This is a genomic window from Leisingera sp. MMG026 (genome assembly GCF_021654205.1).
Lineage (GTDB): Bacteria > Pseudomonadota > Alphaproteobacteria > Rhodobacterales > Rhodobacteraceae > Leisingera.
Genome location: NZ_JAKFZM010000035.1, coordinates 1 through 45,265 on the forward strand (window position 1 = coordinate 1; position 45,265 = coordinate 45,265).

Consider the following 45,265-nt stretch of genomic DNA (forward strand, 5'->3'; position numbering starts at 1 on the left):
AGGCCTTCCACGTCGGCCTCCATGATCAGCTGTAAAACTGCCTCCGCGACGGCACGCAGAAAGCCACCGCCATCTTGCTTTGCGAGAAGCTCGGAAAGGCCCATGTTGGTCTTGGTCATCGGGGTCTCCGTGCGGGTCGTGGTTGAAGCGTCGAAACTCCACCTCGACCATACACCTCGATGGCAACCCAGGATCACACCGTTGAAGGCGCGGAAATTACACCACGGGTTCGGACGCTAACCTTGCCTGCCTTTCCCGCCAAAGTGCACAGGCGGTTGAGCACTGCCAGCTTCTGCAACCACAGCCCGGCTAAATGTGGTATAAGGCCAAAGCTGACGATCTCGCCACCGCCCCTGAGCTAGGGGAGGCAACACTTAGAAACGGAATAAGGGGACAGAAAATGCCGGACCGGCAGTCCGCAGAGTTACAGCTCAGGCCGCTGGAAGCGGAAGACCTCGCCACTATGGCCGGATGGTTTCAGAACGTGACCGACCTGGCCTGCTTTGACCGCGCTGCCCGGTCCCCCCTCAGCCTGCCTGCCAGTGCGCAGGCCTGGATCCCCCCTGCCGGTACTGCGCCGGATACCAGCAAGTGCTGGTTTGCAATTGTTACAAATACCAATGCACTGTGCGGCATTGCCGGGCTGGAAAGCATCTCCATGGTCAACCGGGACGCCATCATTGCGCTTTTCATTGAGCAGTCCAAGCGCCGGCAGGGCATCGGGATCCGGTCGCTTGCGCTGCTTCTCGACTTTGCATTCCGTCAGATCGGGCTAAATCGCATTACATCATATTACCGTGCCGACAATACCCGCAGCGAGGAACTCACCACGCGCGCAGGCTTCGCAACCGAAGGCAGGATGCGAGCAGCCTGGTATGCAGAAGGCCGGTACTTCGACATGATCACAGTAGGCCTCCTCAGGGAGGAATGGGAGGCCAGCCGCAGGGTTCTCGCGCAGGAACTTGACGCCAGTGTGAAGGCAAGCTTCAACGGCGCGGAGATTACAGGCTGGGCCTGGCCGCCGGGCCCGGCAGATCCGCCAGCAGGCTGACCGGCAGACCAAAAGGGCAGAACCGGCTTCTCCGGCAGTTCTTGCCGACACTCACAGGAGGAGGACAGCTTGTGAGCGGCCATAGTAAAAAAACAACGGTCCGGCGCCAGCTTGGAGCAGTGCTGTTTGCCGATGTTGTCGGCTATGCCCGGCTTATGGGCAATGACGAAATCGACACGTACAGCGCACTGAAATCCCTGCTGGAAGAACTGGAAACAGCATGCAATGCGCATGACGGTCAAGTGGTTGCAGTTCGCGGCGACGGGGTTCTAGCGTTGTTTGAAACAGCGACGAACGCGGTGAAATTCGGTGTCGAACTGCACCGCATTGCAGAGCAGAACAACAGTGCACGGCCAGAAGACCAGCAGCTTCGGTTTCGGGCCGGTGTGCATATGGGCGAAATCCTGGTCGATGACCGCGGCATTCACGGCGACAATGTCAACATTGCCGCCCGGCTGCAGGAAATTGCCGAACCGGGCCGGGTTTTTGTCAGCGGGTCGGTTTATGAACAGATCCGCAACCGGTTGCGCTTCGGTTTTGAATTTCTTGGCCCGCAGCGCCTTAAGAATATTGCGGACCCGGTGCCCTCCTATTGTGTCCGCAGCGAGGTCGCCGGAGCGGCCATGGCTGCCACCCGGCGCCCTCCGGAGGCTCAGCCCGCAGGCCGCCCGCCCCCTGGCATACCATCCGTCGCTGTGCTGCCATTTGCCAGCTTGAGCGGCGACCAATCCGACAACTGGTTTGCGGACGGGCTGACAGAAGACATCATCCTGAACCTGTCCAAATTCAAAAATCTCTTTGTCATAGCCCGCAATTCTGCCTTTTTCTTCAAGACCCGTTCGATGCCCCCACAGGAAGCCGCGCGTGAGTTAGGGGTACGCTACGTCGCACGCGGCAGCGTCCGCCGGGCCGGAGCAAGGGTACGGATCGCCATTGAACTGATTGACGCGGATTCGGGGCGGACGATCTGGGGCGAGCGCTATGACCGGAACATTGACGATATTTTTGCCATCCAGGACGAGGTAACCGATGCAATCGTTGCAGCAACGGCCGTTCTGATCGAAGCCCAGGAGCGCAAACGGATGGCGCAGGCAGCACCGGCAGATCTTGCAGCCTATGGCTTTGTTCTGCGCGGGCAGCAATTTATCTTCCGCTACACCAGGCAGGATAACCGCGAAGCCCAGACCCTGTACGAACGCGCCCTTGCGCGGGATCAGGATTATGCCCGGGCCTCGGCCGCACTATCACGCACCTTGAACATTGATTGGCGCTATTCCTGGGCCAAAGACGCCGAACACGCATTGGACACAGCCCTGTCTTACGCCCAGAAAGCAGTTGAGCTGGACCCGACCGATGCCCGCGGTTTCGGTGAGTTGGGATTTGTACATCTTTACCGGAAAGAGCATGATGCAGCGATCGGCGCTTACCGGCGCGCCCTTGCGCTTAACCCGAATGATGCCGACCTTCTGTCGGACTACGCCGATGCGCTGGCCCATTCCGGTGACAATGAAACAGCCATCGAAAACCTGCAACAGGCGATGCGGCTGAACCCCTATTTCCCCGATCAATACCTCTGGCACCTGGGTGGCGCCTACTATAACCTCAAACACTATGAGGCGGTTATTGAAACGCTCACCAAAATGAATAACCCGACCGAGGGACAGCGGATGCTGGCCGCCAGCTATGCTCAGATGGGCAAGATGGAACTGGCCCGGGATATGGCCGCCCGGCACCGCGAAGCACATCCGAATTTTTCACTGGAACGCTGGACCAAGGTGCAGCCTGACCGGCTGGAAGAAGACACCCAGCACTTTGTTGAAGGCCTGAAGAAAGCAGGTTTCTAAAAGGCCGGCGCCCAGGATAGGAACGCCAACCCTTTCTTATCAAGTCACAGCAAACCTCTGCCAGATACTCAATCTCAGTCGCCGGACCCGCGTGCTTTTGCGCCGCTGACCTTGGCACCGCTGACTTTGGCTCCACTGACCTTCGCGCCGCTAACTTTCGCGCCGCTCACCTTGGCACCGCTGACTGAAGGTCCGCCGTCGCCGAAAAAGACATCCAAAAGAACTTGTTCCAGCATGCCGGTCATCACGTCCATCCGGATCGTGTAATCGGCCTTGTCATAATCCCAAACCCGGATGTCATTTGCGATCTGGTACTCGGCCGAGGCAACCCCGGTCACCGAAGGGTCCAAAGGTGCCCGGGAAACTTGAACCTGGCCGGCGGGCGATTGTTGACCCGTCGCACTTTCGCCGTCACCATGCACAAGGAATATCACCGGTTCCGGCAGTTCAAAATAGGTGCCCTCATAGGAAAACCCGTAGATACGGGCGAGATTCGCATCATCGCTCAGCTGATCGCCAAGCAGGTTGTTTCTGCCCTGGCCTTTCTGCCGCCGCTTTCCTGCCTTTTCATAGTCCTGCTGCCCAGCGCCATAGTCGCCGACCTGACGCCATAAACCTTGGCGGGGACCGTGAGCAATCTCTAGTAGGGTTCCTTTAGGAAACTGGCGCTGGTGAATCCAAGGATTTTCGCTTCCCGACCCAACCTCATAGAGACCATTCTCCCCCTTGTTGTTTTGGCCCATAACCAGGACTTTGTCACCAGCCGCAACAGTTTCGCCGTTTACTTTGGTACCTTCCAATTTCTGCAAATTACCAACTGTACCAACAACAGCCCCCGCAATTTTGGGGACAATTTTCATGTCGTCGATCAAACGGCCAAATAACAACACTTCAGAAAAACTCAGCAAAGACTCGGCCACTGTACACACTCCTGTGGCTATGGAAACAACTCAGGATGACAATTCAAAAAAGGACAGGTCTGGAATTTCTGCAGGTTCTGATGCCTTGAATGTCCCCCTGAGAGGTAAAATAGCACAAAAAGAATAGAATTTGTAGACAATCAGCCTGTCAGCCGCCGGGCACCCGTGTCCGCACGGAATTAGCATGGCTGTCCTCATCCGCTTCGGCCAGTCGCGGTCCAGCCTGGGCAAAGCCAATTCCCCGCATGCGGAAGTTGCCTTCTATGATCGAGTGGAAGGCGCCTCCGGTTGTTTCCTGGTCAACAATCAGCAACGCCTTCTCCACCGCCGCATAGGTCAGGTTTTCGGCATCCAGCATGCTCCACGCCGCCGCCAGATAGGCGCCCAGAAAGTCACGGGCTTCCAACAGCGAGACCCGGAACCCTTCGGGATCAAGAGCATAGCGCGCGTCAAACAGCGCCTGCATGACATCGCTGTAATAGGGGGTTTCCTCCAACTGATCAGACAGATCCTCCATTTCAGGTGTGATCAGACCATGCACCAGCAGCCGCTCATGAAAGATATCGACGAGGATATCGAACATCGCCCCCGTCAACGGTTCGGACAGCGCGTGTTCACTGCTCCAGCCGGAAACAAACTCCTGCAGCGACCGGGTATTTGCCGCCATCCGGATTTGCGCATTCCCGGCAAGCTCGGCGAAGCGGTTCAACTGATTGAACGTGTAAAGATTGCCCTTGGTGTTCTCCAACAGCTCCTCGACAACCGACCCGAAGTGAAGCGAGGCTATCAGCGCCACCATATCAGCTGCAGATTCGTGAAAGCCAAAATACTCGCCCGGCACATCGTCCGAGACCGGCATGCCCGCAACACTGTAGATGATGGCATGGCCGATTTCGTGGGCGACCACATCAAAATTCAGGCTGTAGGCGCGGTATTCGCCGCCATGCTCCCAGGTGCCGCCGGTTTCCAGAAATCCCCAGCCGATATGCGCGTTGTCCAGGCTTGGCAGCAGCGACAGTTCCAGCCGGTCATAATCCCGCGCAAAATGCCAAGGGATCGGGTGCCCGAAATACGCCTCCCACACATCCAGCGTGAAATGGGCGGCGGCAAACAAATGCACCGCCTCAAAACCGGGATCCGAAGGCAGAACATGCGTAAAGTGGCCATCTTCATCCGGTGCCGGCGGTTCCTGCACCTCTCCATGCCAAGGCGGCAGATACATGCCGGGCCCCGACGGTCCAGGGACTATGGCCCCAAACGGAATGGTTTTGCCCAAAGGGTTGACCGCATACATCCGCGGTCCCGACGGCCCCGGCCCGATAGAACCGGGCGGCGCGGAAATCTCGACCAGTTCCGGTTCCGGATCCGCAGTCCGGAACGGAGATTGCGGAAACAGGAGAAACCGGGTTCCCGGCGCTTCATCAGCCATCTCAAACATGTCGTCCATGTGCCCTCCAATTTTGCGGAGGTTTCACCGTATATGCCCTGCCTGGTCTCTGCTTTGCGGTGCAGACTGTGTTTTGCCCTTTTGATGATACATGAATTCACGCCGGATCAGCGCATAGAATTCATCCAGGTCTCTCAGGCCGATACCCGCAGCATATTCACCCAGATCTTCAGGGATTTCCCGCTGCAGGCGCGTTTCGAAATACCAGACGGCCCAGCGCAACCGGTCCTGTTCAGGCTGATCGCTGCCCCGCTGGTCCTGCTCAGCCAGCCGCTGCGACTTGGAAATCGCCCGGGATTTCAATTGTGCATAGGCGCCTGCCTGCCGGAGCTCTGCCAGCAAGTGCAGATCCAACTGCTTGCCCAAGGTGTTCACAGCAGTGCCAGCCAGCGCTGTTTCTCCAAGCAGCGCTTCATACCCGTCAGCAGTCAGCCCGTTTTCTGCCAGCCACTGTTGCAGGTCGCGACTGCGGAAAAGCTGGAGCGTTTCCCGGTGTCTGTTCAATTGCTCTAATATCTCTTGGCGGTCCGGGCGCAGCCCCTTCCGCCTTGCATTCTCCAGCGCGAAACAGCGCGCTGCAGCGCGGATCCGGAATTCACCAAAGCGCCAAGGCTCCAGGCGCAACTCATCCAGCACCTGCAAGTCCGCGTCCGGCAGGCTGTACGGCTCGGCTTCAATCCGCTGCACCAAACCCTGCCAGGCGAGCGAGCGTTCAACCTTTTCAGGCGGAATGGAAACGGCCTTGCCCTCCGTCTCCTGAAAGGGCGCCATACGGATCAGCATCATCTGCGCGTCCTCGCGCTTGGCGTCCACCCGCCCGGTTTCAAGCCAGGCCGAAAATTTGCCAAGCCAGGATGCGTCCGCAAGTCCCGCAAGGATCTGTTCCCAGGTCCTGTCGTGGTAAAACAGTTGCTTGGCCGTTCTGAGCAGCTCCGCAGCCTGATCCGCTTCCAGCGCCGCGTCAGCGACCGCGCGCGCCACGGTTGCCCGGATCGAGACCATCGGTTCGCTTAGCGGTGCAAAGTCCAATTCTGCCGGGCTGTGCAGGACAGCGACTTCGTCATCGTCGCAAATCTCACCCGCAGCATAGGCTTCATAGATGTCTCCGATGCCCACCATCCCGAACGCAGACAGCTCAGCCGCCCGCAGCGCGCCCATGCTGGCGCTGCCGAACACCGCGATCCCCTGCTCCAGCGCCCACAGGATTTCCTTGTGCCAGACCGAGGGCACGCCTTCAAAGTACCCGTCGATCAATCCGATGACAGATGCACCTTGACGGGCGGCCCGGTAAATGTCGCCTTGACCAGCCGGCGGCAGAACAGTGGCATTCAGCAGGCTCAAGACCTCCTCAGCGCTGATTGTCGGGCCTGCAAAAACAACCGCCGTCAAACCTGCGCCTCCGCTGTTCTCAGGGCCCTCGGGCCTGCTATGAAATCCGGATCGTCATGCGGCGCCTCCAAGCCCGGGATCACCGCACGCACCACAGAAATTCCCAGACCCGGACGCGACAAGTCGACCGTCAGAACTTGCTCTATTCCTGCATCCCCCAGCCGGTTCAGGAGCCAGGCCAGGTCACTTTCGAAGGACGGCGCTGAGTAGGACGGGCAATCTTGCAGCCGGTCCACCGGTTCGGATCGAGCCAACAAAGCCCGGACATACTGCGCGCGTTCTGCCGACGCCTTGGGGGTAAACTCATCCGGATCCAGATCGTCGCGCGCACCGGAGATATAGGTCAGCCGAGTCTGAGCCGCCTCGGTCAGCGCCCTTAGCAGGGCAATGGCCCGGTCCGGGTGGCAGCCGCTGCCAATGCCGATATGGCCGGGCCGGCTGCCGACTTCGCAAATCATGCAATGAAACGCCGCCACCCCGGTGTCTGTCGCGATACTCCAGATGCCGGCGTCCACTCCTGCTGCAGCAAACCGTTCCAGCGCCGCACGGCAGCGCGGGTCGTCTATAGTTTCGGGATTGATACGCGGGCCCGGCGGTGCATGATGCCACAGGGTGATCGCATCCCTTTCAATCAATTCGCAAATCGCGTGGCAGGTGGCTTCTGCCAGACTGTTGCCGGACGCAAGACCGTTGGTAGTGCGCGGAAACGCCCCCTGCCCGCCGCAGGGCCGCGCGGTGTAATCGGTATCCACCATTTCATAGGGCAGCCAATGCGCCTTTTCAGTTATCAGGTCCGTTCCTTCAATCCACAACATCGGCTGGTGCGGATCAAAGCGGCCTCCGGTCACGCGGGGCAGACGATCAACATCCATCACCAATGCGTCTTGCCGCAAGTCGTGATAGCTGGCCGCCCGCAGAGGCAGCGCGATCCGTTCCGCGTGCCAGGTCTCAATCGCTTCCATCACGCCCGAGGCCTGTGCCGCTTCCAGCGTCAGCCCCTTGCCCAGCGCCACCGCGACTGAACGGGAATTAGGCCGCGTCACCATAACGGTTGGCAGGCCGATCCGGTCCAGCCCGGTCAGATTGGCAATGCGGGTGATGCCCATACCGGCAAGATGCGGCCGGACTGCAGCCAGCGTCTGCGCCGGATCGCACAGCCGGTGGGTGTCCAGAACATATCCCTTCTGCTGCGCCTTTGGCATGGGGCAGGCCTCACTGTCATGACTGCCACAGAACATCTGCTGGCCGCCTATTGGTATCCCGCAATATTCAGATAAGGATGCTGGATCACACGCCGCCGGTCAACAAAACTGCCGCCTGCCGGACTAGCCTGCTGCAACACCGTCACCGCTGCGGATGAAAATCAAACACCGGTACAAAACTTGCCGGCGCCAGGGATTGCTCCAGCATGTCCCCGCGCTGCGAGTTCTGATCAAAGACCTGGATTTCCGGCCCGGTATGTTTGACGATCAGCTTTCCCTCTATAGCCCGCACCGCCATTTCCACCGCCAGCCGCCCTTGCAGAACAGGGAAATCCGTGGGTGCCGCAATGATCCGGTCACGCAGAACACCCCGGTAGACGGCGTGGGTCATGTAGTCAGACACAACCAGAATCTTCCCCTGCAAACCACGGGCACGCAGGACCGACACCGCGGCCTCGGCAGCAGGCGCAGACCCGGCGATGTAGTCCAAGTCCTGCGCCTCATCCAGCGCCTCTTCGACAAGGCGGACCTGAATCTCCCGACCGGTGTCTCCGTATTTCGTCACCGCGACCACCGCCGAGCTTTCCGCCAGTGCCGCGCGGAACCCTTGCTCAACAAATTTCACCCAGCCCGCATTCTCCGGACCGGGAAACCAGGCCACTTTCACTGGCGGTGCGCCTTTGGGGTGCCGCGCCGCGATGATACGCCCGGCCACAGCGCCCATTTCCGTCCAGGACACACCGACCTTGGCAGTGATCCCCGCATCGGCGATGTCATTCACTGCGGCTATCACCGGAACTTTTGCCGAAATCCGCTCCACCGTTCCGGTCAGGCCCGCAAAAGAGACCGTCCCCAGGATCAGCGCATCTGCCCCCGTCTCCACACAGTCTTCGGCCTGGCGGATCTGCCGCTGCAAATTCGGATACCCGCCGGCCTCAACCAGTTTAAAGGACACCCCCAGCCGTTCAGCCTCAGCCACCATTCCGTAGTTGACGCTCAGCCAATAGGCGTCCTTCAAATGCGGATACGCGATGCACAGCCGCCACATCTGCGCGGCCCGCTCCAACGGCTGATAATCTGCGGCCTCGTATCCGCTTTCGTAATCGAACGGGGTTCGCGGAACCTGCAGGCGCCAGCTGTCCGCGGCGGCTGCAGTGCAAAGCCCAGAGAAGAACAAAAACCAGAATGCGCGCATGAAAATCCCTTCCAGACACTGAGGATAGGCAGCAGAACGCAAAAGGGAAATTCAAATTTGCACTACAGGCAAATGCGCGCGACAGTCCAGGGATGTTGAAAAAGCTTGGTCTTGGCGGAAAATTAAGCCTCGCATTCGTCGTCATTGCAGGACTGCCCACCCTTGCGGGCATCCTTGGCCTGGTTGAACTGCGGGTGCTTGCACGCCGTCAGGCAGAGGTGATCAGCCAGACCATACCTGCCATAGCCGAAGTCCGCGGCATGGCCGAAGAAAGCACCCGCATCATTGCCATCGCCCCTGAGCTGGCCGCAGTTGACACCCAGTCCGAGCGGGAAAACCGGGCAAAATTCCTGTCCGCCCAAGTCCAAGCACTGACCCGGCGGCTTGAAGCGCTGGAGACAGCCGGCGGCACAGGATCCGCCCGGCTGCGTGACACGGTGACGGAAGCGTCCCGCGTGCTGCCGCTGCTGAACGCCCTGGTCGAAACCCGCATCGCTCTGCACAGCGAATTCAACCAGTTGGCCGGGCAAAACCTATCCGCTGCGAACAATTTGCTCAGCATGGCCGACACTTTGGTGGCAAACGCCGAGATGGGCACTACTGCAGTTATCTCAAGCCTTTACGGTCCCGGCTCCTCCCCGATTGAGGAGCAGGCCCGTACCGATACGCTGGACAAGCTGATCGAGGTTGACCTGTTCCAACTGGGCCTGATGTTCGAGCTGCGCTCGCAAACCGCTGAAATCGGGCTGCTGATCAACCGGATCGAAGACGCCGGCGATGAAACTGAACTGGGTGAGATCGAGGCAACGCTGACCAGCCGGCTGCTCGTCGTGTCCCGCCGTATCAAGGCGATCCGCGACCCAGGGCGGCGGCAGCAGGCCGAAGGCTATGCCGCGCAATTGCGTACCGTCTCGGAGCAGGACATCGGGCTGTTTGTGCTGCGCGACAGGATTCTGGCCACCGAAACCCGCATAACCGCGCTCCAGCAGGGCCTGCAAGCTACCGCATTGCGGCTTGGCGACGAGGCCGCAGCCGTTGCGGACCAGGCCCAGGCACGGGTGATCCGGTCCGGCAATGCTGCCGCTCTCGACGTCCAGCGGGCCCAATTGCGCAACGGCTTTGCTGCGATTGCAGGGTTTGTGCTGTCGCTTGCAGTCCTGTGGTTTTATGTGCGCGGCAGCATCACCCGGCGCCTTAATCAGCTGTCGGGCACAATGGCGGCCCTGATGCGCGGCCAGCTGGACCACCGGGTAAGACCGCGAGGGCATGACGAAATCGCCCGGATGGAGGCCGCGGTGGAAGTTTTCCGCCAGCAAGCCATCGACAAATTGGAACTGGAAAGTGTCCGGGACCGCAATGAACAGGAACTTAGGGAACACCGCAACAATCTGCAGGTCCTGGTCAATGAACAGACCGAGCGCCTGCAGGAAGAAGTCGAAGCCCATGACGAGGCCCGCCGGAAAGCGGAAACCGCTGACCAAGCCAAATCCGAGTTCCTCGCCATGATGAGCCATGAAATCCGCACGCCTATGAATGGCGTGCTTGGCATGCTGCGCAGCCTGTCGGACGATGGCCTGCCGCCTACGCAGATGGAGCGGCTGCGGGCAGCGCTGGTCTCCGGCCAAAATCTGCTGAAGATTCTGAATGACATTCTGGACTACTCGAAAATCGAAAGCGGCGCCCTAAAGCCGGAGATAAGCACATTTTCCCTGCGGGAACTGGTAACCGACATCGTCGTGTTGCTGCGGCCCGGCGCTGACAGCAAGGGCGTCCACCTGTGGCTTGATGCCCCCGGAAACCTGCCAGAGGCCGTGCAGGGCGATGCCGCCAAGCTCCGTCAAATTCTGTTCAACCTGCTTTCCAACGCCCTGAAGTTTACTGACGACGGCGAGGTCATTCTGCGGATCCGGGTCAACGATACTGCCAGCGGACGCCACCGGGTGACCTTTGAAGTCAGTGACACCGGCAAGGGCATATCGGCGGAAGCAAAGTCCAGAATCTTTGAGGCCTTCGAGCAAGAGGACACAGATACCGCCCGCAAATTCGGCGGCACCGGGCTGGGGCTGGCAATCAGCAGGCATTTCGCCGAAACCATCGGTGCCAGGTTGTCGCTGGAAAGCACCTCCGGCGTGGGGTCCGTTTTTACACTGTCCCTGGAATTGGAACCGGGCAACCCCGCTGATCTTGTGCTTGAAGACCCGCCCGCACCGGCAACAAAAGCCGAACACCCCCTGTCTGTGCTGGTGGTCGAGGACAACGAAATCAATCAGATGGTCGCGCGAGGGTACTTGGAGCGTATGGGGCACAATTGCCAATGCACCGGCAGTGCCGAAAGCGCGCTGGAATTGCTGCCCGGCTCCGGTTTTGATCTGGTGCTGATGGATGTGAACCTGCCGGGCATCAGCGGCACCGAGGCCACCCGCCGCCTGCGCGCCCTGCCCGACCGGCGGATTGCCGAACTGCCGGTCATCGGCATTTCGGCGCATGTGCAAAAGGACCAGATCGAGACTCACCTGCAGGCCGGCATGAACGGCTTTGTCGCCAAACCTGTCTCCCCCGAACGGCTGGCCAAGGCATTGGACAGCGTCATGCAAGGGCGCGAGGGCGCGATCTATTTATCGGCCCGCCAGGCAGTTCTGGAACAGCCCGACCGCCGCGCCGGCCTTCAGAAACAGATGCAGGAAAACATACGGGACCTTGGCAAATTGCAAGCTCTGGACATCGCAAGAATATTCAAACAGGAGCTTCCGCGAAGCCTTGCACAGATGACTGCGGCTTTGGAAATGCAAGATTTGGGATCACTGGCAAAACAAGCGCACCGCGCCAAAGGGGCTGCCAGCACCTTTGGCCAGCAGGATCTCGCGGCGCTGCTGGCAGCGTTGGAAGCACACTCGGAAAATGGGGAACTGAACGCAGCCCAAGACCAGCTGGACAAGCTGGCAGCCTTGGTCCCGCACATCCTGGAAGCGCTGGCCGCAGTGCTGCGCGAGTGCGAAACTGTCAGTTCAAAGGCGCCGTGAACACATAGCCCTCGCCATGCACGGTTGTGATCACCCGCGGATTGGCGGGGTCCTCCTCCAGCTTGCCGCGCAAACGCCGGATCAGCACATCCACGGTACGGGGGTTTGCACCGTATTGCCGGTGGGTGACCCGGCTCATCAGCGCATCGCGCGAGGCCACCTCGCCTGCCCGGCTGATCAGCATCTCCAGCACTTCGAATTCAGCCCGGGTCAGGGAAATGCTGTCACCCTCGACCGTTTGCAGATGCCGCGCCGCGACGTCGAACTGGAACCGCCCGAATTTGTAGATCCGGCGCGACAGTCGCCGTACATCCTGCGTCCGCCGCAGCAGGTTTTTCAGCCTAGCCAGCAATTCGCGCCGGTTGAAGGGCTTGCAGACATAATCATCCGCGCCAAGCTCCAATCCGACAATCCGGTCAATCTCATCATCCCGGCCGGTCACCAGGATAATCCCCAACTCAGACTTGGCACGCTGTTCCCGGGTAATTTGCAGCCCGTCTTTTCCGGGCAGGTTGATGTCGACCAACAAAAGATCAACGTCCTGTTCTTCCAGTATACTTTCCGCGTCTTCGGCAGTTTCAGCCTGCGAAACACTGTACCCTTGGGCATCCAGATAACTGGCGAGAGTGGCCCGGGTGACGGGCTCGTCCTCAATGATCAAAATATGCGCCATGATTTTGAAACCCCCGAAAATATTCCTACCGGTTAACAAATTTTAACATACCTGACCAGCCTGTTCATCCCGCCGGGCTGACCTGTTCACAACTGCTGCCTAACTTCTTGTCTCGAAAGCCCGGCTTTCAAAACGCGGAAAGGCTCAGGCCATCAGGACCAGGGCTGCGACAACAGGGAGACACACATGAGATACCGGCAATACCTAATGGCCAGCGCTGCGGCCATGATGATGACGGCCCCGATGGCGATGGCCGAGGATTCCTCGGACCCTATAATTATTCCGATCCACAACTGGTCGAGCCAGATCGTGATGAGCCACGTTGTCGGACAAATCTTTGAATCGATGGGCAACAGTGTCGAATATGTGTCGACCGACAGCCAGGCAGTCTATGAATCCGTCCGCCTTGGCGATGTGACCCTGGAACTGGAAGTCTGGGAAGGCGCTTTTGGCAAGTCCTTCAACGAGGCGCTGTCCAAAGGCGGCCTGCATGACGCAGGCGACCACAATGCCGTGACACGCGAAGACTGGTGGTATCCGGCCTGGACCAAAGACGCCTGCCCTGGCTTGCCAAGCTGGGAAGCGCTGAACGACTGCGCTGCAGCTTTTGCCACACCTGAAACTGGCGACAAGGGCCGTTTCCTAGGCGGTCCTGTTGACTGGCTCAAGCACGACGCCGAGCGTGTTGAGGCCCTCGGCATGAACTTCACAGTTGTGAACGCAGGGTCTGCCTCGGCGCTTTGGGCCGAAGTTGCCGCCGCGGAAAGGACCAAAAAGCCGGTGGTGATCTTCAACTGGACGCCGAACTTTGCCGAAGCTGTCTGGCCAGGTGAATTCGTCGAATTCCCCACCTGGGTCGAAGGCTGCGACAAGGACCCGTCCGTCGGCCCGAACCCGGACGCCACCTATGACTGCGGCAATCCGGCCAACGGCTACCTGAAGAAAGCCGCTTGGGACGGCATGAAAGAGAAATGGCCGGCGGCCTATGAAACGCTGACCGAAATCAGCTTTACCAACCCGCAAATCGCAGAAATGGCCAAGCTGGTCGACATTGACGAGATGGAGCCCGAGGACGCCGCAGCTGAATGGCTGGCCGCGAATGAGGGCCTCTGGAAGCCCTGGACCGGTTCCTGATTCCCCCTTCCGAACCCTTATTCCGGGGCAGCGCGCTGCCCCGGTTTCAATGCCAATGAAAGAAAAGCCATGACCGCCGCCACCCCCGTCATTTCCTGCAAAAACGTCTGGAAGCTGTTTGGCGCCCAACCGGAACAGTATCTGAAGTCGCTGACCGGCAACCCCGGCTTTGATGAGATCCGCCAGGCTGGCTACATCGCAGCTGTGCGCGACGTCTCTCTGGATATCGCCAAGGGGGAAATGCTGGTGATCATGGGGCTGTCAGGTTCCGGCAAGTCCACCTTTGTACGCTGCCTGTCCCGACTGATTGATATCACCGGCGGCGAGGTTCAGGTTGACGGTCAGAACATCGGCGAGATGTCCGAGAAAGAGCTGATCGGCCTGCGCCGCAACAAGATGGGCATGGTGTTCCAAAGCTTCGGTCTTTTGCCGCACCGTACCGTGCTGGACAACGTGGCATTCCCGCTGGAAATGCGCGGCCAGGATCGCCACGCACGCCGCGCCCGTGCGCTGGAGGTGATCGAACTGGTAGGCCTGTCAGGGCGCGAGGATTACTTCCCGCGCGAACTATCCGGCGGCCAGCAGCAACGTGTCGGCATCGCCCGAAGCCTGGCAATTGAACCTGATATCTGGTTCCTGGACGAGCCGTTTTCAGCCCTCGATCCGCTGATCCGCCGCGAGATGCAGGACGAATTCCTGCGTTTGCAGGAAATGCTGGGCAAGACCATCGTCTTTATCACGCACGACTTTGACGAGGCCCTGCGCCTTGCCGACCGGATTGCCATCATGAAGGACGGCGTGGTTGAACAGTGCGACACCCCCGATCAGATCGTGCTGAACCCGGCCACCCAGTATGTTGCGAAATTCACCGAAGAAATTGAGAAATCCCGCGTGGTGCACGCCGGTGTTTTGGCACGCGAGGTGAATGGGCACAGCCTGACCGGCACGCCGATCGGAGAAAAACAGACCATCGCCGAACTGGCGCGCCTGCTGGTCAATGACAACCGCGACTTTCTGCCGGTTGCCAACACCGCAGGCAGCCTGATCGGTGCGATGAACCGCCAGGAAGCGCTGGACGTGCTTCTGGGAGAGCCGTCATGACAGATCAGACGATGGTTCTTTCTGGAAGACCTCAGACATGGACACGCGCCAGAACCGGCTGGGCGCTGTTTGCGCTGGCCTTCGTTCTGGCGGCGGGCAATGCCGTGCTGCCGGCAGGGCTGGTACGGCCGCCTGAATGGCTGGTGCTGCCTTTTGCCGACTGGATCAACGCGATCTTTAACTTCCTGCGCGATGATCTTGGACTTATCCACCTGACCCGCGCCTTTGCTGATGGGGTTGAATGGCTGCTCGATGTGACCGCCAACTTGCTTTACGGCAAGAACCGCTGGCCCCGCGTCGGCCCCATTCCGTGGACCGTGATTGCCAGCATCGGCTTTGTTATCGGCTATGCGTTACAAGGCTGGCGGCTGTCGCTGCTGACCGGCGGCACCTTTGTCTGGATCGCCGTCATGGGACAGTGGAAATGGGCGATGGAAACCCTTTCGGTTATCGTTGTCGCGGCCCCGTTCTCGATCTTGTTCGGGCTGGTCATGGGCGTCCTCGCCTGGCGCTCGAAGAGCTTTGAACGGATCCTGAATCCAATCCTCAACATCGCGCAAAGCCTGCCGCATTTCGCCTATATGATTCCGGTCGTGGTCTTCATCGGCGTCGGCCCCAAGGCGGGTGCCATCGTCACCATCATCTTTTCCGTACCGCCGATGATCCGCATGTCCTTGCTGGGTTTGCGCAAGGTCCCGCATGAGGTGATTGAAAGCGGACACATGTGCGGCTCAACCCGCTGGCAGCTGCTGCGCCACGTCCGCATCCCCACCGCCCGGACCGAGATCCTGGTCGGTGTGAACCAGGTCATCATGCAGTGTCTTGCGATGGTGGTTCTGGCCAGCTTCATCGGCATGCCGGGGCTGGGCCAGAAGCTGCTGCAACTGCTGCAGGCGTTGAAGATCGGCCGCTCGGTCGAGATCGGCATCACCATCGTGCTGCTGGCTGTCATGCTGGACCGTTGCACCAAGGCCTGGGCGACCAAGCAGCCTGAGCATTTTGAAAAAGGCATCTCCTTTGCGGTCCGCAACAAGTTCCTGCTGATCGCTGCGGGCCTGTCGCTGGCCTGCATCCTGCTGGCACAGTTCATTCCAGTAATGGACCAGATCGGCCGCCGCGACGCCTTCACCATCTCCAAGCCGATTGATGCCGTCGCGGACTGGTTCATCGTGCTGATAGATCCGGTCACCCAATGGCTGCGCTGGTTCCTGATCACCTGGGTGCTGATCCCGATCCGCGATGCCTTCCTATGGATGCCCTATGCCGCAGTGCTGGCGCTGCTGGCCGCCGCAGGCTGGGCCATCGGCGGGCTGCGGTCAGCTTTGGTATGCGTTGCTTTCTTCGGCCTCATCGCCATGTCCGGCTGGTGGGACCGTGCGATGATCACTGTTTATACTGTCGTCGTCGCGGTCTCGATTGCGACTGTGCTGGGTTTTCCGCTGGGCATCTGGGGATCGTTTCACGAGAAACGTGCCGCCCTTGCCCTGCTCATCTGCGACACATTGCAAACCTTCCCCAGCTTCATCTACCTGATCCCGGTGGTCATGCTGTTCGGGGTGAACGATGTGGCGGTGATCGGCGCCGTGGTCCTGTTCGCAGCCGTGCCGCTGGTGCGCTACACCATTGAAGGGTTGCGCCAGGTGCCCGAAACCCTGATCGAAGCCGCTGATATGGCCGGTGCCACACGCATGCAAACCCTGTGGAAAGTCCGCCTGCCGATGGCGCTGCCTACCATCATGGTCGGGGTGAACCAGTCGGTGATGTTCTCGCTGTTCATGGTGATCATCGCCGCCTTCATCGGCACCCAGGATCTGGGCCAGGAGATGCAGCGTGCGCTGTCTTCCACCGATGTGGGCAAAGGGCTGGTGCTTGGTCTTGCCGTCGCTTTCATGGGGCTGATGGTCGACCACCTGGTCACTACCTGGGCGAAGACCAAGAAAGATGCGCTGGGGCTGGAGTGACATCATGACTATCCATTCCAACGACTTTGGCCCCGCCCCATCCACCCGCATAGGCTTTCTGCTGTTTCCAGGCTTTCCCATGGCCTGCCTGACCTCGGCAATGGAGCCGCTGCGCGCCGCCAATGAAATTGCTGGGCACCAGGTGTTTTCCTGGTCCTTGGTGACGGAAACCGGCGCGGACGCAGCGGCTTCAGCCGGGGTCCTTTTTCCAGCAGATGCCAGCCTCGCCGGGATCAAAGGGCTGGACTGCCTGTTCCTGCTGTCCGGCCCGGAAGGTGAATTCGAAGATCCTGTCTCAGGGCATGGGCGGCTGCGCTACTTATCGCGGCATGGTGTGACCTTGGGCGCAGTGTCCGGTGGTGTTTTTCCGCTGGCGCGCAGCGGGGTTTTGTCCGGACGGCGCTGCGCTGTTCACTGGTGTTACCGCAGCGCCTTTGAGGCCGCCTTTCCCGATTGCCCGGCTGTTGACCGGCTGATTGTGCGGGACGGCAATATTCATACGATCTCTGGTGCGACCGCCATGTTCGACCTGTCACTGGAGCTGATCGGCAATGCTCTCGGTGCAGACGCCAAAAATGAAATCGCCTGCCTGTTCCAGCATCCCGTCATCCGCAACGGCAGCGCCCGTCAGAAGGTCCCGGTGCTGCAAAGCGACCGCACCGTCGACCAGATGCCGCCCGCAGTAAAAGAGGCTATGGCGATTTTCTCGGAGAATTACGAAACACCGGTGTGCATCCGCGACGTGGCCCGCATGGCCGGCATCTCGCCGCGCCAGCTGGAGCGCAGTTTCCGCGCCGCCACCGGCCTCAGCCCCGGCGAATACTACCGCCGCCAGCGCCTTAAGGCCGCCCGGCAGATGGTGCTTCATTCATGGGATACCGTGTCCCGCATAGCCCATGCTGTTGGCTATGCCAGCTCCTCGACCCTGACACTGCATTACCGGAAGTTCTATGGAGTCACACCGGTTCAAGACCGCAAACACGCTTTGCAGCCGCCCGGCCGCCGCCAAGTTCAAACAGCGCCACCGGGCGGCCTCTAAGCAGGCTTGGCCATTCATCCAGCTGCCGCCGGACCAATACTGAAAGCGCCGTGTAAGGGCGCGCGCTGCTTGCCCTACTGGGCAAAAGCACAGGCGTCGTAGCCCTATGGTTTCCGCTGCCAGAGTTCACAGCATTGAATGAAACAGCGAATTGGCCTCATTGATGCCTATGCCGCTAGTAAAAGGATCTCGGCGGGCAGCACGGTAGCTGATTTCACACACAGGCTTCCCGGTCCCAGGGCGGGGCATCACCGCCAAGATGTTCCAGGATGAAATCAATGAAAACCCGCACTTTTGCAGGCAGGTAGCGGCGTTCCGGATAGATTGCATATAGCGTCTGCGACGGCAGCAGGCAGTGCGGCAGCACCCGCACCAGCCGCCCCGCCGCCAGGTCCGGGCCGGCAGTGAAGGTCGGCAGCCGGCCGATGCCAGTGCCGCCTAGGATCGCCTCCCGCAGCGCTTCGCCGTTGTTGACGCTGTAGCTTCCGCCGGGCCGGAAGGTCTCCAATTCGCCGCCGCAGTTAAAGACCCATTCCTGAAAATCCCGGCTGTAGGAATACTGGAGGCAATTATGGCTGCGCAGATCGCTGACCGTTTCCGGCACACCATGGCGCTCCAGATACGCCGGGGTGGCAACCAGGGCATTGTGCAATGGCGCAATCTTGCGTGCCACCAGCGCGGAATCTGCCAGCGTGCCGCCGCGCAGCGCCAGGTCGAACCCGTCCGCAAACAGGTCCGCCAGCCGGTCATCCATCACCATGTCCACCGAGACGCCAGGATAGCGCGCCAGAAAGCCAGAGATCAGCGGCGCCACGTGCAAGCGCCCGAAAGCCATCGGCACATTCACCCTTAGACGCCCCTTGGGTGCCTCCTGCAGCGCCAGCACGCTGTCCTCGGCCTCCTGTGCCGCCTCCTGCGCCCGGACCGCATGGGCATAGAAATGCTCTCCTGCCTCGGTCAGGCTGACATTGCGGGTGGAGCGGTGAAACAGTTGCGCGCCCAACCTCTTTTCGATCTGGGTGATCCGTTTGCTGACCGCGGACTTGGTCACCCCCAGCCGCCGTGCCGCCGCGGCAAACCCCTGCGTTTCGGCAACCGCCACGACCACCGGGATGTCTCCCATTCCTTCCATTTTCCTCTCTCTCCGGACCGGTGAGTTTTTCTCAACATTAGGTTTCATCTTACCCGGATTATCGCGCAGCTGGAAACCGATTACCTTTGCCGGGTCATCAAGGAGACGAGCCATGGCAAAGATGCTGATCGACGGTGTGCTCACCGAAAAGCCGAAACCGGGAGACGGTGTGTTCCGCCGCATGAGCAGCGGCTTCCGTGGATGGATCGAGCCGCGGGCGGATGCGGACTTCCCGGCCGAAGCGGGCCGCTACCACCTGTATGTCTCCATGGCCTGCCCCTGGAGCCACCGCACCACGATCCTGCGCGCGCTGAAGGGGCTGGAGGAGATCATCACCGTCACCCAGATGGTGCCGCTGGCAGGCCCTGACGGGTGGCAGATCGACACCGCCGCCTTTGACCCCACCGTCGGGGTCCCAAGAGATGAGTACCTCTATCAGGTCTATCAGCGGGCGGATCCCGGCCACACCGGCCCGGTCACGGTGCCGGTTCTGTTTGACAAGAGCACCGGCCGTATCGTCAGCAACGATTCCGGCGATATCATGAGGATGCTGAATTCAGCCTTTGCCGGGCTGACGGGCACCGCACCGGATTTCTATCCGCCGGACTTGCAGCAGGACATCGACCGGATCAGCGCCGAAATCTATGACCCGGTCAACAATGGCGTCTACCGCGCAGGCTTTGCCACCACCCAGGCGGCTTATGACGAGGCGATCACCGCCCTGTTCGGCAAGCTGGATGAACTGGACGCCCTGCTCGGCACCCGCCGCTATCTGACCGGGGAGCGGATCACCGAAGCGGACTGGCGCCTGTTCACCACCCTTGTCCGGTTCGACCCGGTTTATGCGACGCATTTCAAGACCGACCGCAAGCGGATCGCCGATTACCGCAACCTCGGCCCCTACCTGCGCGACCTCTTCCAGGTCCCAGGCGTGGCCGCCACGATCGATATGGAGGCCATCCGCCAGCACTATTTCCTGAGCCACCGGCACATCAACCCGCACAGGATTATCTCTGCCGGCCCGGAACAGGATCTGAGCCAGCCGCACGGACGGGATGGCACAGCCTACCCCGCCTGAGCCCATCACCCCGCAACCCGACCGGGGATACTGCCCCGGGCACTGAACTGGAGAACTCCACTATGAAACTGCTTTCGAAACTTGCCGCAGCCGCAGCCGTGCTGTGGCTCCCCGCCCAAGGGCTTGCCGGCGCTGAGGACACTGCCGGCCTGCTGAAACTGGAATACACCGATGGCCGCCCGGCCTCGCTTGGCGTGGAGGACGTGAATGCGGTCCTGAACAGCGTCGGTGTCCGCGTAAGCACCGCTGCGATCCCGAATCAGGCGCTGCCGGTCCTTGAGGCCTCCCGCAGCCGCGCCATCACCGCCGAGGAGGAGGCGCAACTGATCTCTGCCTTTGCACTCAGCCGCGAAGATCTGCTGGCGGAAATCACCGCCGCAGGGCGGCAGCCAACGGTCGAAAACGGCGGCTCCCTCACCACTTCGGAACCGGGTGTTGCGCCCTACCCAAAGGTCTATGACATGAACAAGATGGACGCGGGGACCCGGGTCTGGGTCCACAAGAAATTCGGCCCGCTGCACATCAACCACGCCGAGGACGGCACTGGCATTGATGAGGTGATGACAATTGTCTCCGGCGGCCCCTGGGTCTGGTTCTTTGAGCTGCCCGGCGATGTCATCGGCAAGCTGACCCTTGGTCACGTCGGCCCGGAGGGCGAGGCGTGGCGCATCAGCTATCCCGGCATCCGCCCGCACGGCGGTTTCCTGAATCCCGAGTATGGTCTGGTTGTCGCTTATGCGCACGGGCCCGAGCAGTTCGAGATCCATTTTGATGCGGACAATGCGGCCGGTTCCCGCCTGAACGGCACCAATGCCTGGATCGACTTCTCCGGGGACAAGCCGGTGCTTCTGGATACCCCGCTGAGCGGCAACTGACGCATCTGCGGCTGCCGGCGCCTGACCTGCCGGCAGCCCTTTTCCTTCTCATCGAGGTGAAATGATGAAATCCCCCGTTCTGACCATCGACTTCTTCCACGACACCGTTTGCGGCTGGTGCTTTGTGATGTCCCCTAAGCTGCGTAAGCTGGCCGCCGAATTTCCAATCCGGGTGCGCCATCGCACCTTTGTCCTGCAGGACTCGCCCGCCAAACTGGCCGCAGCCTTCGGCTCAGCCGACAAAGCTAAATCCGCCATTCTGGGCCATTGGGAGCGATGCGCCGAACATGACAAAGGCAACCGCATCAACGTGGAGGGGATGCGCCGCCAGCGCTTCCCCTATCCCACCGGCCTGCTGAGCGCCAAAGCCTGCAAGGCCGCTGAACTGCAGACCGGGGACGCCGGGCACTGGGACTATTTCGATGCGGTGCAGGCCGCGCATCTGACGGAGAACCGCAATATAGCGGACGAAGGCGTGCTGCTGGATGCGGCCCGGTCCTGCGGGCTGGATGCCGGACGGCTGCGCAAGGACATGCACAGTGCTGAAGTTACGCAATTGGTTTCTCAGGACCGGCAGCTGGCTGCTTCCTGGCGGATCAGCGCGGTGCCGACACTGGCGGTTTCCGGCGGCAAATGGCAGCTGCGCCATGGCTCGCTCGCCCAGATGCGCGCAGAGCTGGCTTTGGCTGTGACCGATGTGGCGGCTCAAGCCCCAGCCGGCAAAAATCTGCGGTGAGCAGTGCCCCCGGCATCTTGGCATAGGCTAAGACGCTGGGCCATTCACCGGCGGCGAGGTTGGTTGTGCCTGCAATTGAGGTGCGCTCGTAAAAGCGGCTGGCCCCGCATCTTACCCGGTCCGCAATCCGGACCGGGCCATGCGCTTCACATCCCCGGACCTGATCAGGCTTTCAGCGTTTCGGTCGAGGAAAAAAACATCGCCTGGCTCACTGCCGAACGCACCTGATCCTCGGTGTAGGGTTTTGAGATCAGGAAGGCCGGCTCCGGCCCTTCGCCGGTCAGCAGGCGTTCGGGGTAGGCCGTGATGAAAATCACCGGGCGGTCGCCATGCTTGGCCAGGATGCCGTTGACCGCGTCGATGCCGCTGGAATTATCCGCCAGCTGAATGTCCGACAGGATCAAATCGGCCGGGGCCGCGGACGCCAGATCCAAAGCACGGGCTTCGGTTCGGGCAATGCCTGTCACACTGTGGCCCATTCCGGTCACGATGGCCTCAAGGTCCATTGAGATGATCGCTTCGTCCTCAATGATCATGATCCGGCCGGAAGTGGCGCGCGACATTTCTTCGTAAGCGATCGCAATCAGTTCTGAAGCTTCGTCATCGCTCACGCCCATGACGATGCCGGTATCGGCTGCACTGAACTCCTCGATCGTGTGCAGCAGCAGCGCTTCACGGGTGTTCGGCGTAAGCCGCCGCATGTGTCTCTGCGCCTTCGCCGCCAGGCTTGTATCGCCTTCTTCTTCCCCGGCGGGCGCGCCGGAAGAGGACCAGATCGCATGAAAGACGCGGAACAGCGCAACTTTGGGTGAAAGTTCGCTGTCGTAATCACTTTCGCCAGCCAGAATGGCTTCAAGCGAAGCCAGCGCATATTTGTCGCCGCTGCTCTGGCTGCCGGTCAGCGCCCGGGCATAGCGGCGCAGGTAGGGCAGGTTTGCGCCAATCTGGCTGGCGATCAATTCTCCCGAGTGAGCAGTCATTTTGCGTCGTCCCTTTTTTTGCAATACATATGGAACTATACGCGCCTCAACGCGTTTGGTTCCAGAAACTGCGCAAAAAACCGATGGATTGCATGACACAGCCACGACGCGCCCGGCCGCGCAATGAACAGGCCGACCGCGAAATAGACGAAAACCTCAAGCGGGCCTTCGATGAGATCGCGAGTGAACCGGTGCCGGACCGGTTTACCGATCTGCTGAAACAGCTAAAGGAGAAGGAGGCGCACGCACCCCGCGCCCCGGACCAGCCGGAGGAGAACCGCTCCGATGACTGACTCCGCGCATGACCCGAGAGAGGACCTGGTCAACCACCTGGGCGCCCTGCGCGCTTTTGCCCTTAGCCTTGCCCGCAATGGGGCCACAGCCGATGATCTGGTGCAGGACACGCTGGTCAAAGCCTGGACCAATATCGACAAGTTCAAAACCGGTACCAACATGCGGGCCTGGTTGTTCACCATTCTGCGCAACACCTATTATTCGCTGCGCCGCAAGCGCAAGCGCGAGGTGGAGGATACAGATGGCGCGTTGTCCGGCGCCCTGGCGCAAAAGCCCGATCACGACGGGCGGCTTCACATGCGCGATTTCAACGCCGCCTTTGCGCAATTGAACGACGAGCAGCGCGAAGCTTTGGTGCTGGTTGGCGCAGGCGGTTTTTCCTATGACGAAGCAGCAGAAATGTGCGGCGTGAAGACCGGAACTGTCAAAAGCCGTGTAAACCGTGCCCGTGCCCGCCTGGCAGAGCTGATGGAACTGGATGAAGAAAGCAAAATGGAACTGACTGATACGGTCACGGCTGGGATCGTCGCCCAGCAAAGCGCCGCATGATCAAAGTCCCGCGGCTGCAGGGCGGCAGCCTGCTGGTACGCCTGGCCGCGCTGATGACATTTGCGCTGTTGCCGCTGGGCCTGATCGCTCTGTACCAGACCAACGCCGTGGTGGCAGAAGCCAACAGGCTGTCCCATGCATCATTGCTGGCACACACACAGCAGGCCGCCGCCAAGGAGCGTGAACTTTTACAGCGGGCCGGCGGCGCGACAGAAGGCCTGGCCGCAGCCATCCTGCCAGTGTTCGGCAGTGATGACCGCTGTGCAAACCTGATGAAATCGTTCACCCAGGGCCAGAACCCGTTCACATTTGCCGCCTTCATCACGCCCGGCGGCTCGATGGAATGCACCTCGGACGGCAGCATCGGGGATGTCTCCGAGAAGTGGCCGTTTCTCAAAGCCCGGCAGGCTGCTCGCCTCTCGTTTGCCGTGGGCCAGGAGATACTGGGCGGAAGCGGTCCCCAGCTGGTGGCAACCAGCCCGGTGCAGCGCGACGGCATCCTGCTGGGCTACGTCTCCATCGCGGTTCCGCATCAGCTGACCAAATCACTGTCCGGCACCAAATGGGCCGAGCAGGGTATCCGTTTTGTCACTCTGGACGCGCAGGGGGAGATCCTGTCCGCAAGCATTCCAGAGCAGCAAGCCGCACAGGCCCTGCCGGTTTCAGTACCGCGCCGGGAACTGCTGCAGCGCACCGGCGACACGTTTTTTGAAGACGCGCGCTCTGGCCAGGAACGTTTCTTCGCAGTGAGTGAAATTCTCCCCGGGCAAGTTTCCGTAGTCGGCAGCTGGCCGGTGGAAAATGCCATGACCGTAAGCGCCAGCCCAACCTCCTGGATGACGCTCGCTTTCCCGGTCCTGATGTGGCTTGCCGGGATTTCGGTTGCTGTCCTCGGTCTTCAGCAAATGGTGATCCGCCATCTCAGCGCGTTGCGCAGGGCAATGCGGCTGTATGCGCTGGGAGAGCGGGATGACCCAAGCCTGAAACTCAACAGCCCTCCGCGCGAGTTTGAGGAAGCCCGGCTGTCTTTTAACCGCATGGTGGCAATCCTCAGCGAAGCAGAGCGGCGGCGCGAGCTTGACCTTGAGGAAAAGACCATGCTGCTGCGCGAGGTGCATCACCGGGTGAAAAACAACCTCCAGCTTGTGGCCTCCATAATGAATATGCAGGGCCGGAACGCGCAGACCCCCGAAGCCCGGAGGATGCTGGCACAGCTGCAGCGGCGGGTGCGCGGCCTGGCGACGATCCATCGCAGCCTGAACACCAACCCCGACATTTCCACCGTGGACAGCCGGGAGCTGATCAATGAGCTGATCGCGGAGATCGGCACCATGAATGCAGGAACCGGACAGGACATTGCGATCGAAACGAACCTTGCACAGATGCCGCTCAGCCAGGATCAGGGGGTAACCTTGTCAATGCTTGTATCGGAGGCGATGACCAATGCGGTCAAATACATTGGCGTGCCCGACGGGGGACGGCCGGAAATCAGTGTCAGTTTGCGCGAAACAGCCAAGAATTGGCTGGAGCTGGAATTGACCAACACCAAAGGGCAACCTCTGCTGGATCCGGCGGAGGAAATCGGCGGAACTGGCATCGGAACACGGCTGATGGCAGCGTTTGCCACTCAGCTTGACGGCGAAGCCGCCACGCATGAAACAGAGCACAGTTTTACGTACCGGCTGGGCTTTCCCGCCGTTGCAGGAGCCGTACCACCAGCAGCGCCGATGCCGGAACAGGAGCAAGATGAAGCAGAACCCGCCGCCTGAACTCCGCCGCGGTGATTTTGAAGTTCTGATCACCGCGGAGCAGGCCTGGCCCGCGTTTGAGCGCGCAGTCCTGGATGCCCGGAGCGAAATCACCGCCAGCTTCCGCCTGTTCGATTTCGCCAACCGCCTGCTGAGCCCCGAAGCGCTGTATACCGGGGAAACCTGGGCCGATCTGATTGTTGACGCATTACAGCGCGGGGTTCGGGTCCGGCTGATTGTAAGCGACTTTGATCCTGTCATGGCCGCGCCGCTGCATGCCGCCGCACAAGACACGTTGAAACAGGCGCAAGAGATCGCGGCCCGGCTTGCACCGGATCAGGCTGCGCGGCTATCGGTCTCGGCCGTTCTGCATCCGGCGCGGGCGGGTCTCTTGCCGCGGCTTGCCTTTTCTCCGTTCGTGATGCGCAAACTGCGCAAACTGCCTAGACGTTTGCGGCCTAACGCGGCCAGCCGTCAGGCAGTGCCGCAGCTTTACCCGGTTTCGCAACACCAGAAAGTCGCGGTGATCGACCGTGAGGTTCTGTATATCGGCGGGCTGGATCTGAACCGGCGCCGTTATGACACGCAGGAGCATGACCAGCCGGCGCATGAAACATGGGCCGATGTGCAGCTGATGCTGCGCGGCCCCGAAGCCGCAGAAGCCGCAAGCCATCTGGAGCGCTTTCAGGACGAAATCGCCCTGCGCAAGCAACCGCCCGATGGCAAGCATATCCGCCGCACGCTGTCTGCACCGCGCCGCGCCGGTTTCTGGGCCTTATCACCGAGGACGGTCCTGAAGGAGATTGAGGAGGACCACCTGGAGGCCTTCGAACGAGCCCGGCAGCTGATTTATCTGGAAACCCAATACCTGCGCTCCAGCGTAATTGCGCGCGGGCTGGCCGATGCCGCACGCCGCAACCCGGACCTGTCGCTGATCCTGATCCTTCCCGCGCTGCCCGAGGAGGTCGCCTTTGATGAAAACCGCGGATTGGATGCGCGCTATGGCATGGCGCTGCAGGCCGAAGCGCTGCAGGAGATAAGCGCCGCCTTTGGTGCGCGCGCCTGTATTGCCAGCCCGGTGCAGCGGCGCATGGCAGCCCGCGAAGCGCCTTCGGTGCTGGCGGGATCTCCGATGATTTATCTGCACAGCAAGGTTCTGCTCACTGACCAGGATTTCGCCATGGTGGGTTCAGCCAATCTGAACGGGCGCTCAATGCGATGGGATACTGAGGCAGCTCTGCGGATCACGCAGCAAGACAGGATCAGGACGCTGTGGCATGCGCTGACGCTGCACTGGTGGCAAGAAGAATTGCCGGCTGAAGCATTGGATCCGGCCCGTGCAGCCGCTTGGTGGCAGAACGAAATCCGCCGCAACAAGGTGCGCCGTCCCGAGGCGCGCCGCGGACTATTGGTTCCGCATGACCCCGATAGGATGTCGGAACTGCGGCAACATTTGCCGGGGGCAACTGAAGACATCGTCTGAACAGCCACCAGTCCCGTTGCCTGGCGCTTCAACACAACCGGCGCAAAAAAGGCCCGGCGCCGATAAGCCGCCGGGCCAATAAACTTCCAGGAAGTACAGCAGCTCTCTACTGTGCTTCTTGGGATTCTTCGGTGATTTCATTGCCGAGATTCGACACGTCCCTGCCAAAGCCTTCGGTGGTTTCACAGGCGGCCAGACCGGCCAGTGCGAATAGTGCGAGAATGATGCGCATAGTGTTTTCCTTACTTCAGTTTCGACGCAACGTTGCCTGCGAAGGCATCGATGATGGCGGTGTAAAACACCTCGCTGTCTACAGCGACGGCGGCCGGGTCAGTGCCTTCGGGGTAATATGTGTTCAGCTGGTCAGCTGAAACGGTCAGGTCGTAACGCATGTCCTTGGATGCGTCGGGCATATCAATGTCCACATCGCCTTTCAGCATCCATTCTCCAACGCCCAGAGCCTGTTCGAAATTGCTGGCCAGCATGACGGAGTCGATCTCAACATGGATTTCCGCCGCCTCTTCAGCATCTTCATCCGCGATTTGGCCGACAAGGCGCTCCGCCAGGGCGGTTTCCAAGTCTGTTTCCAGGCTGGTCCAGACTGCGGCTGCCGGGTAATTCTCGATCGCGCTCAGGTCTGCCGTCACGTCTATTTCGGAGACTTTTGAGCCGGCTGCAGCTGCCGTCGCCATAGCCGTAACAAGGGCGGTGGTGCGGATCAGATGAGTCATGTTTTAAGCTCCTTACGTTTCTGCCCCTTCTTGGGGATGCACCGAAGCAACGCGCGGGCTTCTTGAAAGGTTCCTGAATTGGCTGGAGAAACTTTTTAAATGATCGGATTCCCGCAAGTTTTCCTATAATGATAGGCCCTTAGGCACAGGGAACTGAGTAAGGGTGCAAGCGCTTGCTCGCGCAGGTGAGCATTGGAACCGGCGCCTGGCAGCGCGCCCGCATGGGAGCCCGGCCAGGGAACTCGGCGCCGTTTCAGGCGTTTGCCAGTCGTGCCCTGCAGCCGCGCGGGGACCAGGAGTAATGTCGGGAGGATCGGCTGAATGGACATATTCGCAGGTGCAGGAAGCTTTTCAACACAGCTGGACTGGGCCTTACAGCTGGACTGGGCATTGCGGCTGGCCGTTGCCCTGGCAGGCGGTGCGCTGCTGGGGCTGGACCGGGAATTGCGCCACCGCCGGGTGGGCATCCGCACCTACATGATGGTTTCGCTTGGTGCTGCCGCTTTTGTTATCTTGGGTCTGGAATTCGGCCGTCAGATGCAAGCCGAGGGCCTGTCTTCCGATCCGACCCGCGTGGCCCAGGGGCTGATGGGCGCTATCGGCTTTATCGGTGCGGGGGCGATCATCAAGGGTGACAAGCGGGTCGGCGGCATTACTACGGCAGCCAGCATTTGGGTTGCCGGAGCGGTTGGAATGGCGGCGGGCCTCGGCTTCACTGTGATGGCTTTTCTCACGGCGGGGCTGGCGGCCCTGCTTCTGTCGGTCAGCCGTTTAATGACACACCGTGGCGCAGATGACCGGCCTGACATCAAATGACTCTCCTGGGGAGTTTCCGGCTGGGAGCAGGCAGGCAAGCCAGCGTAAACGCCCCTATTGATATCTGCGGCGGCCAAGGTGCTCGTCCAGCCGACTCCTGTTTTGTACGGCACCGGCAGGAACCATTCCCATCTTGACGCGTTGGCTTCCGGTGAGCGTCGAGCAGAGGGAAAAATGGCAAACCTAAAACACCACCAACAAGTGCCCCGTGCTGCGGACCATATCGACCGCAATTTGAAGAAGGCCTTTGACGAACTGGCAGCGGAACCGCTGCCCGAGCGGTTCACCGATCTGCTTGAGCAGCTGCGCAAAGCTGAGCTTCCTAAGAAGGACATCCAATGACAGCTGATCCGCGCGATGAGTTGACCGAGCATCTCGGCGCGCTGCGCGCCTTTGCGCTCAGTCTCACCCGGAATTCCGCAACCGCCGATGATCTGGTGCAGGACACGCTGATCAAGGCTTGGACCAACATCGGCAAGTTCAAAACCGGCACCAACATGCGGGCTTGGCTGTTTACCATTCTGCGCAATACTTTCTATTCACTGCGCCGCAAGCGTAAGCGCGAAGTGGAGGATGCCGACGGATCGCTGGCTTTGGCGCTGGCCTCCAAGCCCGATCACGACGGCCGCCTGAACATGCGCGACTTTATGCAGGCCTTTGACCAGCTGCCCGACACCCAGCGCGAAGCACTGACCCTGGTGGGTGCGGGCGGATTTTCTTATGAGGAAGCCGCCGAAACCTGCGGTGTCGCAGTCGGCACGATCAAAAGCCGGGTCGGACGCGCCCGTGCATCCCTTGCGGATCTGCTGCACCTGAAAGATGACGAGGCACTGGAGCTGACCGACAGCGTGACAGCCGGGATTCTATCCAAGACTCCCGCTGCCTGAATGTCCGGTCTGTGTGTCAGTACTGCGCTGCTCCTGGCGGAGAGCGCGGTCTTGTCCTGCGTCTTTTTTCTTCCCAGAGGCCGGACCGACGGACAATAGTGGCGCAGGCGCATCCGCTGGGCATCCGCACAGGCAGAACGGAGCCGCGCCTTTGCCGGTGAGGCTGGTCATGACAACCAATTGCGAAAACTGCCCGCTGCGCAGGCAGTCCCTGTTCCTGGAGTTCTCGCCGGAAGAGGCCGATTTCATGCAGCGCTTCAAGACTGGTGAAATGCAGGCAGGCCCCGGAACCCACCTGCTGACCCAGGGGGAAAAATCACCGCAATTGTTCACCGCCCTGTCTGGCATGGGGCTGAAATACAAAATGCTAAGCGATGGCAGCCGCCAGGTGGTCGGCTTTGTGATGCCCGGCGATTTCCTGGGCCTGCAGGCCGGGGTGATGGGGGAAATGGGCCACTCGGTCGAAGCGGTGACGGACATGACGCTCTGCGTGTTCAACCGGGCCGGCATCTGGGATCTGTTTGCCTCCCACCCCGAACGCGCCTTTGCTGTTGCCCATCTGGCTGCGGTCGAGGAACATTTCCTGGGCGATGCGCTGGCCGCAGTCGGGCAGCGCCCGGCCTATGAGAAGATCGCCTGGGCAATGGCCCGTTTCTTTCGACGTGCCGAAGGAACCGGGCAGGCCCGCAAAAATTCGGCGCCCCTTCCCTATACCCAGCAGGATATTGCAGACGCTTTGGGCCTTTCTCTTGTCCACACCAACAAACAACTTGCCGAATTGCGCAAGAATGGCGTTCTGAGCTGGCAGCAAGGTACGCTGACGATCCATGATATGGAAAAGCTGGAAGAGCTGGCGGGTGAGGAAAGCCATGTCCGTGAACGCCCGCTGGTCTGATCCCTCGCATTGCCAGACTGGCGCCCCGCAGCGCATTTGCGCAGGCGAATGAGCCTCAGAATTTTGCGTTCCGCGCATTTCCTGCGGAACATTTCCGCGTGCTGTGCGTCTTTCAACAGTTAGCAGCCTGAATACGCTGCAGGACCCGTCCCCGAGTTGGTCCATTCACTGGACCCCTGCCTTTAATCCGGCAGGGGTCCTTTTCTGTTTCACTTAGCGCGTTGAGCCTTGAATCGACTTGCATTTTTTTTGCTGTGCCGAGCGGTTTTTTACGGAACCTTTCCGCTCGCGGGCGCGTTAGCCGGATGAAGCAACCCGAAAGGACAGTATCGTGAAACCTCCTATTATTCTTGCCGCAGTCGCTGGCATCCTTGTGCTGGTATTTGGCATCTATATGATCGACATCGATCAGACCCAGGATACCCGTCTTCCTGATGTGGAGGTCTCCGTCGAAGGCGGTCAGCTGCCGGAATTCGACGCCGAGGTCGGCGACATTGAAACCGGCACCAAAGAAGTGACCGTGACCGTCCCCACCGTCGACATTCAAAGCCCTGAAGAAGACGCCAGCGACGGCGGCTGATCAAGCGTCCCGGTTTCACAAAGCGCAGCGCCGGCCGCTGCGCTTTTTCTTTTGCTAAGAATCCGCAGCATTGCAGTCATGGCAACGGAAATCCGGAACCATTCGCCCGCTCAGCCGTTAACTTGCCAGATGGCGCTCTTCGCAGCGCGCAAACAATGAAGGGAAAGAGCCATGCTTGGTTGGGCAATCACGTTTCTCGTCGTGGCACTCGTCGCCGCAGTTCTTGGATTCAGCGGCATCGCGGGCGCATCCGCCGGGATCGCACAGATCCTCTTTGTGATTTTCCTGGTGCTCTTTGTCCTCTCGATCATTGTCCGCCTGATAAAAGGCTGACCTGACCCGCCGCCCGCACACAGCAGAATGGCAGCTAGTAAAAGGAACCCGACACATGACCAACACAGCCGAAGCACAGCAGAAAACCAAAAGCAGCGCCGCATCCACTTCAGACAGCGAGTCCGGCAACCTCGCAGGACGCGTAAAAGAGCAGGCCGCTCAAACGGTTCAGCAGGCGCAAGAGCAGATTGACGCCGGGCTTCAGTACAGTTCCGGTGAAATGCAGCGTCTGACCAAAGAGGGACAAGCATTTGTCAGGAAAAACCCGGGCCTTGCCATTGCCGGCGCCTTGGGCGTTGGAGTGCTGCTGGGCCTTGCCATGCGCAGCCGTTTTTGACCCTGCCGCCCGCAGGGGCCGTCCGAATTACTCGAAATTTGCCTAAGCCGCGCAGCCAGCGCGGCTTTTTTGCGGCTGGCCGGCCGCCATCCCTAAAAGGGTCACCTTCCATTTTTTACCCTGGCAGGGAACCTTTTGCCGGTTCCGCGCGTTTTCCCTTCAGAACAACAAACCGAAGGGAGCAAATCATGGAATATGGAATTATTGGCCTGCTGGTGCTGGCCGCCGACATTTATGCGATCATTCAGATCCTGTCTTCTGGCGCCTCCACCGCAGCCAAGATCCTTTGGACGCTGGTGATCCTCATTCTGCCCGTTGTGGGATTTATCATCTGGCTGATTGCAGGTCCAAAGTCCTCTGCCGCGAAAATCTGACTCGGCTGCTGCAGCCATTGTGCGGCCCGGGCTTCGGACGCCGGGCCGTTTTCATTCGACCAAGGGAACAAAAAGCGTCAGCGCGCGTTTTCCCCTAGAACCCCGAGACCAAAGAGGCCGATGATATGACCGATACTTCTGATCTGGAATCGCAAGCCCGCGCCCAAGCTGCCGATCTGGGCCGCAAGGCCAAGGGTGCGGTTAAAGGCACGGTTCGCGATGCCGCAGACGCCGCGCAGTCGCAGGCCGCCCGCGAGGTGCAGGCTACAGCGGATGCAGCTGGCGCCGCAGCGGATGCTTTTGCACCGGGCTCCATGCAGTCGCAGGCCGCGCAGGTGGTTGCCGGCCACCTTGAGGACGCCGCCCACCGGGTGCGCAGCTTGGACATTGAACAGTCTGTGCGTGATGTCAGTGCCTTTGCGCGCCGCAATCCGCTGCTGTTTTTGGGCGGCGCGGCACTGGCCGGGTTCGCCGCCACCCGCTTCCTCAAGGCAAGCGAACCGGACGGCCGCAGCAACGGTCCGGCAGATATGACGCAGGAGGCCGGGCATGGCACGTCATGATCTGCGCCAAGCGCCGGATATGTTCCTGGAAGCTCTCCGGCATTTCACGGCACTGCTGCGCAGTGAGGCCGAGCTTGCCAAGAGCGAGCTGAAGGAGAATGCCGCCCGCGCCGGAACCGGGCTGGCTTGTTTCGCCATTGCCGCTCTGGTGGCGCTGGCTGGACTGCATGTGCTTGCGGCAGCGCTGGTCGCCTGGATTGCATCCGCAGGCCTGTCCGCCGGATGGGCCGCGCTGATCGTCGGCGGCGGGCTGATCGCCATTGCCCTGGGTCTGCTGCTGTTCGGCAAGTCGCAGCTCAGCAGCGAGGCGCTGCTGCCATCGCGCACCATCAGCAATGTTAAAAAAGATGCCGCCAGCATCAAGGAGGCCGCAAATGCCCGCTACTGAAGAGATCGAACAGCGCGTGGACGCAAACCGCCGCCGGCTGGCAGAAAGCCTGTCCAGCCTGTCCGGCACCGTTGCGCCGCAATCGGTGACCGAACAGCTTTCGGCAGCGGCAAACGGCTATGGCGGCGAACTGGGGCGCCAGGCAATTACCGCAGCCAAGCGCAATCCCGCAGCCCTGGTTCTGGCCGGGGCTGGGTTGGCCCTTCTGTTCACCGGAACCGGCAGCAGCAGCCGCCCGCGCACCGCCGCCAAGCCGGCCGCCGCCGTTCCCCCCGAAGCCGCTTTTGCCGGTTTTGACGCGCGTGTCGCCGCGGCAGATGCCGCCATAAAACAGGAGATGACCGGTATGAGTGAAGAAACCCTCCGCGCTGGCAAGATGCGCGAGACACTGGACGCAGGGCTGGACGCCCTGCCCGCAGCTGCCCGCAAGCGGGTGTTGAAGGCGCGCACTGCTGCCCTGCAGGCGCAGGAGAAAGTTGAATCGCATACCGCCAAAGCCGCGGCCCGCTCGCGAACTTTTTTCGATCAGAACCCGCTGGCCGCCGGGGCCATTGCCCTAGGCCTGGGCGCACTGATCGGGGCCTTGCTGCCTTCTACCCGCCAGGAGGACGAGTTGCTTGGCGCCCGCCGTGATGCGCTGGCCGCCAAAGCCGAGGCCGCCCTGCGCGAGGAAATGGACAAGCTGCACCGCAAGGCCAGCGCAAGCCTCGATCCGTCAGATACCGACCCGGCACCGCATGCGGCTTCTGTCTGACGGCAATGCCAGGATATCTAAAGACCACACTCAGCGGCCGGGGGGTCCGGGTGATGCTGATGATCCTCACGATCATCAGCATCACAGCGGCATTGCAGCATGCACAGCAGATCCTGGCACCGATGAGTTTTGCTCTGGTTCTGGGCATCGTTGTGTCGCCGCTTGCTGACAAGCTGGCACGCTATGGCGTGCCGCGGCTGGTGATTGCCTTGTCTCTGCTGCTTGCCTGCACATTGTTTGTGGCCACCGCCGTACTGCTGATCGAGCCGGTCGTGAACGCCCTGATCGAGGAACTGCCGCGCATCAAGGCGGTCATATCCTCACTGATCGACAAGGCCTCTTCCTTGCTGCGCGGGATAGAGACCATCAGCGAGGAAATCGAAAACACTGTCGGCGCTGAAGCGATGGAGCCCCAGACCGCCATCCCATCCGTGGGGGACGCGCTGTGGCTGGCGCCCAGCTTTCTCTCTCAAGTGTTCATCTTCGTGGGCACGCTGTTCTTCTTCACGCTGACCCGGGACGATCTCTACCGCCTCACCGGTCCGTTGTACGGCCGGCTCAAGCATGCCGACAAGGCCGTGGCCCGCTATTTTGCCGCGATCACCGTGGTGAATGCTGGTCTTGGCGTGGTGACTGCAGGCATTTTTTTGGCTTTGGGGCTGGAATACGCCGTGCTCTGGGGGCTTGCGGCGGCCCTGCTGAACTACGTTCTTTACCTTGGCCCGCTGCTGATGGTTCTGGGGCTGGCTATTGCCGGCGCCCTGCAATTCACCGGTGCCCTTGCCGTGGCGCCGCCGGTGCTGTTCCTTATCATTAACCTGACCGAGGCGAATATCGTCACGCCATTACTGGTCGGCAACCGTCTGGCAGTGAACCCGTTGCTGGTCTTTCTGGCCATTGTTTTCGGCCTGTGGCTGTGGGGTCCCATCGGTGCATTTGTGGCGCTGCCGCTTCTGTTGTGGCTGGGAGTTATGCTGGATCCGCGCCACAGCCTGCCTGCAAAGACGGCTGAGGATCCATTGCACAATATTATGTGAGTGGAATATGCCCGCACCGCCAGGTGCGGGCGGCAGCCGGTCCTCACTCGGCGCGCTGCTGCGCATCCAGCAAGTTCTCCACACCATCCAGCCCCTCACGCTCCCGCTCAGCGGCCCCGGTCACCGCCGGTTCCGCCCGCGCCGGATCGGCGGCCTCGGGCAAATCTGCGCTGCTGGCCGCTGGCGGGGTTTTCCGGGTGTCAACGCGCTTCGCCGGGGCGGCAGCAGCGGCGTCTTGCGCCCCGTCCAGACGGACCCGGTAGATTGGCTCGGGCAGGCCGAATCCCGCGCCTTCCAGCGCCATTTTGGCTGCCCGGATCGCCTCACCGCGCGCCTTGGCGAAATCCACTTGGGTCTGATCTACCCAGCCGGTGAAGGTCAGGATCACATTGGAATCCCCGACTTCGCTGATCCAGGCGCCAACCTCCGGATCTTCCAGCACAAATGGCTGCGCCTCGAGTGCGGCCACGGCTGTGGACAACGCCGCTGCCAGATCCGCGTCGGCATCCACGCCCAGATCAAAGCCGAAACGGCGATGCGGATCGCGGGTGAAATTCACGATGCGCCCCTTAAAGACAGTGGCATTGGGAATTCGGATATGGTTGCCCTCGGGAGAGATCAGGATGGTTGCCCGCGAAGTCAGCCGCGCCACCGTTCCCTGATCGCCCTGAATGTCCACGTAGTCATTGGGCCTGAACGGCTGGCGCAGGCTAAGCAGAATGGAGGCAATGAAGTTCTCCACTGTGTCACGCACCGCAAAGCCAAGCGCCAGGCCAACTACCCCCGCCGCCCCCAGCACGGCACCAATCAGCGCCGTTGCGTTCATGATATCAAGCGCCAGAACCAGCCCCGTCAGAATGAACATGATACGCGCAACCGCCCGGTAGACATCCGCGATAAAGGGGTTGGGCGCCAGCCGGGTCCAGATGCCGATCCGCGTCGTCAGCAGCCAGCCTCCTGCCGCCACCAGAAAGAAGGCCGTCACCGCAACCAGAAAAATCGGCCCGTTCGCCAGCAGATTCCGCGTGCGGGCGGCAATCCGGTCCACCGCGGGGGCCAGCCTCTCTTCGAGCGTGCCGCTGATTTCGGTTTCGTTCTCAATCGCCACCACACCGGCCACGCGGTTGACGATCTGCGTCAGCCTGTCTTGCGCCGCATTGTCGATCACCTGGCCGGTGATACGGACAACACCTTCGGAAACCGATACTGTCACGGCCCCATAGCCTTCAATTTCAGCGAGCAGTTTTTCGATCCTGCTCAAAATCGCGCTATCGCGCACTGCCGCGTCGCCGACTTCGATCAGGCCGTCGGTCTGAACCGGATCAGTGGCGGTCTGTGCCTGGCCGCTGACCGTTCCAAGGCAGAGTGCAGCCGCAGCAACCAGGCACACTAAAAACGCCTTCAGTCCATGCACAAGCGTCAGGATGCGTCCCTGATGCCGCCCGGTATAAATCTTTCTACGGTTCAAATCCGCATCCTCCCGATCAATTCCAAGGCAGTTGCACCACTCGGCGGCCATCGCTGCGGCAGGTCCGCACTGTTATGCAGGTGACGGTTCGCCTGCCGGAGCAGTGCGCTCTCCGCATCCGGCTGCTGCAAACGGTCCGCAGGCAAGACGCTGGATGACTGGCGACCTGGATTGTCCTCATACAAAAAATCCATAAAGCAGTCCCCCTGGCTTTAAAACGCCTGGAGGCAACCGCGCCGTTCGGCTTGGATCACGTTGCAAATCCGCCATATGACGCCCGGATATCCCGCGCTGGCCAAGGAGCATAGCCCCTAATGTGCCGCCCGCTGGAGTGAAGTGTCCTGTGACAATTGGCTTTACCCGCCGTTGCGGCCGAAGCTTTCAGGGAAGACTTTCCTCTTCCAACCGCACCACCCCAGGGCAATGCACGACAACCAATATTTATCAACAGGTTAGCCGACACCCTCCCTTGCCCGCCTTCGGGTTCGCCATCCCGCGGCTGTGTCCGGACGGAAAAACACTCTGACGGCATTTTTCGAGACTCGATATGTCATAGTTTAATGCCAGCTGCCCGGCGCAATGCCATGGCTCCTCTACAAGTGAATGGAGACCTTATGGGTACTGAAACTCGCGGCGCGGAAGCGCCGGTATTGATCCTGACAAAGAACGCTTTTGAAGCGCTTGACATAAGCGACTATCTGATCCGCCGCGGTCTCGATACCGTTTTGAGCGAAACCAAAATTGAGCAGTGTTCCGCATTTTTCGATGACAGCCAACCGCCGCCCCGGCTGGTGTTCTTTGCCTTCCCGCTTAGTGAACCGGCGGCGCGTGACTGGCTTTTCACAGCTCTGTCAAAAAATTGGCCTGTCATCCTGGTGAATGGGGACACCACCGAGCCGGAACTGCAGTCCCTGCCCATGCTTTCTCGCCCGTTCAAGACATCCCACCTGGATGCTGTGATGGAGATGGTCAGCGAATAATGCATTCCGGCACAATGAATGAAGGTCATGCCCGGCTTCGAAGGGAGACACGCTGTCACGACGGCAGAGACCGCCCGGCAGCCAGCCGGTCCTGAAACTCCAAGGTGGCCACTGCCGCACGCCGGCTGTGGATTTCTGCCGATGCAAGTTTCACGGTCTGCACGGAACCTTACGGCCTCGGCAGCGTTTTCTAATTGAGAGCGCGTCACCGCGGCACACCCCCGGTTTCCGCCCGATCTTGAAAGGAGAACACGACATGGACGACGACCGTTTCACCGGCAAATGGACCGAACTCAAGGGCCGCCTGCGCGAGACCTATGGCGATCTGACCGACGACGAACTGGAACAGGCCAAGGGCGAGCGCGAACAATTGGAAGGGCTGCTTCAGCAGAAACTGGGCAAGACCAAGGACGAAGTCCGCCAAGCTGTCGACCGCATGCTGGAGAGCATCTGAAATAGGCGCAGACCGCATAGCGTTTTTCACACTATGCGGTGAGTACCGCCTATCAGGTACCAAAGCCGTGCGGCCATCTGGTGGCAATATTCTTAGGCCGCACGCTCTCCTGCAATTCAAAGACCGGTCCGCCAGACTGCCTAAGACTGGTCTGGCGGCGCAAAATGCTGCTCAATGGCGCTCATGGACCACACTGAATTCTTTGGCTTAGCCTCCTATCACCTGATGCTTGCAGCCATGGGTGTAGTGATCATTCTTGCTCATTGGTCACCGCGCTTCTTTTCAACCCGAGAGCCTGCCGCCGCACCGCTTCTCATCCTGCTCGGAATGGCGGCATACTGGCTGGTTCCTGGCCTGCCCCAGCTTCCAGACCCGCGCGCTCACCCGAAGCCTTGGGAAGTTGTCAGCGAGCTGACTGTGATTATTGCGCTGTTTGCAGCCGGTCTCCGCCTCGACAGCCTGAGGCCATGGAAAAAATGGGGCCCGACGGTCCGGCTTCTCCTCATCGGGATGCCGCTCACAATCCTGGCGGTTGCCGTGCTGGGGTGGGGCTTGGGCGGCATGACTGCTGCCGGCGCAATACTCCTGGGTGCAGTGCTGGCCCCGACAGACCCGGTGCTTGCGGGTGACGTGCAAGTCGGTCCGCCGATGGAAGGCAACGAACACCCGGTGCGTTTTACTCTGACAACTGAAGCGGCGCTCAATGACGGGCTCGCCTTCCCCTTTGTCTACCTCGGCCTCATTGTTGCCGTGCAGGGGTTGAACCCTCAGGCATGGCTGGCTGACTGGCTTATTATTGATGTCGCGTACCGTATCTCAACAGGTGTTGTGATGGGCGCCTGCGGTGGCTGGGCGCTGGGGCAAGTGCTGTTTCGGTTTCCCCGTTCTGCGGTTCTGGCTGACACTGCGTCGGGTGTTGTGGCGGTTGCCGGGGTATTGCTTTGCTACGGCTCTACCGAACTGGTCGAAGGCTACGGGTTCATCGCCGTCGCTGTCATGGGCCTGACACTGCGCCGGATCGAAAATGAACACCGTTTTCACCGCAGGCTGCACGATTTCTGCGAAACAATCGAACACGCTTTGACAGCACTGCTATTGGTTGCCCTTGGCAATGTCCTGCCGGTTCTTCTTGAAGATCTAACCTGGGCACATCTCCTATTGGCGCTTTTGCTTATCGGTGTGATCCGGCCTCTGGCTGGCTGGCTCTCGCTGGCTGGTTCGCAGCTCCGCAAACGCGACCGTTTTGTGGTGTCCGTGTTTGGTGTCCGGGGGATCGGGTCAATCTATTATCTCTGCTACGCCGGCGCACATTTGGAGTTTGTGAACGAACCCGAATTATGGGCCCTGATCGGGCTGACCATCCTGCTTTCGACCATGTTGCACGGCTTCACTGTCGGCCGCGCTATGGATGCGATCGCAAAATAAGCATGCCGGTCAATGTGAAACACACATCTTATAGTCTTAAGCATGCAAGAAACGGGAGCAATTCCGGGAAAGGGTGACCAGACGACCCAGGCATACATGTGCACTATAACAGGCGCATCCAGTGCAGCAGCCATCAACATTCACGGACTTCGGCAATTCTGCTGCAATCCCTATCTTTGCCCGGCAACACCGCGATTGCTCCGCGTCCTGCACTGCTCCTGCGCCAGATGCGCCTGAATCATCCGGGTGGAAACTGGGCGGGCAAGCACCGGCCATCTTAAGCGCGGTGAATGCCCGTCCAGTTCGTCTTCGGCAGCATCACCCAATAGGACCAGCCTCCCGCCGCGTCCCTGAACCGCCTGATCAATCTTGAGACTGGTAACCTGTTCGGATCCCGCTTCGACAAAGGCCACCGCAATCCGCCGGAATGGCGTGATCGACATCAGCGCGCATTCATGCCCCTTTTGCACACTGATTTCGGCCACCGGGTCAAAGTCCGAGATGGTATCGCAGATATCGCAAGTGATCAGGTAGTTTCTGGACACGATCAGATAGACATGTGCCCTGTCTTGATTGGGCTCTTCCATTGCTTCCGCTCCCCCCTACAGTCAAGCATTTTGGAACTTTTCCGGTTCAGGCGCATTAAACTGTGACATAGCTGCGAAAGGGGAAGGCCCGTGTCACCAACCGCCTGCCAGAATTGCCCGCTGCGCAAGCGGCCCGTTTTTACACCAATGTCGCGTGAGGAAGTCATCTTTACCCAGGAGTTTAAAACTGGAGAGCTAACGGTGGATGCAGGCACGACGATCCTGCTGGAAGGGTCTAACAGCCCGCAGTTTTATACAGTGCTGAGCGGCATGGGCACGCGCTACACGACGTTGGAAAATGGCCGCCGGCAAGTGATCAATTTTCTTTTCCCCGGCGATATAGCCGGTCTGCAGGCCAGCCTGATGGGAGAGATGAAGCATTCAGTGGAAGCGGCCACCCCGATGACGCTGTGCGTGTTCCGCCGCGCTGCGTTGTATGAGCTGTTTCAGCGGCAGCCAGAGCGCGCATACGACTTGACGTGGATTGCCGCGGTCGAGGAGCATTTCCTGGGCGAAACCATTGCGTCTCTGGGGCAGCGGGATGCTTCGCAGCGCATTTCCTGGGCACTGGTGCGGATTTACGAGCGGCTCAAATCTGTTGGCATGGAGGTGAAGGACACAGTGCCGCTGCCATACCGCCAGCAGGACCTGGCAGATGCGCTTGGCCTGTCTTTGGTACACACCAACAAGATGCTGAAAACGCTGCGGGACAGCAAACTTGCACAATGGCAGAATGGAAATCTGCAGATCAGGGACCTGCCCGCGCTTGCCGAGGTGGCGATGGTCGAATTGACCGCGCCCGAACGGCGGCCGTTGATTTGACGCAGCATTGCCAGGTGCTTCTGCCAAATCTTCCGCCTGCCTCCAGCTTCGGCTTCCTAGGTTTCAGCGGTCTCTCTGCTTCGAGTTTCTTGCGCGGGACAGGCTGCCCCGCTGCATTTGTCCCGTGGACCTGAAACACATTCTGCCCCAGATCAAGCCCGACCGTGATAATCTCTGACATGACCGCTCTACTTTGCGGATCGTTGCAGGCCCACCTTGGCACAGTGATGCCGTCGGGGGGCGGTCACATCATCAACACCCATCCGTCCTGCTCGCAAAGCCTGACATGCAGGCACCGACCATCACCTGCGTTGCAGACTGCCATGCGCCCGGCGCAGCAGATCCATTGAACCCGACTGGCGACCCATCTGCCCGATACTGCCACCACCGGGCCATCTATGACTTCCCGCTGTCCGAAGAATGGAAAGCGTGGACCGCCGTTTCCGAAGAAGTGCTTCAGAAGGATGAACTGGGCGAGTTCATTGAAGCCAATGCCAAAGACATCATGGACCCGACCCCCGCCATCATTGACGGGAAGGAAGACGAGAAAACCACAATTGGGAAAACCGCCTCATTCAGACTGCGCAGCAAATCGAAGGCCGCTATGGCCAACTGACCCAGCTGCTGCAGATGTCGCGCCAATTTCAGGTGTACGAGACCAGCGATTTGAAGCTTGTCAGCAACCGCGACACGGGCGAAGGCGAAATCCAGTTTCTGAACGAGCACAAGGACGCGGCTGGCCAGCCTCTGAAAATTCCGAAGCTGATCATCATCGCGATCCCGGTCTTCATGGGTGGAGCGGCATACCGCATGCCCGTGCGCCTCCGCTACCGCAAGGCAGGCAGCACCGTGAAACTCCTGCTGTCCGTCTACAACCCGGAAAAAGCCTTTGAAACCGCCTTCAAGGAAGCCGTCGAAGAGGCCACCAAAGAGACCGGCCTTCCTACCTTCCGGGGCACCCCGGAAGCCTGATGTCTCTTTCTTGCCCTTGAAAACAGGGGCCAGCGAAGGGCACCAAAAAAGGAGTTCCAGCATGTCAAAGCCGATGAACCCCATCCCGGTCAACTCCGCAGAGCGCATTGCCAAGGCTTACGGCTATGACCAAGTTGTTATCATCGCCCGGCGCGTCGGTGATGACCCGCACGGCGAACACGTCACTACTTATGGTCGTGACAAGGCCCATTGCAGCGCCGCCGCCCGCATCGGTGAATTTCTGAAATTCAAGGTCATGGGATGGGTCAACGATGCAAAGAAAATGCCGCGTGTCTGGATGATTTTTCGCCATGACCTTGCGGACTTCGAACAGGAAAACATCCCGCAATTTCTGTGCACCGATTTTGGAGGCGCGGCGGCGCATGCCGAGATCACCGCAGCGGAACAGGAAGTCAAGGTAATCATTGTCCCCGCCGAATTCCTGCCCCCGGAAGAGTGGGCGGAAGTGGGTGCTGTTCACGCGGCGATGGCCGCAAGCGTGAAGGGAACCTGCAATGGCTGAACAGTCGAAAATCGAATGGACGGACCACACGTTCAACCCGTGGGAAGGGTGCCAGCAGGTCGCGATTGAATGCGACCACTGCTAGGCTGAAGCCCGCGACCAGCGGTTTACCGGCGGCACCCTTTGGGGGCCGAAGGCTCCACGCCGCAGGACAAGCCCCCAGAACTGGCAAAAGCCCTGCACGTGGCAGCGTCAGGCAGATGCCTTCTTTGCCCGCCACGGGCGGCGTCAGCGGATCTTCTGCGCGTCTCTGGCTGATGTCTTTGATAATGCCGTGGACACCGCGTGGCGTGATGACCTTTGGGCGCTGATCCGGGAATGCGACAAGCTGGACTAGCAGCTGCTGACTAAGCGCCCGCAGAATATCGCAAAGATGCTGCCCGCAGATTAGGGCGATAGCTGGCCGCATGTATGGCTAGGCACCAACGCAGGCACACAGAAGACCGCAGAATTGAACATTCCGCCGCTGCTGGCCGTGCCCGCCGCCGTCCGCTTCGCCAGCCCCGAACCGCTGCTGGGGCCGATGAACCTGACGCAGCTGGCGCAGCGTGGCGGTACGGCGCTGGACGCCCTGCGCGGCGAAGGGTTCGAAACCTTCACAGGCCGCACCGCCAGCGGCCCCGGCCCCCGGCGGGTGCATCTGGTCGTCTCCGGCGGCGAAAGCGGCCCCAAGGCCCGGCCAATGCACCCGGACTGGGTACGCAGCCTGCGCGACCAATGCCAATCGGCCGGCACTCCGTTCTTCTTCAAGCGATGGGGGCACGGGCGCTCGCAATTGATCGTGACCACGACGCCCCGGATTGGCGCACGAATTACTCTGCGCCGCTTTCAAAACCCGGCTTCCGCATCCTGAACCTAACCGGCGGCCACGGCTTTCACGGCGATCGGGTCTGCCTGATGAAGCGCACCGCAAAGCAGAAGGCAGGCCGGACGCTGGACGGACAGGAATGGGACGGCATGCCATGTACGCAAAGGTTCCAGAACGCGTGCGCTGGTGACGTTCTTGAAATCATCATCCATGGGAAAAACCGAAGACTTCCTGCGCGCCATCCATGACGCAGCAGATCCCGGCGACCGGATCGAAATCCCCGTTGCCAGCTGGGGGCCGCCAAAGCCGCCCGGCGGAAACCGGCGCGCGCGGCGGGAGAAATATGCCGCTCACCGCAGGAACAAGGGGAGGGTCTGATGGTGAAACGCCAGCAGTTCACTTCTGCCCAGATCACACGCTTTGTTTAAGCAGCGCGTGCTGCTGATCCCAATGCCATTGTCGAAATTGTGACAGAGGCAGGAAAAATCCGCATTTTATCAGAATCCGAACCTGTAGCGGATTCCCCATTTGATAAATGGAAGGCCAACCGCAATGAGAGTGAAGCTCAAAGGAATTAACAAGGTCGGCAAACGCCTAGCGGACGGCCAGCGCGTCACCTACTACTATGCTTGGAAGGGCGGCCCCAGACTGCCCGAAAAACCCAGATTAGCGGAGTTTGTAGCCGCCTGCAACGAAGCCGTCACGCAAAAGTCACAGCCAAAGTCTGACACCATTCAGGCCCTGCTGAACAAGTACCAAGAGCCCCCCCAAGTGGCAAGGTCTCGGGGCCAGAACCAATAAACACTACATCGGACATATTCGGAAGATCGAAACAGAATTCGGGGCCTTCCCATTTCCGCCCTGCCCGACCGCCGCGCTCGCGCCGCAATCCCTGAGTGGCGGGACAAGATGGCCGTGAAATCCCGGATGCAGGCAGATTACGTGTTCGCCACATTCGCTTCGATTCTCGCGTGGGCTTTGGACCGGGGATTGACCGATGCCAACCCGTGCAAAAACCCCGGCAAGCTCAACCGGTCCGAACGGGCGGAATGCATTTGGGCACAGGCTGACGAAGAGGCCCTGTTTGCCATCGCACCCGAACGCATCCGCCTCGCCTATATGCTGGCGGCTTGGACCGGCCAACGCCAAGGCGATCTGCTGTCCCTGATGTGGAGTGCCTATGATGGTACTCACATCCGGCTTCGCCAAAACAAGACGAAGCGCCGCGTGGTCATCCCGGTGGCTAGCCCGCTGAAGGCCGTTCTGGATTAAGCAGCAAAGAACAAGGCCGCCGTGACGATCCTGACAACATCCAAAGGAACATCTTGGACATCCCATGGGTTCGGCGCGACATGGCGCAAGACGTTGACCAAGGCAAAGGTGTCCGGGCTGACATTCCACGATCTGCGCAGCACAGCGGTAACCCGCTTGGCAGTCGCAGGATGTGAAGTTCCGGAGATTGCGACCATAACCTGCCACAGCCTGAAAGATGTCGGCGCGATCCTAGATGCGTACTATCTCAACCGGAACACACGGTTGGCAGAATCGGCCATCAGGAAGCTGGAAGAGTACGAACGGGAAACAAAAACTCCCAACTGGCCCAAACCAGTCGCGGCGAAATCGGAAAAAGCTGTTTGTTTGAAATGGCAGGGGCATCAGGGTTCGAACCCGAGACCTACGGTTTTGGAGACCGTCGCTCTACCAACTGAGCTATACCCCTGCGGTGCGGCATTTCCTAAGGCAGACGTGTTGCGCTGGCAAGAGGAAAAACGGGCTTTCTGCGTACAGGCCTGCGGTTTGGCCGCTGCAGGCTTTGCCATGGCGCAGCCAAGCAGTTAGACAGAGCAGATAACTGCGCCCCTGCGCCGGGACGCCCGAAAATACGAGCCGCCTACCGTGAGTCTGAGAAAGAAAATCGCCGACAGCCCCGGCGTCAACCGCGCCGTCGAGGGGCTGCTTGCCGCCTATGTGCGATTCGCCTTCCGCACCTCGCGCTGGAGCCGCAGCGGTTTCGAAGAAATGGATGCCTGCGTGCGCCGTGGCGAACCGGTGATCTTTGTGCTGTGGCACCAGCGGCTGATTATGGCACCTTATCTGTTTGACACATCGCTGGGCCGCATCTGCGCCCTGACTTCCTCGGCCCGCGCCGGGCGGCTGGCCGGCCAGATTCTGGTCAGGCTTGGTTTTGAGACCATTCCGATGTCCAGCCACAAACGCCATGTGGCGCTTTCGCGTGAAGTGTTGCGCCGAACCAGGGACGGCTGTTCAATCGGGATTGCCGCCGACGGGCCGCGCGGCCCGGCGCGCATATCCTCAACCGTCCCTGTTGTCTGGGCCCGGATGACCGGCTGCCGGGTGTTCACGGTCGCGTTCGCCGGAAAAAAAGTAGTCGAGCTGCCGACCTGGGACCGCCAGATGCTGCCTCTGCCGTTTTCGCGGGGTGTGCTGATGTGCCAGGAGTGGACAGATGAAGTCCCGAAAAAGCCGACCGATGCCGAGGCAGAAAGTTTGCGCTTAAGTCTGGAAGCCTCGCTGGAGGCAATCACCGCTGCGGCAGACAGCGCCGCCGGACGGATTAGCAAGCGCCCGCAATCCCGGACCACCTGAGCACCGTTCCCTGCAAGAGAAGCGGCCCGGAAAATTGTTTCTTCCGGCCCGGAAACCGTGCCGGTTTCCGGAT

At 60.4% G+C, this 45,265-nt stretch carries 48 protein-coding genes, 1 tRNA gene and 2 pseudogenes; 37 read left to right on the top strand and 14 right to left on the bottom strand.

All coding sequences use genetic code 11. The features are described from left to right. Positions 1 to 400: 400 nt before the first annotated feature. Together L1069_RS17340 and L1069_RS17345 are read left to right on the top strand one after the other, a co-directional pair. Positions 401 to 1,051: a GNAT family protein gene (locus tag L1069_RS17340; RefSeq protein ID WP_237456528.1), complete on the top strand. Its 651-nt coding sequence runs from the start codon at positions 401 to 403 to the stop codon at positions 1,049 to 1,051. A gap of 71 nt (positions 1,052 to 1,122) precedes the next feature. After that, a complete protein-coding gene (locus L1069_RS17345) occupies positions 1,123 to 2,895 on the top strand; it encodes an adenylate/guanylate cyclase domain-containing protein (protein WP_129369398.1) in 1,773 nt (590 codons plus the stop codon). A gap of 74 nt (positions 2,896 to 2,969) precedes the next feature. Here the strand turns inward: L1069_RS17345 and L1069_RS17350 are convergent, their stop codons facing one another. The 5 genes from L1069_RS17350 to torT all read right to left on the bottom strand — a co-directional run bounded on the left by L1069_RS17350 (position 2,970) and on the right by torT (position 9,048). Then, complete coding sequence (locus tag L1069_RS17350; RefSeq protein ID WP_129369397.1) at positions 2,970 to 3,815, bottom strand: hypothetical protein; 846 nt, start codon at positions 3,813 to 3,815, stop codon at positions 2,970 to 2,972. Between the two features lie 148 nt (positions 3,816 to 3,963). Then, the gene (locus L1069_RS17355) at positions 3,964 to 5,262 is read right to left on the bottom strand and encodes a hypothetical protein (protein ID WP_237456529.1); all 1,299 of its coding nucleotides are present in this window, start codon (positions 5,260 to 5,262) and stop codon (positions 3,964 to 3,966) included. Positions 5,263 to 5,286: 24 nt separating this feature from the next. After that, on the bottom strand, positions 5,287 to 6,651 hold the full coding sequence (locus L1069_RS17360; RefSeq protein WP_237456530.1) for a TfuA-like protein: 1,365 nt from the start codon (positions 6,649 to 6,651) through the stop codon (positions 5,287 to 5,289). Continuing rightward, the gene (locus L1069_RS17365; protein ID WP_237456531.1) at positions 6,648 to 7,853 is read right to left on the bottom strand and encodes a YcaO-like family protein; all 1,206 of its coding nucleotides are present in this window, start codon (positions 7,851 to 7,853) and stop codon (positions 6,648 to 6,650) included. The genes L1069_RS17360 and L1069_RS17365 overlap by 4 nt, the downstream gene beginning before the upstream one ends. A 142-nt stretch (positions 7,854 to 7,995) precedes the next feature. Next, the gene (gene torT, locus L1069_RS17370; protein WP_237456532.1) at positions 7,996 to 9,048 is read right to left on the bottom strand and encodes a TMAO reductase system periplasmic protein TorT; all 1,053 of its coding nucleotides are present in this window, start codon (positions 9,046 to 9,048) and stop codon (positions 7,996 to 7,998) included. 92 nt (positions 9,049 to 9,140) lie between these two features. Between torT and torS the strand changes: the two genes are divergently transcribed. Then, on the top strand, positions 9,141 to 12,068 hold the full coding sequence (gene torS / locus L1069_RS17375) for a TMAO reductase system sensor histidine kinase/response regulator TorS (protein ID WP_237456533.1): 2,928 nt from the start codon (positions 9,141 to 9,143) through the stop codon (positions 12,066 to 12,068). Here the strand turns inward: torS and L1069_RS17380 are convergent. Beyond that, positions 12,049 to 12,741 (bottom strand): response regulator, encoded by a 693-nt coding sequence (locus tag L1069_RS17380; RefSeq protein ID WP_129369392.1) that lies wholly within the window; start codon positions 12,739 to 12,741, stop codon positions 12,049 to 12,051. The two genes, torS and L1069_RS17380, sit on opposite strands and share 20 nt — an antisense overlap. Positions 12,742 to 12,927: 186 nt before the next feature. Between L1069_RS17380 and L1069_RS17385 the strand changes: the two genes are divergently transcribed. The 4 genes from L1069_RS17385 to L1069_RS17400 all read left to right on the top strand — a co-directional run bounded on the left by L1069_RS17385 (position 12,928) and on the right by L1069_RS17400 (position 17,976). Further along, positions 12,928 to 13,875, top strand: a complete 948-nt coding sequence (locus tag L1069_RS17385) for an ABC transporter substrate-binding protein (protein WP_129369391.1) — start codon at positions 12,928 to 12,930, stop codon at positions 13,873 to 13,875. A gap of 69 nt (positions 13,876 to 13,944) precedes the next feature. Then, positions 13,945 to 14,976, top strand: a complete 1,032-nt coding sequence (locus tag L1069_RS17390; protein ID WP_129369390.1) for a glycine betaine/L-proline ABC transporter ATP-binding protein — start codon at positions 13,945 to 13,947, stop codon at positions 14,974 to 14,976. Beyond that, entirely contained in the window at positions 14,973 to 16,937 is a 1,965-nt protein-coding gene (locus L1069_RS17395) for an ABC transporter permease subunit (protein ID WP_237456534.1), read from the top strand. The genes L1069_RS17390 and L1069_RS17395 overlap by 4 nt, the downstream gene beginning before the upstream one ends. Before the next feature lie 4 nt (positions 16,938 to 16,941). Then, positions 16,942 to 17,976 carry a GlxA family transcriptional regulator gene (locus tag L1069_RS17400; RefSeq protein WP_237456535.1) on the top strand — a complete coding sequence of 345 codons (1,035 nt, stop codon included), beginning with the start codon at positions 16,942 to 16,944 and terminating at the stop codon, positions 17,974 to 17,976. A 214-nt stretch (positions 17,977 to 18,190) separates the two neighbouring features. On the opposite strand, the gene L1069_RS17405 is transcribed toward L1069_RS17400, so the two are convergent. Next, positions 18,191 to 19,099 (bottom strand): LysR family transcriptional regulator, encoded by a 909-nt coding sequence (locus L1069_RS17405; protein WP_237456536.1) that lies wholly within the window; start codon positions 19,097 to 19,099, stop codon positions 18,191 to 18,193. A gap of 121 nt (positions 19,100 to 19,220) precedes the next feature. On the opposite strand from L1069_RS17405, the gene L1069_RS17410 reads away from it, so the two are divergent. The 3 genes from L1069_RS17410 (at position 19,221) to L1069_RS17420 (ending at position 21,797) form a co-directional block, all read left to right on the top strand. Further along, on the top strand, positions 19,221 to 20,186 hold the full coding sequence (locus tag L1069_RS17410) for a glutathione S-transferase family protein (RefSeq protein ID WP_237456537.1): 966 nt from the start codon (positions 19,221 to 19,223) through the stop codon (positions 20,184 to 20,186). A 62-nt stretch (positions 20,187 to 20,248) separates the two neighbouring features. Further along, the gene (locus tag L1069_RS17415; RefSeq protein WP_237456538.1) at positions 20,249 to 21,061 is read left to right on the top strand and encodes a hypothetical protein; all 813 of its coding nucleotides are present in this window, start codon (positions 20,249 to 20,251) and stop codon (positions 21,059 to 21,061) included. 64 nt (positions 21,062 to 21,125) lie between these two features. After that, positions 21,126 to 21,797, top strand: coding sequence for a DsbA family protein (locus L1069_RS17420; protein WP_237456539.1), 672 nt, complete (start codon positions 21,126 to 21,128; stop codon positions 21,795 to 21,797). Here L1069_RS17420 and L1069_RS17425 read toward each other — a convergent pair. Next, positions 21,796 to 21,897 (bottom strand): annotated as a pseudogene (locus tag L1069_RS17425) (ATPase); the annotation flags it as partial. The gene L1069_RS17420 and the pseudogene L1069_RS17425 overlap by 2 nt on opposite strands. Positions 21,898 to 21,961: 64 nt before the next feature. Then, a complete protein-coding gene (locus L1069_RS17430) occupies positions 21,962 to 22,777 on the bottom strand; it encodes a response regulator (protein WP_237456540.1) in 816 nt (271 codons plus the stop codon). Between the two features lie 92 nt (positions 22,778 to 22,869). On the opposite strand from L1069_RS17430, the gene L1069_RS17435 reads away from it, so the two are divergent. The 4 genes from L1069_RS17435 to L1069_RS17450 are packed head-to-tail and all read left to right on the top strand — an operon-like array spanning position 22,870 to position 26,851. Continuing rightward, entirely contained in the window at positions 22,870 to 23,070 is a 201-nt protein-coding gene (locus tag L1069_RS17435; RefSeq protein WP_129369383.1) for a NepR family anti-sigma factor, read from the top strand. Next, the gene (locus L1069_RS17440) at positions 23,063 to 23,620 is read left to right on the top strand and encodes an RNA polymerase sigma factor (protein WP_129369382.1); all 558 of its coding nucleotides are present in this window, start codon (positions 23,063 to 23,065) and stop codon (positions 23,618 to 23,620) included. Before L1069_RS17435 ends, L1069_RS17440 begins: the two co-directional genes overlap by 8 nt. Next, the gene (locus L1069_RS17445; protein WP_237456541.1) at positions 23,617 to 25,389 is read left to right on the top strand and encodes a sensor histidine kinase; all 1,773 of its coding nucleotides are present in this window, start codon (positions 23,617 to 23,619) and stop codon (positions 25,387 to 25,389) included. The genes L1069_RS17440 and L1069_RS17445 overlap by 4 nt, the downstream gene beginning before the upstream one ends. Then, positions 25,367 to 26,851 carry a phospholipase D-like domain-containing protein gene (locus tag L1069_RS17450; RefSeq protein WP_237456542.1) on the top strand — a complete coding sequence of 495 codons (1,485 nt, stop codon included), beginning with the start codon at positions 25,367 to 25,369 and terminating at the stop codon, positions 26,849 to 26,851. The genes L1069_RS17445 and L1069_RS17450 overlap by 23 nt, the downstream gene beginning before the upstream one ends. 106 nt (positions 26,852 to 26,957) lie before the next feature. On the opposite strand, the gene L1069_RS17455 is transcribed toward L1069_RS17450, so the two are convergent. Both L1069_RS17455 and L1069_RS17460 read right to left on the bottom strand, forming a co-directional pair. Next, positions 26,958 to 27,083, bottom strand: a complete 126-nt coding sequence (locus L1069_RS17455) for an entericidin A/B family lipoprotein (protein ID WP_129369379.1) — start codon at positions 27,081 to 27,083, stop codon at positions 26,958 to 26,960. 10 nt (positions 27,084 to 27,093) lie between these two features. Next, on the bottom strand, positions 27,094 to 27,582 hold the full coding sequence (locus tag L1069_RS17460) for a hypothetical protein (RefSeq protein WP_129369378.1): 489 nt from the start codon (positions 27,580 to 27,582) through the stop codon (positions 27,094 to 27,096). 321 nt (positions 27,583 to 27,903) lie between these two features. Between L1069_RS17460 and L1069_RS17465 the strand changes: the two genes are divergently transcribed. The 12 genes from L1069_RS17465 to L1069_RS17520 all read left to right on the top strand — a co-directional run bounded on the left by L1069_RS17465 (position 27,904) and on the right by L1069_RS17520 (position 34,546). Then, positions 27,904 to 28,398: an MgtC/SapB family protein gene (locus L1069_RS17465; protein ID WP_237456543.1), complete on the top strand. Its 495-nt coding sequence runs from the start codon at positions 27,904 to 27,906 to the stop codon at positions 28,396 to 28,398. A gap of 174 nt (positions 28,399 to 28,572) precedes the next feature. After that, a complete protein-coding gene (locus L1069_RS17470) occupies positions 28,573 to 28,740 on the top strand; it encodes a NepR family anti-sigma factor (RefSeq protein ID WP_129369377.1) in 168 nt (55 codons plus the stop codon). Next, entirely contained in the window at positions 28,737 to 29,285 is a 549-nt protein-coding gene (locus L1069_RS17475; protein ID WP_129369376.1) for an RNA polymerase sigma factor, read from the top strand. The genes L1069_RS17470 and L1069_RS17475 overlap by 4 nt, the downstream gene beginning before the upstream one ends. 169 nt (positions 29,286 to 29,454) lie before the next feature. Continuing rightward, positions 29,455 to 30,180 carry a Crp/Fnr family transcriptional regulator gene (locus L1069_RS17480; RefSeq protein WP_237456544.1) on the top strand — a complete coding sequence of 242 codons (726 nt, stop codon included), beginning with the start codon at positions 29,455 to 29,457 and terminating at the stop codon, positions 30,178 to 30,180. A 331-nt stretch (positions 30,181 to 30,511) separates the two neighbouring features. Continuing rightward, positions 30,512 to 30,760: a hypothetical protein gene (locus L1069_RS17485; RefSeq protein WP_129369374.1), complete on the top strand. Its 249-nt coding sequence runs from the start codon at positions 30,512 to 30,514 to the stop codon at positions 30,758 to 30,760. A 171-nt stretch (positions 30,761 to 30,931) separates the two neighbouring features. Next, complete coding sequence (locus tag L1069_RS17490) at positions 30,932 to 31,093, top strand: DUF1328 domain-containing protein (protein ID WP_129369373.1); 162 nt, start codon at positions 30,932 to 30,934, stop codon at positions 31,091 to 31,093. Positions 31,094 to 31,148: 55 nt separating this feature from the next. Next, entirely contained in the window at positions 31,149 to 31,430 is a 282-nt protein-coding gene (locus tag L1069_RS17495; RefSeq protein ID WP_134830770.1) for a hypothetical protein, read from the top strand. A gap of 188 nt (positions 31,431 to 31,618) precedes the next feature. Further along, entirely contained in the window at positions 31,619 to 31,804 is a 186-nt protein-coding gene (locus tag L1069_RS17500; protein ID WP_129369371.1) for a PLD nuclease N-terminal domain-containing protein, read from the top strand. 125 nt (positions 31,805 to 31,929) lie between these two features. Next, positions 31,930 to 32,367, top strand: a complete 438-nt coding sequence (locus L1069_RS17505) for a hypothetical protein (protein ID WP_237456545.1) — start codon at positions 31,930 to 31,932, stop codon at positions 32,365 to 32,367. Further along, entirely contained in the window at positions 32,354 to 32,755 is a 402-nt protein-coding gene (locus L1069_RS17510; RefSeq protein ID WP_129369369.1) for a phage holin family protein, read from the top strand. Before L1069_RS17505 ends, L1069_RS17510 begins: the two co-directional genes overlap by 14 nt. Then, complete coding sequence (locus tag L1069_RS17515) at positions 32,742 to 33,509, top strand: hypothetical protein (RefSeq protein ID WP_237456546.1); 768 nt, start codon at positions 32,742 to 32,744, stop codon at positions 33,507 to 33,509. Before L1069_RS17510 ends, L1069_RS17515 begins: the two co-directional genes overlap by 14 nt. A gap of 59 nt (positions 33,510 to 33,568) precedes the next feature. After that, positions 33,569 to 34,546: an AI-2E family transporter gene (locus L1069_RS17520; RefSeq protein WP_237456547.1), complete on the top strand. Its 978-nt coding sequence runs from the start codon at positions 33,569 to 33,571 to the stop codon at positions 34,544 to 34,546. 43 nt (positions 34,547 to 34,589) lie between these two features. Here the strand turns inward: L1069_RS17520 and L1069_RS17525 are convergent, their stop codons facing one another. Further along, entirely contained in the window at positions 34,590 to 36,014 is a 1,425-nt protein-coding gene (locus tag L1069_RS17525) for a mechanosensitive ion channel domain-containing protein (protein ID WP_237456548.1), read from the bottom strand. 614 nt (positions 36,015 to 36,628) lie between these two features. Between L1069_RS17525 and L1069_RS17530 the strand changes: the two genes are divergently transcribed. The 3 genes from L1069_RS17530 (at position 36,629) to L1069_RS17540 (ending at position 38,873) form a co-directional block, all read left to right on the top strand. Continuing rightward, the gene (locus L1069_RS17530) at positions 36,629 to 36,994 is read left to right on the top strand and encodes a hypothetical protein (RefSeq protein WP_129369365.1); all 366 of its coding nucleotides are present in this window, start codon (positions 36,629 to 36,631) and stop codon (positions 36,992 to 36,994) included. Positions 36,995 to 37,250: 256 nt separating this feature from the next. After that, positions 37,251 to 37,448 (top strand): CsbD family protein, encoded by a 198-nt coding sequence (locus tag L1069_RS17535; protein ID WP_129369364.1) that lies wholly within the window; start codon positions 37,251 to 37,253, stop codon positions 37,446 to 37,448. Positions 37,449 to 37,622: 174 nt separating this feature from the next. Continuing rightward, positions 37,623 to 38,873, top strand: a complete 1,251-nt coding sequence (locus tag L1069_RS17540) for a cation:proton antiporter (RefSeq protein ID WP_237456549.1) — start codon at positions 37,623 to 37,625, stop codon at positions 38,871 to 38,873. A gap of 170 nt (positions 38,874 to 39,043) precedes the next feature. Here L1069_RS17540 and L1069_RS17545 read toward each other — a convergent pair whose 3' ends face one another. Next, positions 39,044 to 39,460, bottom strand: coding sequence for a hypothetical protein (locus L1069_RS17545; protein ID WP_129369361.1), 417 nt, complete (start codon positions 39,458 to 39,460; stop codon positions 39,044 to 39,046). Between the two features lie 90 nt (positions 39,461 to 39,550). Here L1069_RS17545 and L1069_RS17550 point away from each other — a divergent pair, with 90 nt between their 5' ends. The 7 genes and pseudogenes from L1069_RS17550 (at position 39,551) to L1069_RS17575 (ending at position 43,857) form a co-directional block, all read left to right on the top strand. Further along, the gene (locus tag L1069_RS17550) at positions 39,551 to 40,282 is read left to right on the top strand and encodes a Crp/Fnr family transcriptional regulator (RefSeq protein ID WP_129369360.1); all 732 of its coding nucleotides are present in this window, start codon (positions 39,551 to 39,553) and stop codon (positions 40,280 to 40,282) included. 286 nt (positions 40,283 to 40,568) lie between these two features. Beyond that, positions 40,569 to 40,898 carry a DUF2303 family protein gene (locus L1069_RS24190; RefSeq protein ID WP_343328066.1) on the top strand — a complete coding sequence of 110 codons (330 nt, stop codon included), beginning with the start codon at positions 40,569 to 40,571 and terminating at the stop codon, positions 40,896 to 40,898. A 14-nt stretch (positions 40,899 to 40,912) separates the two neighbouring features. Further along, on the top strand, positions 40,913 to 41,254 hold the full coding sequence (locus L1069_RS24195) for a DUF2303 family protein (RefSeq protein ID WP_343328067.1): 342 nt from the start codon (positions 40,913 to 40,915) through the stop codon (positions 41,252 to 41,254). Between the two features lie 61 nt (positions 41,255 to 41,315). After that, positions 41,316 to 41,777, top strand: a complete 462-nt coding sequence (locus tag L1069_RS17560; RefSeq protein ID WP_237456550.1) for a hypothetical protein — start codon at positions 41,316 to 41,318, stop codon at positions 41,775 to 41,777. Continuing rightward, positions 41,770 to 42,630: pseudogene (locus L1069_RS17565) on the top strand (phage Gp37/Gp68 family protein). The gene L1069_RS17560 and the pseudogene L1069_RS17565 overlap by 8 nt, the downstream one beginning before the upstream one ends. 165 nt (positions 42,631 to 42,795) lie before the next feature. Further along, on the top strand, positions 42,796 to 42,963 hold the full coding sequence (locus L1069_RS17570) for a hypothetical protein (RefSeq protein ID WP_237456551.1): 168 nt from the start codon (positions 42,796 to 42,798) through the stop codon (positions 42,961 to 42,963). Positions 42,964 to 43,494: 531 nt separating this feature from the next. After that, entirely contained in the window at positions 43,495 to 43,857 is a 363-nt protein-coding gene (locus L1069_RS17575) for a hypothetical protein (RefSeq protein ID WP_237456552.1), read from the top strand. Between the two features lie 372 nt (positions 43,858 to 44,229). On the opposite strand, the gene L1069_RS17580 is transcribed toward L1069_RS17575, so the two are convergent. Further along, positions 44,230 to 44,305: transfer RNA gene (locus tag L1069_RS17580), tRNA-Trp, on the bottom strand. 176 nt (positions 44,306 to 44,481) lie between these two features. On the opposite strand from L1069_RS17580, the gene L1069_RS17585 reads away from it, so the two are divergent. Beyond that, complete coding sequence (locus L1069_RS17585; RefSeq protein ID WP_237456553.1) at positions 44,482 to 45,192, top strand: DUF374 domain-containing protein; 711 nt, start codon at positions 44,482 to 44,484, stop codon at positions 45,190 to 45,192. The last annotated feature ends 73 nt before the right edge of the window (positions 45,193 to 45,265 follow it).

Coding starts and splice junctions, on each gene's coding strand:
- L1069_RS17340 (WP_237456528.1), top strand. CDS start 401: ATGCCGGACCGGCAGTCCGCAGAGTTACAGCTCAGGCCGCTGGAAGCG.
- L1069_RS17355 (WP_237456529.1), bottom strand. CDS start 5,262: ATGGACGACATGTTTGAGATGGCTGATGAAGCGCCGGGAACCCGGTTT.
- L1069_RS17365 (WP_237456531.1), bottom strand. CDS start 7,853: ATGCCAAAGGCGCAGCAGAAGGGATATGTTCTGGACACCCACCGGCTG.
- torT (WP_237456532.1), bottom strand. CDS start 9,048: ATGCGCGCATTCTGGTTTTTGTTCTTCTCTGGGCTTTGCACTGCAGCC.
- torS (WP_237456533.1), top strand. CDS start 9,141: ATGTTGAAAAAGCTTGGTCTTGGCGGAAAATTAAGCCTCGCATTCGTC.
- L1069_RS17380 (WP_129369392.1), bottom strand. CDS start 12,741: ATGGCGCATATTTTGATCATTGAGGACGAGCCCGTCACCCGGGCCACT.
- L1069_RS17385 (WP_129369391.1), top strand. CDS start 12,928: ATGAGATACCGGCAATACCTAATGGCCAGCGCTGCGGCCATGATGATG.
- L1069_RS17390 (WP_129369390.1), top strand. CDS start 13,945: ATGACCGCCGCCACCCCCGTCATTTCCTGCAAAAACGTCTGGAAGCTG.
- L1069_RS17395 (WP_237456534.1), top strand. CDS start 14,973: ATGACAGATCAGACGATGGTTCTTTCTGGAAGACCTCAGACATGGACA.
- L1069_RS17400 (WP_237456535.1), top strand. CDS start 16,942: ATGACTATCCATTCCAACGACTTTGGCCCCGCCCCATCCACCCGCATA.
- L1069_RS17405 (WP_237456536.1), bottom strand. CDS start 19,099: ATGGGAGACATCCCGGTGGTCGTGGCGGTTGCCGAAACGCAGGGGTTT.
- L1069_RS17410 (WP_237456537.1), top strand. CDS start 19,221: ATGGCAAAGATGCTGATCGACGGTGTGCTCACCGAAAAGCCGAAACCG.
- L1069_RS17415 (WP_237456538.1), top strand. CDS start 20,249: ATGAAACTGCTTTCGAAACTTGCCGCAGCCGCAGCCGTGCTGTGGCTC.
- L1069_RS17420 (WP_237456539.1), top strand. CDS start 21,126: ATGAAATCCCCCGTTCTGACCATCGACTTCTTCCACGACACCGTTTGC.
- L1069_RS17430 (WP_237456540.1), bottom strand. CDS start 22,777: ATGACTGCTCACTCGGGAGAATTGATCGCCAGCCAGATTGGCGCAAAC.
- L1069_RS17435 (WP_129369383.1), top strand. CDS start 22,870: ATGACACAGCCACGACGCGCCCGGCCGCGCAATGAACAGGCCGACCGC.
- L1069_RS17440 (WP_129369382.1), top strand. CDS start 23,063: ATGACTGACTCCGCGCATGACCCGAGAGAGGACCTGGTCAACCACCTG.
- L1069_RS17445 (WP_237456541.1), top strand. CDS start 23,617: ATGATCAAAGTCCCGCGGCTGCAGGGCGGCAGCCTGCTGGTACGCCTG.
- L1069_RS17450 (WP_237456542.1), top strand. CDS start 25,367: ATGAAGCAGAACCCGCCGCCTGAACTCCGCCGCGGTGATTTTGAAGTT.
- L1069_RS17455 (WP_129369379.1), bottom strand. CDS start 27,083: ATGCGCATCATTCTCGCACTATTCGCACTGGCCGGTCTGGCCGCCTGT.
- L1069_RS17460 (WP_129369378.1), bottom strand. CDS start 27,582: ATGACTCATCTGATCCGCACCACCGCCCTTGTTACGGCTATGGCGACG.
- L1069_RS17465 (WP_237456543.1), top strand. CDS start 27,904: ATGGACATATTCGCAGGTGCAGGAAGCTTTTCAACACAGCTGGACTGG.
- L1069_RS17470 (WP_129369377.1), top strand. CDS start 28,573: ATGGCAAACCTAAAACACCACCAACAAGTGCCCCGTGCTGCGGACCAT.
- L1069_RS17475 (WP_129369376.1), top strand. CDS start 28,737: ATGACAGCTGATCCGCGCGATGAGTTGACCGAGCATCTCGGCGCGCTG.
- L1069_RS17480 (WP_237456544.1), top strand. CDS start 29,455: ATGACAACCAATTGCGAAAACTGCCCGCTGCGCAGGCAGTCCCTGTTC.
- L1069_RS17490 (WP_129369373.1), top strand. CDS start 30,932: ATGCTTGGTTGGGCAATCACGTTTCTCGTCGTGGCACTCGTCGCCGCA.
- L1069_RS17495 (WP_134830770.1), top strand. CDS start 31,149: ATGACCAACACAGCCGAAGCACAGCAGAAAACCAAAAGCAGCGCCGCA.
- L1069_RS17500 (WP_129369371.1), top strand. CDS start 31,619: ATGGAATATGGAATTATTGGCCTGCTGGTGCTGGCCGCCGACATTTAT.
- L1069_RS17505 (WP_237456545.1), top strand. CDS start 31,930: ATGACCGATACTTCTGATCTGGAATCGCAAGCCCGCGCCCAAGCTGCC.
- L1069_RS17510 (WP_129369369.1), top strand. CDS start 32,354: ATGGCACGTCATGATCTGCGCCAAGCGCCGGATATGTTCCTGGAAGCT.
- L1069_RS17515 (WP_237456546.1), top strand. CDS start 32,742: ATGCCCGCTACTGAAGAGATCGAACAGCGCGTGGACGCAAACCGCCGC.
- L1069_RS17520 (WP_237456547.1), top strand. CDS start 33,569: ATGATCCTCACGATCATCAGCATCACAGCGGCATTGCAGCATGCACAG.
- L1069_RS17530 (WP_129369365.1), top strand. CDS start 36,629: ATGGGTACTGAAACTCGCGGCGCGGAAGCGCCGGTATTGATCCTGACA.
- L1069_RS17535 (WP_129369364.1), top strand. CDS start 37,251: ATGGACGACGACCGTTTCACCGGCAAATGGACCGAACTCAAGGGCCGC.
- L1069_RS17540 (WP_237456549.1), top strand. CDS start 37,623: ATGGCGCTCATGGACCACACTGAATTCTTTGGCTTAGCCTCCTATCAC.
- L1069_RS17545 (WP_129369361.1), bottom strand. CDS start 39,460: ATGGAAGAGCCCAATCAAGACAGGGCACATGTCTATCTGATCGTGTCC.
- L1069_RS24190 (WP_343328066.1), top strand. CDS start 40,569: ATGCAGGCACCGACCATCACCTGCGTTGCAGACTGCCATGCGCCCGGC.
- L1069_RS24195 (WP_343328067.1), top strand. CDS start 40,913: ATGTCGCGCCAATTTCAGGTGTACGAGACCAGCGATTTGAAGCTTGTC.
- L1069_RS17560 (WP_237456550.1), top strand. CDS start 41,316: ATGTCAAAGCCGATGAACCCCATCCCGGTCAACTCCGCAGAGCGCATT.
- L1069_RS17570 (WP_237456551.1), top strand. CDS start 42,796: ATGGGAAAAACCGAAGACTTCCTGCGCGCCATCCATGACGCAGCAGAT.
- L1069_RS17575 (WP_237456552.1), top strand. CDS start 43,495: ATGGCCGTGAAATCCCGGATGCAGGCAGATTACGTGTTCGCCACATTC.